This is a genomic window from Rhizorhapis suberifaciens, assembly GCF_014200045.1.
Taxonomy (GTDB): Bacteria; Pseudomonadota; Alphaproteobacteria; order Sphingomonadales; family Sphingomonadaceae; genus Rhizorhapis; species Rhizorhapis suberifaciens.
This window is the reverse complement of the sequence record NZ_JACHOV010000005.1, coordinates 54993-110726: the sequence shown is the minus strand read 5'-3', so window position 1 is coordinate 110726 and position 55734 is coordinate 54993. Positions and strand designations below refer to the sequence as shown.

Here is a 55734-nt window from a genome sequence, read left to right as displayed (position 1 = left end):
GGAATTGGGCGCCGTCCGTCGCCTTTTCGGCAATGCCCTTGGCGAACTTTCGATGTCCTCCACCAAATCGGCAATCGGTCACTTGTTGGGCGGCGCGGGTGCGGTGGAGTCCATCTTCTGTATCCTGGCTCTCCGCGATCAGATTGTGCCGCCGACGCTTAACCTCGATAACCCCAGCGAAAATTGCGTGGGCGTCGACCTGGTGCCGCACAAGGCAAAGGAACGGAAAGTCACAGCCGTACTCAACAACAGCTTCGGCTTTGGCGGGACCAATGCCAGCCTTGTGATGAAGGCCATTTGATCTGTCATGCGACGACTTGCCTGGCTGATTCTTTTTGCCGGTCTTGTCGTCGCCGCGGTCGTTGCGTTTAACTTCGTGCAGGGCTGGACAGGCGCCGGCCCATCGGAGACGGACGTGACTTTAGTCGTGCCGGAGGGTGCTACCCTGACGGCGGCTGCGCGGGATATGGAAAAATCCCGTGTTATCTCCTCGGCTGAGACGTTTCTCATTCGCGCTAAAATTTTTGGGTCGGACCAGCCGATTAAAACCGGCGAGTATAGAATTCCGGCTCATGCCAGCAATCGCGACATATTGAACCTGCTGCAAAGCGGGAAGGTTGTTGCGCGGCTTGTGACGATCCCGGAGGGAATGCCATCCATCCTCGTTTATGAGAAGCTGAAGGCGGAAAAGTATCTGTCCGGACCAGTGGGCATACCTGCGGAAGGGTCCATACTGCCTGACAGCTACAGCTATGAGCGCGGCGAAAGCCGACAGGCGGTCCTTGATCGTATGCAGGACGCCATGAAGAATACCATGGCGGCGCTCTGGCCGAAGCGAAGCAAGGATATAGTGGTGAAGACGCCGCTCGAAGCGCTAACGCTGGCGAGCATTGTGGAAAAAGAAACGGGGGTCCCCGCCGAGCGTCCAACCGTGGCAGGTGTGTACAGCAATCGACTTAGGATCGGTATGCGGCTGCAGGCCGACCCCACGATCATCTATCCGATCACCAAGGGCAAGGCTCTTGGCCGGCGCATAAAGCGGTCGGAGATTCTGGCCGTCAACGACTATAACACCTATTCCATGGCGGGACTGCCCAGGGGACCCATCGCCAATCCGAGCCGTGCCTCGATCGAGGCGGTGCTGCACCCGGCCGCGACCAAGGCGCTTTTCTTTGTCGCGGACGGGAAGGGCGGGCATATCTTTGCAGATACGCTGGAAGAACATAATGCCAATGTGAAGAAATGGTTTGCAATACGCCGGTCGCGCGGCGAACTATAGGTTCGATCCAGGCCCTCGCTAGCGCCTGCCTTGCGGGGCAAAAATTTCAAGCCACTATATCCATAAGCTTGCTGAGGCCGACACGGTTGGTCTGCTGTTGCTTTCAACTCGTCTTACGGGCCAAATTACAAAGTTGTTTTTAGTAACTATATGGTTCAGAAAGATATAAGAAATAGAGAGGAGAGAGCCATGTCGAAAATGATTTTCGTCAACCTGCCGGTAACGGACCTCGCCCGTTCGACGGCCTTTTATCGGACCGTAGGGGCTACGCCGAACGAGCGTTTCTGCGACGCAACGGCGTCATGCATGGTACTTTCCGACACGATATTCGTGATGCTGCTGACGCATGAAAAGTTCGCTCAGTTCACGCCCAAGAAAATTGCCGATGCCCGAACGGAAACGGAAGTGCTGCTCTGCGTTTCTGAGGACAGCCGTTCGGACGTGGACGCCACGGTGAACAAGGCGCTGACGGCCGGTGGCAGGGAGCCCCGCCCAATTCAGGACTATGGCTTCATGTATGGCCGCAGCTTTGAAGATCCGGACGGCCACATCTGGGAAGTCATGTGGATGGATGTCGAGGCCGCAATGGCTGGAGGCGCCGGGCAGGATCAGTAAGTTCCGCAGGTTTGAGGAGAGATATCATGACCTATGTGGATGGTTTCGTCATTCCGGTATCCAAGGATAAGAAGGAAGACTATCGCCGGGTCGCCGCCATGGCGGGACCCATTTTCAGGGAACATGGCGCGCTGCATATCGTGGAATGCTGGGGCAATGACTTGCCGGAAGGAAAGCTCAACGACTTTCGGACCGCGGTTATTGCAGAGGAGGGCGAAACCGTGGTTTTTTCCTGGATCGTCTGGCCTTCAAAGGAAGTGCGCGACGAAGGAAACAAGAAAGTCATGGAAGACCCCAGGATGAAGGTGGGTGAGGTCGAAATGCCTTTCGATGGAAAACGATTGATCTACGGCGGGTTTGAGGTGCTTTACGACACAAGGGTGGATTAGATCACGATCATCGTTAATTGCTGACGGCCGTTAGCGCCGAACAAAGTCGAGACACGGTTGAACCAAGCCATCGTCCCACTTCAGCCATCGGCCGAAGTTTGCCCGAGCGCCCGTTTTTCAGGGAAGCGAGCGGCTCGGGACGAGCAAGTTCACTAAAAGCTCGCAAAAGCCGGCCACCGACGGCTTAGTTCGCCTGTGCGACGCCCTGATCGTTCATGAGCTGCTGCAATTCGCCAGCTTCGAACATTTCCATCATGATGTCGCTGCCGCCGATGAATTCGCCCTTCACATAGAGTTGAGGAATAGTCGGCCAGTCGGAAAATTCCTTGATGCCATGGCGGACATCCTGGTCCTGGAGCACGTCCACGCTTTCATAATCGACACCCAGATGGTCGAGAATTGCGATTGCGCGGCTGGAAAAACCGCATTGGGGGAACAGCGGCGTTCCCTTCATGAACAGCACGACATCGGCGGAGTTCACGATTTCCCCAATGCGCGCCTGTATGGCGTCGGTCATATATTGCTCCAATAACTCTAACGGCCCCGCCAGTGCCGGGCATGATCAATATGGTGGCTTAATTGGGGACCGCCGTCGTGAGTTGCAAGGCATGCAACACGCCGCCCATGCGTCCCCCAAGAGCGGCATAGACAGCCTGGTGCTGTTTGACGCGGCTCATGCCCCGAAAACTTTCTGACACTACCCGGGCGGAATAATGATCCCCGTCGCCCGCAAGGTCTGTAATCTCTACCTCCGCATCGGGCATAGCCTGGCGGATCATATCTTCGATTTCCTGAGCGGCCATTGCCATCGAATCGGTCCTTATTGAGAGGTTTCGATGAATTGGCGACGCGCTTCGACGGTTTTTGCTTCTAGAGCGCTACGAACCATCAAGTCGTCGGCCTCGATGCCCGCGGAGGTGAGGTCGCCCAGCACCTTGCGAATCACATCCTCATCACCTGCTTCTTCAAAATCGGCCTGGACGACGGCCTTGGCATAGGCGTCGGTTTCTTCGCGGGTCAGCCCCATTTTTTCCGCCGCCCATTCACCAAGCAGGCGATTGCGCCGGGCCAGGATCTTGAACTGCAATTCTTCGTCCCGGGCGAACTTCGCCTCAAACGCCTTTTCACGATCCTGGAAGCTGGTCATGTGCCCATCCTGTACTTGAACCTCTACCAGCGAAATAAGCGGGACGGGCGGATTACGCAACGGTAAGGATGGGTAGTGTGTCACAAGGACGGCATCCCCACATTCGTGGCGATGCCGTTAGATTTATTGAACGACGTCAGTTTCTGGGATGACTTTTCAGCCAATCCAGAACAGATTCCGGCCGGGTTTCGCGATAGGGGTCGTCATCTGCGCCGACATCATTGATGCCTGGCTCCTCGAACCAGGCGGCGACTTCCCCATCGTCCACCACCATCGCGTAGCGCCAGCTGCGGTCACCAAAGCCCACGTGATCCTTCTTGACCAGCATGCCCATGCGACGAGTAAAATCGCCTGAGCCGTCGGGAAGCAACTTGAGCCGGTTGATGCCAAGATGCTTGCCCCACTGGTACATGACGAACGCGTCGTTGACGGAGACGCAATAGACTTCGTCCGCTCCAGCAGCCTTGAACTCGTCATAAAGCCGTTCGAACGCCGGGCATTGTTCGTTGGAGCATGTCGGCGTGAATGCGCCGGGAAGGGAGAAGACGACAATACGCTTGTTGCGGAACAGATCGCCGGTACGGACATCCTGCCAGCGGAAAGGATTGTCTCCCCCCATGCTTTCATCGCGAACGCGGGTTTTCAGAACGACATCGGGTACCTGACGGCCAAGCATTTCAAACTCCTTTGTTTTGGTGTGAAGGGCTTCACACCAAAAACCCCTTTCAGGCCAACCAAGTTTCGCGACCAGACTGATTGATCGAATCGATTGACCAGAGAATTAACGAACCTGACAGATGCAGGAATCCCGCGCCTAGTGCGGCGTACGAGCGGCGGCGCAGCGGTCGTGGATGGTTTGGCGGAATAGCTCGCTTTCCATCATGCGGCGCGCATTCGGCCATCCCTCACTGATGAGGGCACGTTCAACGTCTAGAGCCGCATAAAAACGGCCGGTGTCAGCCAATGTGAGGGCCCGATCACGGACTGCACGAACCGCCTTGTTCTCAGTGATATTCATATCTGCGCTCCAGAAGAAGGATAGACGCCTCGATAACGCATGGGGAAGCTGAGGTTTCCGGCTCTGCGAGGATTCGGCGGGGCTTCATTGTGCTACATAAGCATGCCTGCGTGAAAATCGGGCATTCCCCCGCCTGGGTCCTTGCAATAAGGTTGGCGGGATGACCGACTATTCCGACCTTTTGCGCCCCGATACGGGCCAATCCGCGCGATCCATTTACCTGATCGATGAAAAGGGGTTTGCCGCCTGGTTGCAGAAGCAACCGGAACGCCGGCGCAGCGCGGCGGCGGCGCAGAAATTCTGTGGAAAGGGCGGCGAACTGGCGATCTTGCCGGACGACAAGGCGGACCTGTGGTCCGTTGTCATCGGAGTCGCCAATGTTGAAAACCTGTCTAGCTGGTGCCTCGCCAAGGCGGCCGAGGCTCTGCCGGAGGGCGCTTATCGGCTGGAGGGGGCGTCCCCAGGCCCAGCTGCATTCGGCTGGATGACGGCGCAATATCGTTTCGACAGGTATCGAAAGAATGAGAATGCGTCGGGTCCGCGCGTGCTGTTGACCAGCGAGCCGGGCAAGATAGATCAAGTGGTGCGTCTGGCCGAAGCGACGGCGCTGGTTCGCGACCTCGTCAACACGCCGACCGCTGACATGGGGCCGCCGCATCTGCAGGCGGCCGCCGAGGCGCTGGCCAAGGAATTTGACGCGAAGCTCACCGTGACGCGCGGAGATGATCTGGAGAGCGGCTATCCCATGATCCACGCGGTCGGGCGGGCGGCAGACAAGGCCTTCGCGCCTCGCCTTGTCGAATTGCGGTGGGGCAAGCCGGAGGATCCGAAGATTGCCGTGATCGGCAAGGGCGTCTGTTTTGACAGTGGGGGGCTTGATATCAAGCCTTCCAGCGCGATGCGCCTGATGAAGAAGGATATGGGCGGCGCGGCGCATGCTCTTGCCCTGGCGCGACTGATTATGGGCGCTCGATTGCCGGTGCAACTGCACCTCCTCATCCCCGCGGTGGAAAATGCGATAGGCAGCAATGCATTCCGGCCGGGCGATGTCCTTTCTAGCCGCAAGGGTCTGACAGTCGAGATTGGGAATACCGATGCCGAGGGCCGTTTGGTATTGGCCGATGCACTTACGAGAGCGGGTGAGGAGAAACCCGAACTTGTGCTGGATTTTGCGACTCTGACCGGGGCTGCTCGCGTGGCGCTCGGTCCTGACCTGCCCGGCTTGTTCACGAATGATGATGCGCTGGCCGACATGCTGACGCGGACAGGCGGCGAGGTGGACGATCCGGTGTGGCGCCTTCCGCTTTGGGCTCCCTATGGCGAGATGCTGAAGTCTGACATTGCCGATATCAACAATGCTGGAGAAGGCGGATTTGCGGGGGCCACGACCGCGGCGCTGTTTCTGCAGAAGTTCGTGCCGGAGGGCGCGAAATGGGCGCACTTCGACACCTTTGCCTGGAGACCTTCGGCCAAGCCCGGCCGGCCCAAGGGTGGAGACGCCCTGGGGATGAGGGCTGCCTGGGCAATGTTGGCGGAGCGGTATCGGTAGAGAGTATGATTGACTTTATCTCGACCCTTTCGCCCCGAGCCCCTCGGCAGCCTGCAGGTCGGTCAACCTAATGAGCCTAGATCTTCAGGATCGATACCCTTCTAAAATGACGCAAACCAGCCATTCGGTACACAGTCGTAACGATGGTTGCCGCCTTTCGGGCGATTTCCATCCACATCAAATCCTTTTTTGAAGTCCGTTTCGCAACCGGTTCGCATCTGATGCGTTGGGTTGGCATGAACAAGCATAGCGCAAAAGCCGACTTGAACGAAGCGGCTCCGTTGACCGGAACGGCTCTGGGCAACTGGATGCGGACGCTTGTCGACTATGTGCGGTCGGGGGAGCCCGATCTCACCAATCGCCAAATGGCCTTGATGATGATTGTGTATATCATGCCAGGCCCCCACACAGTGCGGGGTTTGGCTGACAAACTCAACGTTTCGAAGCCCGTTATTACTCGTGCCTTGAACAAACTGGGCGCTCTCGGCTATCTGCGCCGCGAGCGGGATGAAGCGGACCGACGCAACATCTTCATAACCAGGACGTCGAAAGGGGCGCATTTTCTTGACGGATTCGAGCGCTTCATCGCTGAATCAAGCGATGAACATTGGGGTAAAAAGCGGGTCGCAAGCTAAGGCAGGACGGGACCGTTTCACATTGACCGGGCGCTCGATAGCGCTGGACCGGCGAGTTAACGCCATTCGCGGCGACCTGGCGGACCTTGCGCTTGCCGGCAAATATTTCGCACCTCATTATTCCTGCCCCCAGACTTTTTCCTTGGTCGCGACTCGGGCGGCGATGCGTTCGAAGCCGGATCATGGTTCGACGGCAGTGTCCGAACTGCTTCAGGGCGAGCTGTTTCAGGCTATCGATGTGGCGGGCGGATGGGCATGGGGTTTTAGTGCGCATGACCATTATGTTGGCTACATCCCGGTCGCTGCACTGGGCAAACCGCTTGAACCCACCCATTTGGTCTCTGCTTCAGCCGCGTTGGTTTTTGCCGAGGCCAATATCAAATCGCCCGAAGTGTCGCTGCTCCCGATGGGATCGCTCGTGGCGGGGGCGGTTGAAGGCGCTTTTTTGAAGACTTCGGGGGGGTTCATTCATCTGCGTCACCTTTCCAGCATGGGGGAAATCGATAACGATCCCGTTATGATTGCGGAAACGCTTACCGGTTCCCCGTATCTGTGGGGCGGGCGGAGTAGTTTCGGCCTGGATTGTTCCGGACTTGTGCAACTCTGTCTCGCTCGATGCGGGATCGCAGCGCCGAGGGACACCGACATGCAAATGGCGGCGCTTGGCGAAGAAATCGGGTCTGACGATGCGCTGCAGCGGGGCGATATCATTTTCTTTCCCGGCCATGTCGGCTTTATGGCGGACGGCGACAATCTCATTCATGCCAATGCATATTGGATGCAGGTGACGACCGAACCGCTTGCGGATGTCGTGGCGCGGCTCGCCGACGGACATGCGCAGCCGCTGCTGGCGCGCAAAAGGATCAAGGCATGAGTATTCAGGTTTTCATCGATGGCGGCGCGGGAACCACTGGCATAGAAATTCGCGAGCGGCTGGTCGGACGCAGTGGGCTTTCGCTCATCACCCTGTCCGACAACGACCGTAAGGCTCCGGCTGCTCGCAAGAACGCGCTCAACGATGCTGATGTCGTCATTCTTTGCCTGCCCGACGATGCGGCTCGTGAGGCGGTTTCGTTGATCGACAACGACCGGACCAAGATCATTGATGCGTCGACGGCGCATCGGGTGGCCGATGGCTGGACCTATGGCTTTGCCGAGCTGGAGCCGGACATGCGGCAGCGGCTGGGGGAGGCGCGCTTCGTCTCCAATCCCGGCTGCTATCCTACTGGTTTTCTGGCATTGGTCCGGCCGCTGATCCGGGCGGGACTGCTTCCAACTGACTGGCCGCTCACGGTCAACGCTGTGTCGGGCTATTCGGGGGGCGGCAAGTCCATGATCGCCGCCTTTGAGGATGCGAACGCACCAGAGCGTTATGACACCGCATTTCGCGCTTATGCTTTGGGATTGGGGCACAAGCACGTGCCGGAGATGCAGCTTCATGCTGGGGTAAAATATGCGCCGCTGTTCACCCCGGCTGTGGCGCGGGTGTATCGGGGCATGCTGGTAGAGGTGCCGTTGCAGGTTTCCGCCATGCGCGGTTCGCCTTCGGTGGATGCGCTGCGGGACGTGCTGGCAGCGGCCTATGCCGAATCAAGCCTGATTGGGGTGGCGAGCAAGGCCGAATGCGAGGCAAGGGGTGCACTGGAGATTGAACAGGTCGGCACCACCGACCGGCTCGAGATATTCGTCTTTGGTAATGAGCAAGCTGGTCAGGCGCGGCTGGTTGCTGCCCTGGATAATCTGGGCAAGGGCGCGGCGGGCGCTGCTGTCCAGAACCTGAATATCCTTGCGGGCCTTGATGAGACGGCGGGACTGCGCCTTTAGGAGATTGATGGGGATCAGTGTACCGTGCCGATCGGCTCGTCGGCCGACAACAGGATGATGAGCCGTTCGATCTGCCGCCAATGACAGAAATGAATGTGGTTGCCGACGTCCCGGCTGCGGTCGGCACGGGCGGCGGCCTCAAAGCCCGCATTATCGCCGAAGCGGAAAATCAGGTCCTGCGCGTCATCAAAACTCTTTCGGCTAGACAGATATGGCACCAGCAATTCGCAACTCCCGAAAGATATCGAAGACGATCGGGAACGGCGTTTCAATGGCCGTGCCAGTTTTCGGGACAAACGCATTGCTGCGAGCAACAAGAGTGAATGGCCCGTTAGCCAAATGCCAATTCGGCACATTCATCTCGTTTCGGCACAACTGGCGTCCCGCTTTGAAGCATGGCAAAGGAGCCGGATGAAAGAAAAACAGGAAGGCTCGCCGCAGGGTGCGGGCTCCATCATCGCGCTTTTGTCCATAACGGGCGTAATCGCCGGAGGTTTAATGGGCCAGCCCACAATCGGTTTGTTGGCGGGATTTGGGTTGGGCGTAGCCATCGGCTTGACCATGTGGTTGCGCGACCGGCACAAATAGGTTGGGCCCGCTTGAACGTGATCAGATGAGCGCATAGTAAGTCGCCATGCTGAAGCACATTTTCTTGTTCATCCTGCTCTGCCTGGCGCTTGCGGCCGGTGCGATCTTCTACCTTTCCCGCGGCGATACGGCTCGGCTTTCGGTTGCGCAGCTTTCCGGCCGGGAGCCCAGGATTACGGCGCCCCGTCGGGAAATGATCCCCACCATCAACATTCCCGATATGAGGGTATGGAAAGCGGACGAAAAGCCCGTGGCCGCCGCCGGATTGACGGTGGAGCGCTTGGCCGAGGGGCTTTCGCACCCCCGCTCCATGCTGCGCCTCCCCAATGGCGACATATTGGTGGCGGAAACAGCAAGCCCGCCCCGCAAGGTCGGGGGGATAAAAGGCATTGTGATGCGATTCTTGATGGGCAAGGCGGGCGCGGAAGTGCCCTCTCCCAACCGGATCACGCTGTTGCGCGACAAGGATGGAGACGGGAAGCCGGAGGAGCGTCATATACTGCTCAAAGGCCTCAACTCGCCCTATGGCATGGCGTTAGTGAACGGAACGCTCTGGGTCGCCAATAGCGATGCGCTGATGGCCTTTCCCTATAAGGAAGGGGACATACAGATCACGGATAGGGGCCGCAGGGTCCTGAACCTGCCCAAGCAGCAGCCGAACTTTCATTGGACGCGCAGCCTGCTCGCCAGCCCGGATGGTTCGCGACTTTATATCGGCGTGGGTTCTGCGAGCAATATCGGCGAATATGGGCTGGACAAGGAGGATAATCGCGCCTCAATTTTGGAAATGAACACCAAGACGGGGAGCTATCGCATCTTTGCCAGCGGCCTTCGAAATCCGGTGGGCATGGCCTGGAAGCCAAATAGCGATGAGCTTTGGGCGGTGGTGAACGAACGCGATATGCTGGGTAGCGATCTTGTTCCCGATTATCTGACCCGTGTCGAATTCGGCGGTTTTTACGGCTGGCCATGGAATTACTGGGGCGGTTATGAGGACAAGCGTGTTCAGCCCGAACGGCCAGACCTGCGGGAATATACGCATCGACCCGATTATGGGCTGGGTGCGCATACAGCTCCGCTGGGTCTCACCTTTGCGACGGGCGCGAAATTGGGCGACGGATTTTCCAGCGGCGCTTTCATTGCGCTGCACGGAAGCTGGAACCGCAAGCCGCTTGCCGGCTTCAAAGTGGTGTTCGTGAAATTTGACGAAAACGGGAAACCTTTGGGTCTGCCGATCGACGTGTTGACAGGCTTTTTATCGGGTGAGGAAGTTCGCGGGAGACCGGTGGACGTCACGATCGATGGAAGGGGTGCGCTGCTGGTGAGCGATGATGCTGGCGGGATAATCTGGCGGGTTAGTCGGCCGGTGGAGGCAGGCGCAAGCAAATAGGAGTCGAGCTGTTCCTGGGAGTTAAGCTTGACGCTCGCCTATGGCTTCCACAAAAGTAGGCGGCTATTCGCGCAAAGGGAGGCGACTCATCGACATTCTCGCCTTCTTCAAGGTTGAGACCACCACCGAATTATGGTGGGTCGCGCTTGGATTGGGGGCGCAGGTCGTTTTCGGCATGCGCTTCATCGTGCAGTGGCTCCATTCGGAACGGGCCGGGCGCTCTGTCGTGCCAGTCGCCTTCTGGCATCTGTCATTGGTTGGTGGAGCCGCGATGACCGCATATGCCATCTATCGCGAAGACCCCGTGTTCATCATCGGGCAGGGGTTGGGCCTGGCGGTATATGTGCGCAATCTCTGGATGATCTACCGCGAACGGAAGGCTCAGAGGGCTGCTTGATCCTGGCTGGGCGGTTCAATGGACGTTTAGCTGGTAGATCATATACCGTTCGTTATCATCCACCAGCTTTGCGGTCGCGTTCAGATGCGCGATGACGCCTGCATGATGCTTCAGGAAATTGCGTCCTGTGTTGTCCTCAGCGTTCTTTGCAACGGCAAACCAGTCGGCTCCCTCGGCGCGAAGCTTCTCTAACTGAGCGATGGCCGAGGCATCGTCCTCAAGGAAAGTCGCCCAGTCGGTATCTCCGCCCCCAAGGGGGAAAACCCAGCCGCGCCCCCTACTGTAATATATCGCGATAGGATCGCCCACGTCGGGCGACACTACCGCCGACAAATCCCCAGGTCTTTTAAGCTCCGCCAGTCGTTTTCCCATCAGCATGGCATTTTCCGCATAGGGGCGCTTCATCGTAGCAACCAGGGGAAATGTGGACCCGGCCATTACCAGCATCAAAATGACGCCCAGACGGGTTAGAGCCGGAGCGGCCACGATCGAGGTGCGCTCGAATGTCGCGAGCAGCAGCATTCCGCGGCCAGCAAAAATCGCCAGCGGTATGTGGAAGAAATGGAAGTTCCAGGGGTTGTTATTCATCTCCCGCGCGGCGGCCAAATAGACAATCCCGCCTGCCACGAGCCAAAGTAAGGGTATGTATATCAGGACGGGATCGCGACCTTCTGCGGTCTTGGGAGGGGGCGCAAATATGCCTACCGCCATCAGGAGCAAGAGCGGATAGCCGTAGAACCACCAAATAGCGGTGTCCCTCGCCGAACCAAGGTAGAAACGCTCTCGAATGAGCCTTCCTACCCCATCGTCCCAGATGTAGCCGCTCCCCGCCACATGATAGGGGGGATAGCTGTTCCCGAGATAAACAGCCCAGGCATAATAGGCCACCACCACGATGAGCCCGATACCGCCATATACCAGCACCTTTGCGGCTGCGGACCACCGCCCACGCCAAGTCCAGACGCCGGCGAGGTAAGCAACGATAAGTCCCGCAGCCAGACCCGGTAGTTTGGCCAAGGCCCCCAGCGTGAACGCCGCCGTCGCCAAGGGCAGCAGATAGGCCGTTCCCGTCACCCAATATTTGACGAATAACCATATGCCCAGCGTGATCAGGGCCAGCATTGCGGGGTCGGGAATGAAGGAACTGTCGATCATGATCGCGCCCGGCATCAGGGCGTAGGACAGGGCCGCGAGATGAGCATGCACCTCATCCCAGATGAGCGCTACGAGCCGGTGCAGCGAGAATAATGTGACGAGCCCAAAAAGCCCCGCCACGAGGCGGCCGATCCAGTCATGCCAGCCAAGGGGCACTGAAAGCAGCGCGACGATATAGCCGAAGAGCTGGAATTCGCGCCCTTGATAGCTTGGTCCGGGGCCGGTCCAGTTCACCTCCGGGAAAAAGATGTTCCAGCTTCGCTCGCGGAAATTCTCCGCCATCATCGCGGAACTTGCCTCCCGCCAGCTGAAAGCATCGATCAGCGGCAGTCTGATTTCATAGAAGCGCAGCAAAGCCCCGATGATCATGATTCCGATCAGTATCGTACGATTTGAATTTGCCGAAATGCTTGGCTTCGATTTGAGGATGGGTGCTGGTCCGGAGCGCAGCTCATCCATCACCGTCATTCGCCCGCGTCTCCGTCGTGCCCCAAAGGTGGAAAGTTCAACAGGGTGCGAATGCCATAATGGGTCTTCGAATTTTTGCGATAATAGATCCGCGCCATAACTTCCCCCAGAATGCCCAGGCTGAGCAGCTGCAATCCGGCTCCTCCCGACACCACGGTCATCAGCAACAGCGGATTTCCGGTCATGTCCACCCCGTCCAACTTCATGATAATGGTGGCAAGGAAGGCCAGGGCGGAGAGTCCAAAGCAGGCAAGCCCCAACCCTCCAAAAATCCGCATGGGATGCGACGCGTAGTCCAACAGGAACTTGACGGTCATGAGGTCGAGCAGCACCACCAGTGTCCGCCCGATGCCATATTTGGTAACGCCTGCCACCCTTTGCCGATGATTGACCGGCAACTCGGCGCAGCGCGCGCCACGCTGGTAAAGAAGGATCGGGATGAAGCGGTGCATGTCGCCGTAAAGGTCGATTTCCTCCAAGATGTCCCGGCGCATGATCTTCAGCGTGCAGCCAAGGTCATGGATCGGGAAATGGGTGACATGTGAGATCATCCAGTTCGCGATGCGGGAGGGGATCTTGCGGTTTACCAGCGCGTCCTGCCGATCCCGCCGCCAGCCATGGACAAGGTCAAACCCTTCTTCTAGCTTGCTGATCATGCGTTCGATATCGACCGGATCGTTCTGCAGGTCGCCGTCCATGGTGACCACCAGGTCCATGCGGGCATGGCCAATCCCCGCCTGCATGGCGGCCGTTTGTCCATAGTTCCGGCGAAAAATCACGCCGCGCACATTCTCATCCTGATTGGCGAGTTGCTGGATAAGCGCAGTGCTGCCATCGGTCGAACCATCATCGACAAGAATGATTTCATACGTCCTGCCGAGCCGATCGGTGACGTCCTTTAACTCACGGTAAAGCGGCAGCAGGTTGTCCAGCTCATTGTGGATCGGAATGACGATGGAAAGGCTTAAAAGCTTTTCAGCGGCCGCCGTGCGTGTTTCTGCGGCATGACGGACAGGATCGGCGACCTTGCCGCGGCGAGTTCGAATTTTGGGAGCATCAGCCTGTTGCACCACATTCCCCGGCGCCGTCGCCACATTCCTGAAGGAAGCCATTGGGTAACATCAGGGCTGTGGGCCAACAAGTAGATCAGCCAGCATAACGCCTGCCAAGCCGGACTACTACCAAAGGAGATGGTGAGTACCGGCCTGGGGCAGAAAGCAACATGATGGGTGTTCCTGCGCAGGCAGGAGCATAGTTTGCGGCTTCTAAGCTATTGAGGTCGGCAAGACTATTCGAACGCCAGCCTGATCAAGGCCATGGTCGATGGATCGAAGCCCTGCGGTCCGCCCTTTTCGATCGATTTTGCGATCTCCTTGCCTAGCTCCACACCGAACTGGTCGAATGGATTAATGCCCATCAGCACCGCGTTGGCGAAGGTGCGATGCTCGTAGAAGGCGATGAGGCCACCCAGTATTTCCGGGGTCACATCGTCAAGCAGAAACGTAGAGGACGGGCGGTTGCCGGGATAAGCTCGGGCGGGATCATCCTTGTTCTCGCGTCCCTGCATTAGCGCTGCGCCCTGAGCGAAGCAGTTCACCAGAAGGGTACGATGATGGGCGGGGTCCAAGGCATGCCCCGGCTCGACCGCGGCGATGAATTCGACCGGCACGACATGGGTCCCCTGATGCAGCAATTGGAACACGGCATGCTGTGCATCTGTCCCAACGCCTCCCCAAGTGATGGCCGCGGTCGGACCATCGACGAGTTGGCCTTCGCGCGTGACGCTCTTGCCATTGCTCTCCATTTCCAATTGCTGGAGATAGGAGGGCAGCAGCCGCAGCCGCTCGTCATAGGCGAACACAGCGCGTGTCTGGCAGTTCATCACCCGCGCATAATATTGATCGACAAAGGCGGCCAGCACCGGCGCGTTCTTGTGAAATTCGGCCAGCCGGAAATGCCGGTCCATCGCCGCAGCGCCCTCTAGCAGGTTCTCATACGACTCCCATCCCAGCGCGATCGCAGCGGGGAATCCGATTGAAGACCAAAGCGAGTAGCGCCCTCCAACACTTTCCGAAAAGGGCAGAACCCGCGTTTCATCCACCCCCCATTCAATCGCTTTTTCAGGTGAAGCGGTAAGGGCGATCACGCGCCCATAGGGGTCCTCGACGCCATCCTCCACCATCCAGTTGATCACGCTTTGCGCGTTCAGCATGGTTTCGGTGGTGGTGAAAGTCTTGGACGCGACGACCAGCAATGTGGCGCTGGGGTCGAACCGCTCCATCGCTTCTTCCAGGGCCGTTCCGTCGACGTTGGAGACAATGGCGACCTCATATCGATGCACCTGCCGGCCCAGCGCGTCGATCAGCAGGTCGGGTCCCAAGGCCGAACCGCCAATCCCTACATGCAAAACATGCCGGACCGGGCCAAAAGCCTCCGCTTCCACGGCGTCTATCAGTGCCCGCATGCGGTTGCGCAGAGCCTTGGCGCGGGCAACGCTTTCCGGATTTCCTTCGCCACGCTCGGCCATATGCTCGGCGGCGCGGCCCTCCGTGACATTGACGGCGTCGCCCCGGAACAGCGCCTCCCGCTGTCCTGCTAGGTCGGAAGCTTCGGCCAGGGAAACGAATTTTTCGATCAGGCTTGGGGTCAGGTGGGTTTTCGACCAATCAAAGCGAATGCCGCCCTTGGCCAGGCTGAACGCCGGAAGCCGATCCGCATTGCCCTCAAATATCGACTTGAGTTCGGCAACGGGTTCTTCGGCAATCGCGTTCCAGGCAGCTTTACGATCCATTTCAATACCTTTCATTGGTTCAACCCGCACGCCCGATTCACTTGCGATATAGACCATCACGGGCGAAAAAGCATGGTCGCTGCGCCCCTTGACGCTAAGCCTTATCCAACGCAAAGCGGTAGCATGACCGGAACCGCGCGCGAGGCCAAACGGATGACGAAGAAATCGGAAACAGGAGATTTCCTGTTGTTCCTCGTGAAGCTTGGTCTCTTCGTTTTCATTTTGCGTAGTTTTATCGTGTCGCCGTTCAATATTCCCTCTGAATCGATGCAGCCCCGATTGCTGATCGGGGACTATTTGCTGGTGGCAAAGTGGCCCTATGGCTATTCCCGCTACAGCCTGCCGTTCAGCCTCCCTTTAATTCCCGGCCGTATCCTCCCCCATACGCCTGATCGCGGTGATGTCGTTGTGTTTAAGGCGCCGCCTACCCAGCGCCAGGATTATATCAAGCGCGTCATCGGGGTCGCGGGTGATCTTGTACAGGTCAAGAACGGGGTGGTTTATCTGAACGGTACTGCCATCCCAAAGAAGCGTATCGAAGACCTTATGCTGCCTGTGTCGCAGAATATGCTGGATGCAGCAGCTCAGGAAAATGCGGCGTCACCTTGCTATCGGCCGATGTTTGAGAGTAGCGCCGCCGATGGAACGCCCATTTGCCGATATCCGCAGTATCGGGAAACGCTACCTAACGGGAAGAGCTATAACGTCCTGGATCTGGAGAACGGCATCGCCGACAACACGGAGGTGTTCGTTGTGCCGGAGGGGCATCTGTTCTTGATGGGCGACAATCGTGATCGCAGCGCGGACAGTCGTTTTCCAGCCGTCGATGGAGCGGGCATCGGTTTCGTTCCTGAGCAGAATCTGGTTGGCAAGGCGCTGATTTCCGTCTTCTCCACCAATGGTTCCGCTAACTGGCTGCTACCATGGACCTGGTTTACCGCGGCGCGCTTCAGCCGCATCGGGGAAAGCTTTTGAACCGTCCCGATTCCCTTGAATGGGTGCGGGGGAAGCTCGGCCATGATCCAGTCGACCTGAATCTTTTTACAGAAGCCCTGACCCACGGGAGCCACGGCCCAAAAAACTACGAACGACTGGAATTTCTGGGCGACCGGGTGCTCGGCCTCATCATGGCCGAATGGCTATACGAGCATTTCGCGGACGAGCCTGAAGGCATGCTGTCCCGCCGCTTGAACGCGCTCGTCGCCGGAGAAACCTGCGCCGAGATTGCCAGAAACCTGGCGCTTGGCCCGAACATGCGCCTTGGCAAGCAAGCCCGCGACGATGGGGCCATTGAAAGCGATAATGTGCTGGGCGATGTCATGGAAGCGCTGATCGGCGCTCTCTATATTGACGGGGGCATAGATGTCGCGCGTTCGTTTGTACGCAGGGCCTGGGCCGATCGGGTGGATAGCCAGCAGCCAGCGCCAAAGCATCCCAAATCCGCGCTGCAGGAATGGGCGGCCGCCCACCGCCGCAAGCCGCCAGAATATGCGCTGACGGGCAAGACCGGCCCCGCACACAATCCACGCTTCATCGTGACGGTTTCGATCAATGGCGTTGCCGAGGCAACGGCGGAGGGCAGCTCCAAACAGGAAGCGGAAACCGCCGCTGCAAAGAAGATATTGGAGGAATTGGAGTAATGACACGCTGCGGACTCATAGCCGTGGTGGGTGCTCCCAATGCGGGTAAATCGACGCTGGTAAATGCGCTGGTAGGGCAGAAGGTGGCGATCACCTCCCCCAAAGCACAAACCACGCGGACCCGCTTGTTGGGCGTGGCGATTGAGGGCGACGCCCAGATCATGCTGGTTGACACCCCAGGCATTTTCGAACCGCGCCGCCGTCTGGACCGGGCAATGGTGCAGGCCGCATGGGGCGGCACGCAGGACGCCGATCTCATCGCGCTGGTGATCGATTCCAAGGCGGGCCTTGGCGCCAAGGTGGAAATCATCCTCGAGGCACTGAAAGGCCGCAGGGAACCCAAGCTGCTGATCCTGAACAAGGTAGACATTTCCGCGAAGGAGAAGCTGCTGGTCCATGCAAGGCGGCTGAATGACTCGGTCGAGTTCACGGAAACATTCTTTGTCAGCGCGGCCACCGGAGACGGCTTGCCGGAACTGAAGCGCACGCTTGCCCAAGCGGTGCCCGAGGGGCCATGGCATTTTCCAGAGGATCAGGTTTCCGATGCCACTGACCGCATGCTGGCTGCCGAAATAACCCGCGAGCAGCTATATCATCAACTTCATGCCGAATTGCCCTATGCCAGCGCAGTGGAAACGGAAAAATATTCCGAGCGCCAGGACGGATCGGTGGAAATCCATCAGCAGATCCTGGTGGCCCGGCCTACCCAGCGCGCCATCATTCTTGGCAAGGGCGGCTCGCGCCTGAAGGAAATCGGCTCACGTGCACGAGCGGAGCTTGCATCTCTGCTCGGCCGTAAGGTCCACCTATACCTTCATGTAAAGGTGAAGGCCGATTGGGAGGATGACCGAGGATTGTATCGCGATATTGGCCTGGATTGGGTGGATTGAAGCTGCGGACGCTAAAGAACTTCCGCTCGCGGCCGATATTTCATATGGTTTAATGGCCCTTTACCGCCTTTGAGGCGACGAAAGGGGGCGCCGGGGGACACATATGAGCACCATCGTCAGATCACCGGATCAATCCGGCGCGAAAAATTTTGTTACAAATGAATTGCGCTATAGCGTCATGGTGAAGGGGTCGCTCTTCAACGATGATTTCCCCGAAGGCCTGCCGCTTCGCATTGTGAACATATCCGAAGGCGGCTTGATGGCGGTCATTCCCTATGGCGTTCGCGTTTATAGCGCCGTCAGCATTGGATTGCGCAACTTGCCCCCCGTTGAGGCCCATGTCGCCTGGTGCAGGACGGACCGCATCGGTGTGGCATTCGATGAAAAGATCGACCTGGACCTTTTCTTTGGGCGAACCAGCAGTTCAATGAAAAGCGAGCCGCTGATCCGCAAGCTGAACGGATGAGAATGGCGGGTTAAGCATGATCATCTTAGGTCATCCTTAGCTGAAGTTTATCCCGAGCACCTGCCTTGCAGGCAGTCGAGGGCCTCGGGACAAACGGTTCAATCTAAGATGCATCACTAAATCGTGGCAGCCTGCACTCCGAAAAGATCATGCTCGTCGGCGTCCTCGATGAGCACCTCGACAATATCTCCGGGTTTCAGATCGTGAGCATCGCGGAGATGTACCTCCCCGTCGATTTCCGGCGCATCGGCCTGTGATCGGCCGGTCGCGCCGCCCTCATCATCCGCAATATCGATGATGACGGGAAGGGTGCGGCCGATTTTAGCTTCAAGCTTGGCCGCGCTGATGGCGGCGGTTTTTTCCATGATGCGCTGGTAGCGCTCCTCTTTGACCTCCTCCGGCACTGGATCGGGGAGAGCGTTGGCCGTCGCTCCCTCTACCGGTTCGAAGCGAAAGGCCCCCACGCGGTCGAGTTGGGCCTCGTCCAGCCAGTTCAGCAGATATTGGAAATCCGCCTCGGTCTCACCAGGAAAGCCGACCACGAAGCTGGAGCGGATGGCGATGTCCGGACAGATTTCGCGCCAGCCCCGAATGCGTTCAAGCACCTTGGCCTCATTGGCCGGCCGCTTCATGGCTTTCAGAACGGAAGGCGCGGCGTGCTGGAAGGGGATGTCGAGATAAGGTGTGATGAGCCCTTCGGCCATCAGCGGGATGACATCGTTCACATGGGGATAGGGATAGACATAATGGAGGCGCACCCATGCACCAAGGCTGCCCAGTTCGCGGGCAAGATCGGTCATGTGGGCGCGGACTTCCCGGCCCTTCCACTCACGCGGCTGGTGCCTGATGTCGACGCCATAGGCCGAGGTGTCCTGACTGATGATCAGCAATTCCTTGGTGCCTGCCGCGACCAGCTTTTCCGCCTCCCGCAAGATGGCGTCAGGACGGCGACTGACGAGATCGCCACGCAATGAAGGAATAATGCAAAAGGCGCAGCGGTGATTGCACCCTTCGGAAATCTTCAGATAACTGTAATGGCGCGGCGTAAGCTTCAGGCCGCCTTCGGGCACCAGGTCGACAAAGGCGTTGGGCACAGGCGGTGATGCCTCATGCACGGCATTTACCACCGCCTCATATTGATGCGCGCCGGTGATGGCGAGCACGTCGGGAAAGCGAGCCCGAATGACGTCCGCCTCATTGCCCATGCAACCCGTAACGATCACGCGGCCATTTTCCGCAATAGCCTCGCCTATGGCCTCCAGCGATTCTTCCTTGGCGGAATCGAGGAAACCGCAGGTGTTGACCAGAACGACGTCGGCGTCTTCATAATTGCCCGAAAGTTCATAGCCGTCGGAGCGCAGCTTCGTCAGGATGCGTTCGCTGTCGACGAGCGCCTTGGGACAGCCCAAGGACACCATGCCGACCTTCGGCGCCGGGGGGAGGGTGGTGACCATGCGCGCCCAAATAGGGCCGATCGGCGCGGATGTCACCTGCTTTGCGCCGTCATCCCCTTGCAGACGGGTTGCCGGCGCGTTTCTGAAGATTTTACGGTTGTTTTTTCGCGCAAGACCAGCGCCCTGAACACTCGTTAAAAGGCAGGCAAACGCGTGATGAAGGTGGGTCGAATTACGGCGGCCTAACCTAAAGACTTAAGACCTTTCCGGTAAATGCAGCAGCGGATCAAGCGGTTTCCTGTCCCTGCGGATTTCAAAATGCAGACTGGGTTCGGAGACGAAGCCGCTGGCTCCGGACAGGCCGATGACCTGCCCCTTGGTTACCTTCTGTCCTCGCACCACATTCAGGCTGTCGGCATGACCATAGGCGGTTACCCAGCCGCCGCCATGGTTGATGAGGACGAGGCCGCCGAACAGTCTGATTTCGTCGCCGGCATAGGCGACGACGCCGTCCGCCGCAGCGAGGATGGGGGTTCCTTTGGGAACCGCTATGTCAAGCCCGTCATTGCGCAAGCCGCTACCATATTGTCCGAACAGCGAGAGCAGCTTGCCTTTGATAGGCCAGGCAAAACTGCCGGTGAAGTGACTGGGCTCCGTGATGGCGGCCGTTGCAGGCAGGGGTTTGGGAGTCGAGGAAGCTTTGGCTGTTTGCTCGCCTTCCTTCAGCGCGGGCTGGCCGCCGGTCAGGATGTCGTCAATGTCGAGGCGGAAGGCGGCCGCGCGCTCCTCAAGCGTTTGTGGACGTTTGCCGGGCTCCGGGAGCAAAAGGCGCTGACCGTTGCGCAGGATGAAAGGATCCTCAAGGCCGTTGCGTGAGACTATGTCACGCCATGCAATCCTATAGGCGCGGGCAATGGCTATGCCAGTTTCGCCTTCCGACACCAGATGATAGCGCCCGGCCGGGACGCGAAGTTTTTGCCCGGGTCGGATGACATAAGGTGCCTCAAGGCCGTTTGCGATCGCCAGAATTTCGGAACCCGCGCCGGTACGATTGCCGATGCTTCGCAACGTGTCGTCAGGCTGAACAGTGTAAACGCTTTCGGCAATTTGCTTTGCGCTGGGGGCGACCCGCCGCGCCTCCCACACCGGTTCGGCTTCGATAAGAGCAACCAGGTCCGTCGGCAGGTGCGGCTCGGCCCCGGCTTTTGGTGGCAGCGGACGACCAGCCGGTGCATCAGCGGGGGGCGGAATACAGGCGCTAAGGCAGGAAACTGTTGCCAGCGTCAAGAACCAGCGGCTGGTAGGAACTGGGTGCTGCAAAGTCCTCCCCCCAAGGATGGTGGTCAGCAGTTTCCTGTTTAACAGTCAGGATTCAGACGTCAAATGCGCCGCGCAGCTGATCCAGACTTTCATAATGGGTCAGGTCGAGGTGCAGCGGTGTCACGGTGATATAATTGTCCGCTGCGGCTTCCAAATCGGTGCCCTTATCAGGAGTGCGGATGCCGCTTTCCAGGCCGAACCAGTAATAGCTGTAACCACGGGGGTCCTTGCCTTCGACAATGGTGGAACGGCCATAGTCATGAAAGCCCTGCCGCACTGCGCGGATGCCACGTACCTGATCGGGTTCAATCGGAGGAAAATTGATGTTGATGAGGGTGCGGGGCGTCGCTGGCAGGTCCAGAAGGGGACGGATCACCTTTTCTCCCCATGCCTCGGCACAAGCGAAGGGGACGGCATCACCCATGCCTTCGCGGGCATAGATCTGGCTGAGCGCGATGGCGCGGAAGCCGGCAAGCGAGCCTTCCATTGCCGCAGAGACGGTGCCGGAATATGTGACGTCCTCGGCAATGTTCGCACCACGATTGACGCCTGAGAGAACGAGATCCGGCGGATTGTCCTTCATAACATGTCCCACCGCCATGAGCACCGCGTCAGTCGGTGTGCCAGTGACGCTGAAATGCTTTTCGCCATGCTTGCGAATCCGGACGGGGCGAGTGAGCGTAAGGCTGTGTCCGGCGCCCGACTGCTCCTCCGACGGCGCGACGATCCATATGTCGTCGGACAGGGTGCGGGCGATCTTTTCCAGAACCTTCAGGCCAGGAGCATAGACGCCGTCGTCATTGGTGAGGAGGATACGCATTGGGACCTTTCTCGGGCTGCCGGGCGGCAAATCTGACTCAGCGCGGCGTCAACTTCTCAATGCCGCCCACATAGGGAGCCAGTATTTCGGGAATGGCGACACTGCCATCCGCCTGCTGATAATTTTCCAGCACCGCTACCAGCGTTCGGCCGACGGCGAGGCCGGAACCATTGAGCGTGTGCAGGAAGCGGGTGTTCTTCTCCCCTTCCGGTTTATAACGGGCGTTCATACGCCGCGCCTGGAAATCACCGCAGTTGGAGATGCTGCTGATCTCGCGATAGGTCTGCTGGCTTGGTAGCCAGACCTCCAGATCATATGTCTTCCGCGCGCCAAAACCCATATCGCCGGTGCACAGCAGGACGCGGCGATAGGGCAGGTTCAGGGCCTGTAAAATGCCTTCTGCAGCCGCGACCATCTTCTGATGTTCGGCTTCGGAGTCTTCCGGGCGGCAGATCGCCACCAGCTCCACCTTTTCGAATTGGTGCTGTCGAATGAAACCGCGCGTGTCGCGGCCCGCCGAACCCGCCTCCGAGCGAAAGCAGGGGGTGAGGGCGGTGAAACGGAGCGGCAGGGAGGTTTCCGGAAGGATCTGTTCACGAACGAGGTTGGTAAGGCTTACCTCTGCGGTTGGAATAAGCCAGCGGCCGTCGGTCGTCCGGAACAGGTCGTCGGCGAATTTGGGAAGCTGGCCTGTACCAATCAGGGTCTCGTCCCGCACCAGCAGAGGTGGATTGACCTCCTCATAGCCATTTTCGCAGCTTTGCCGATCAAGCATGAATTGGGCAAGCGCCCGGTGAAGGCGTGCCATCTGACCGCGAAGTGCGGCGAAGCGCGCGCCCGACATCGCGGCGGCGGCCTCAAAGTCCAGGCCGAGCGCGGGGCCGAAATCGGCATGGTCCTGTGGCGTGAAGCCGAATTCGCGGGGTTTTCCCCAGCGCGTCTGTTCGACATTGTCATTCTCGTCCACGCCTGCGGGCACATCATCGGCGGGAAGGTTGGGTATCGCAAGAAGCGTCGCGTGAAGCTCCTCGCTGACAGCTCGGTCCCGTGCCTCAAGCTCAGGCATGCGGTCCTTGAGCTCGGCCACCTCGGCCTTTAACGCTTCCGCCTTGGCCATGTCCTTTTGCGCCATCGCCTGGCCGATCAGCTTGCTGGCTTCATTGCGGCGAGCCTGGCATGTCTGCACCTGTGTTGAAATGGCTCGCTTTTTTTCGTCGAGCGCCAGCAATTGTCCGGCCAGTGGTCCAAGACCTCTTTTGGCCAGTCCGGCGTCGAAAGCATCAGGATTTTCGCGGATCAGTCGGATGTCGTGCATGGACGTCACCTAATAAGGCGGATTGCGATCGTGGCAAGTCCGGCTATTCAAAGGCTCGCCAATCGCGCAACCGAGGCGCATTCTGCTCGTTTCTATCCTGTTGCCACATCAGGAGAAGCAATATGAAGCTGGCGCGCGATACTTGTGTCATCGTTTTGGATGGCGAAAAAGCGCTTTTTTTCCGCAACGGCGGCTTTGCCGATGTCCCGAAGCTGGAATTGGAGCGAGAGATCGTGCAGGACAATCCCCCCGACCGCGAGCAGGGAAGCGACCAGCCAGGGCGCGCCGTTTCCAGCGTGGGCGGCCATCGAAGCGCCTATGAAGAGACGGATTTTCATCAGCTGGAGCAAGATCGGTTTGCCGCACAAATGGCGGAAACGCTTAAAAGACGGGCGCTGAACAACGAATTCGACAGGCTGATCGTGGTCGCGGCTCCGCGCACCTTGGGAGCCATGCGCAAACATTACCACAAGCAAGTCGAACAACGGATCGTGGGGGAGATTGGCAAGGACCTTACCGGTCATCCGGTAAGCGAAATCGAGAAGATTATCCTGCAGGCTTAGAGAGCCTCATCCTTCGACTTGTTGCTGAAGCGCCTGCGGGCCACCAATGCGGCGGCTGCGGCTCCGAAGAGCAGGACCATGGGTGGCGCGGGAACGGGCGTTCCCCCCGTCGAAGTGCTGCTCGTTCCTCCGCTGCTCGTGGAGCTGGACGTGCTGCTGCTGGTCGACGAAGAGGTTGAGGAACTGGTGCTGCTGCTCGTCGAAGATGATGTCGATGAGCTTGTGCCGCCAAAACTGCTCGACGTCGAAGACGTGCTGCTGACAACGCCGCTGCTCGTGCTTGTCGAACTTCCGCCTGTGCTGGTGCTCGTCGAACTACCACCGGTACTGGTGGAACTGCCCCCGGTGCTTGTGGAACTACCGCCGGTGCTGGTAGAGCCACCACTGGTGCTTGACGAACTACCGCCGCTGCTCGTCGAACCGCCGCTGGTGCTGCTGGACCCGCTGGTGGTGGAGGAAACGACGACGCTGCCTCCACTGGATCCGCCGCCGAAGAAGCCTCCAAAAAAACCGCTGCTGCCGCCAAAGCCGCCGCTGCCGCCAATGACGATGGGCACTCCTCCACCGCCAGCCATCGCCATTTCGGTTGGCATTGGAACTGGTGCGATCGGCAGGGGAATAGGTGCCGCAGGTGTTGAAACGGTAACCACGCTTGGGGCACAGGAAGTCGTAGTAACCGTGCGGCGCACTCGCTTCACGGACGCTTTGGCCGATGCCTTGCTGGCTTTCAGTAAGGCGGGCCGAGGAGAGGATTCGGCCACATGAACGGCTCCGCCGCCAAGGATCGCTCCTCCGCATGCGCAAGCGCATAATTTTGCCAAAGCCATCCGTACTGACATCGCCGATACTCTTGTTATTGCCATGCGTAAGGTGAGACCCCATCACCATTACGCTCCCGATATTTGGTAGAAGTGCAGAAGAAACTCTTAACCGCAATGGAATTAACTGTGTTTCCATTGCCGTGAGCGGACATTTAGCTGCAAAATAGTAACTGAATTTGGTTAATGTCCCGCAATGAGCCGCGCAGGAAGACTTTTTCCAGAGGGGTGGATGCCGGGGGAGGGGAAATAAGCGTCGGCTTTGGAAGTAAATTCATAGTAGCGACCGCCGGCAATATCGCGAGTCTGTCGATAGGGCCCACTACCCAATAATGGCTAAGCTTTTAATCCGCCGACAACAACAAATGCGACGGGTTCATGAAAATGAAAGGGCTGTGGAAGGAATATGGAGCCTTGTTCAAATATGAACGCTTGTGTGGTTTGCGGAGCCCGGTTATAGGCCCCCAACCAAGTCAAATAGTCTGTTGGCTGGCCAGGCTGCGGGCACTGTGGCGGAGGACTTATGGCATCAATTGTGAATTCTCCGGAAGACATGGAAACACCCAAACGCGGACAGATTGCACTTCCGGACGGTTATCGGCCTTCGCCGGACGAAGAGTTCATGAATGAGCGGCAACTGGAATATTTCAGGCAATCGTTGCTCAGTTGGAAAAAGAAGATTCTCAGCGAAGCGGAAGGCACCTTGGCAGTGCTGCAAAATGAGCCGCTTCGCGAACCCGATCTGAACGACCGCGCCTCTAGCGAAACCGACTGGTCAATCGAGTTGCGTACTCGTGACCGGCAACGCAAGCTGATTGCCAAAATCGATGCGGCGCTGCGCCGGATCGATGACGGCGAATATGGCTATTGCGAGGTCACTGGCGAGCCCATTTCGTTAGGGCGTCTCGAAGCGCGTCCCATCGCAACCATGACACTTGAGGCCCAGGAGCGGCACGAACGTCAAGAGAAGATTTCTCGCGACGATTGAGGAGGCAAGGAAAGGGCGTTCCTTCGCGAGAGCTCCCCGGAAAGTGACGTTTGGCCGCTGATCCGGTCCTGCGGTGCAGGGTACAAACTTTAAGTTGGAAATTGGCGATCCATGCTCCGGGCCGGCCATTTTGGCCGGAGCCCGGAGCTAGGAAATAAGGGCTGTCAGTGCGCCTTCAGCTCTTCCTTAATTCGCAATTTTTGTTTCTTGAGTTCGGCAAGGAGTGTCGCATCCGGCAGGGGGCGATTGTTTTCGTCCTTAATGCGTGCGTCTAGACCGGCATGTTTGGCCTGAAGAGCTGAGATATGGCTATTTTCCATATATATCCTCCTAGCTGATTTAGGACATGGAAGCCGGAGTAAATCATGAAAAATCCCTCCTGTCTTCCACTCTTTTCCACGCTTAGGACGGGCCGTGCGAGGATTTGCGATGGCCCGTTGGTACAAATCCCCATATAGTCCCGCCAACTATGTTTTCCGGAACGGGAATTGCTGTCCTTTATGAATCCTGAAGAGATCATGCGCCGCCTGGAAATCCTGCGCCTGGAACATCGCGACCTGGATATGGCGATCATGGCGCTTGCCGAGTCGAGTGGCCGGGATGATCTGCAGCTTGCTCGCTTGAAAAAGCGTAAGCTTCGGATGCGGGACGAGATTGCGATTCTGGAAGACGCATTGATTCCCGACATCATAGCCTAGGGCTGCGGCCTGCCTGGGCTACGGGCGTAGTCATATGTCACGCCATTTTGACACAATGTGCTCCTAGGGAGCGGAAATATGCTTAACGCACCTGACATCCACGGATCGTTGTGGCAGTCCAACGAGATGCAGGACGTCACAATATCGCGCGAGATGAGTCGGAAGTTGATCGACAGCCTTTATGTTGAGGCTATGGTCATGGCTGACGAAGCCCGCGCCTATTTCGACGCCCAGGCCGACGATGATCGAGAAGCGCTCGAAATCATGGTGCGCGTCAGTTTTTCTTGCGAATCGTTGAAGGTGACAACACGGCTAATGCACGTCATCGCCTGGCTGTTGACGCAGCGCGGGCTCATAAACGGCGAACTGCACCAAAGCGATCTTTCCGATCCCAAATATCAGTTGGGCGATACCGCCCGGTCGGATCGCGAAGTCCTCGCGCGCTTTCCTTTTGCCGCGCGCGCACTCATCGAGGCCAGCCAGGATCTATATGACCGGGTCGCGCGATTGCAGCGCAGCATGATTGCCGACGGCCGGATCATGCCGGCCATTCCTCCCAGCCCGGCGCGTCAATTACTGGATCGGCTGCAGCGCAGCTTCTAGCGCCTGTGATCCTCAATCGGACGCAAATGCCAATAATCGGCCTATTAGCAGACTGGCGCACCCTAATCCAAAAGGTTAGGACATGACCCATGTGCTGCGGCAAATTGCCTTTTCAAATACGTGCGATCCGATGTTTGACTATTGCGGTTCTGGGGGCCATCCCGCTTCAGACCGCCATTGCGCAGAATCAAGCCCCGGGCAAAGAGCGGCAGCTTGATCCCCAGACCCCTATGGATCCCATGCCGGGACTGGGCGTGGATTGGCCGGACATGGATAAAGCGGACGGCGCGCCTCTGGAGGGCGATGCAGATGTCGAAGGAGGCGACGAAGGGAGCAAAGAGCAGCCGGATGTCGTTGAAGAGGACACGGCGCCCCCCGTCGACTATACTGCCGAACTTAAATATCGCGTGGTGCTGAAAGGTTTGGATGAAGTCGGAAACGACCAGTTCCAGAAGCGCTTTGATGACCTGTCGGTTCTGCGAGAGGGAGAAGGAGACAAGTCCAACATTGCCCAGATCAACCGCCGGGCAAAGGAGGATATCGAGCTGTTGCAGCGTATCCTCCGCGCCAAGGGCTATTATGACGCGCGCGTCGTCAGCGAAATCATTCCCGCCAGCCAGGATCGGCGGATTCAAGTCGTGCTGGATGTCGATCCGGGTCAGCGGTACACGCTTGATGAGGTGAAGCTGCCCGGTTTGGAACAGGCAACAGAGAACCGGGACGCGCTGTATAAGTCCTTTCCGGTAAAGGCCGGTGATCCGATTGACGCGGATAATATCGTGGCGGCCCGATTGGAACTGGCCACTGCGCTGGGAGAGAATGGCTATCCCTTCGCGAAGGTCGAAGAGCCGGTGGTGCGTATCGACCGCGAAGACAGGGCGGGGGATATCACTATGCCAGTGGACCCCGCGGGCTTTCGTCGTTTTGGGCAAATAGAGGTGCCGCCGGGCGATATCTTCAAGGCGCGGCATGTGCAGCGCATTGCGCGTTTCAGGCCAGGCGATCCTTATCGGACTTCAGAAGTCACCGACCTGCGACGGGCGCTGATCGCGACGGGTCTTATATCTTCTGTGACGATGACACCGAAGGACGCAGGCGACGGGGAGACCGTCGATCTGGCTGTGGATTTGGAACGTGCGCCCCCGCGCACCGTGGCTGGACAGATCGGCTATGGCACTGGCGAAGGCATTCGCGCGGAAGCGAGTTGGCAGCACCGCAACTTCTTTCCGCCCGAAGGCTCAATGACCTTTCGTGGCGTTGCCGGAACGCAGGAACAGTCAGTAGCCGCGATTTTTCGCCGCAACAATTTCCGAAAGCGGGACCAGGTGTTGAATGCCCAAATTTCCGCAAGCAATCTCGACCGCGATGCTTATGACGCAAAGACATTCCTGATTTCCGGCAGTTTGGAACGGCAGACTAATCTCATCTTCCAAAGAAAGTGGACATGGTCTGTTGGCGCCGAATTGCTGGCGTCGGATGAGCGCGATTCCTCTGGTCCACTTGCCATGCCGCGCCGTCGGACCTTCTTCATCGGGGCCTTGCCGCTCAGCCTCAGCTATGACGGCAGCGATGATCTTTTGGACCCTGCACGGGGATTTCGATTGGGCATGCGCGTGTCTCCCGAACTGTCCTTCCAGTCAGGAACGTTCGGATATGTGCGTGCCCAGCTCGACGGAAGCGCCTATCAAACCGTGTCCGACCGCGCGGTGCTGGCGGGTCGAGTGCGGCTGGGAACGATCGTTGGAGCAAAGCGCGATCAAATCGCGCCATCGCGGCGCTTCTACGCCGGCGGTGGTGGCTCCGTGCGCGGCTATGGCTATCAAGACATCGGTCCCCGTGACATCAATGACGATCCGATCGGTGGGCGCAGTCTGGCAGAGTTTTCGCTGGAGGCGCGCATCCGCTTTGGCAATTTCGGCGTCGTCCCCTTCGTGGATGCCGGCAACATTTCCACCGGGCAGTTGCCAGATTTCGGTGACCTTCAATTCGGCGCAGGCATCGGCGTCCGCTATTATAGCAGCTTCGGTCCGATCCGGATCGACGTGGGCACGCCGCTCAACCCGCAGGAAGGCGATCCCAAAATTGCGGTCTATGTTTCGTTGGGACAGGCCTTCTGATGGATCAGGAAGCCGAAGTCCCCACATCTGGACGTTTCCGATTCCGGTGGCGACATTGGGTTTTCAGTGCGTTTATAGCGTCGCTGCTGCTGCTGATTGCCGGGCTGGCCTGGCTTGATACCAATATGGGCCACCGGTTTATCGTGGATAGGGTCGCGGCGCTTTCCCCAAGCTCCGGCCTGCGCATTCGCGTGGGCTCAATTGAAGGCAGCATATACAAGAAGGCTGTATTGAGGAACGTCCGATTTTACGATCCCAAGGGGGTGTTCCTCTCCTCGCCGCGGGTGGAACTGGATTGGTGGCCCATTGCATGGTTGTCAAATCGACTGGACATTGATCGGCTGGGCGTGCCGGAGGCTACTCTTTATAGGTGGCCGCGACTTATCCCAAGCACCACCAAGGGCCCCATCCTTCCGGATTTCGACATCCGGCTTGTCCAGTTGAATGTCAGACGCCTGACCGTGGCGAAGGCAATTACCGGCAGGCCGCATGTGGCGATGCTAAGCGGCAGGGTTGAGATTTTGTCGGGGCGAGCGCGACTGGATCTTTATGGACGGGTCATTGGCGAAGATGACCGGGTCGCGCTCAAGCTGGATTCCCGTCCGGACGACGACATGTTCGACATCAAAGCTGATGTGAACGCGCCGGAGGGGGGGCTTATCGGTTCGCTGTTGGCACTCAAGAAACCTGCGAAGCTGGAGATTGACGGGGAGGGAAGCTGGACCAAGTGGGACGGCGCGCTGGTCGCAACCCTTGACAGAAAACCATTGGCTGGCCTGACACTGGAAGCGGCGAAGGGCCAGTACCATTTGGCTGGAACGCTGCAGCCGCAACTATTACGCCCAGGCTTGATCGGTCGCCTTTCGGCCCCGAAGCTGGAGATGGATGCCGCCGGCACGTTTGACAAGCGGTTGCTGTCGGGACAACTGGCGTTGAAGTCCGACGCGATCGACCTGACGGCGAAGGGCGGCATCGATCTGGCTCATAATCTGATCGACGACTTGCGTGTCGATACGTGGCTGCGTCGCCCTTCGGCTTTCATAAAGGTGGCTCGCGGGCGCAATGTGCAATTGAAGCTCCGCTTTGACGGCCCGTTCGATCAGACGCGTTTCGAATATTTGTTAACCGCGCCCGAACTGGCTTTTGGTTCAACGCGATTTATCGGCATGCGCGCATCAGGCGAAGGCCAGGCGCGCAAGAAGGGGCCGACGCTGATCCCCATCGATATGCGCGCGCGGCGCATGGTTGGACAAGGGCAAGTGATCGAGGGCATTTTCGCAAACCTGTCTTTGAAAGGCGTTTTGCAGCTGCAAGGGCAGACAATCACAAGCAACAAGATGAAGCTATATGCAGCAAAGCTGCGCAGCGAATTGGTGTTGCTGGCCGAACTGTCAACGGGTCGGTTCGATACGGCCCTGACCGGCAATATAAGGGGCTTGCAAGTCCCGGGCCTTGGGCTTGTCGATATAAGGTCGAATATCAGGGCTGTACCGGGCAAATCTGGCGCCTTTGCATTGAGTGGCAGGGCGCGGGCGGACGTGAGACGGCTGGATAATGGCTTCCTGCGGGGGCTCACTGGCGGCTTGCCGAGCTTATTCACGAACCTTTCGCTCGGACCCGACGGTCGGCTGCTTCTTGGCGGTCTGAAGCTTGAAGCACCTCAATTGAGGCTAAGCGCCAATGGTTACCGGCGGACGGACGGGACCTTCCTGTTCTCTGGCGCAGGAAACCACAGCCGCTACGGCCCGCTAAAGTTGACGCTCGACGGAAGGATCGATCGGCCGAAGGTCGACCTCCTGCTGGCGCGGCCGATGGACGCGGCGGGGCTTGCCGATGTGCGCCTGTTGCTCACGCCTGCTTCTTCAGGTTTTGCCTTCACTGTGAAGGGTGGCTCGCGCCTTGGGCCGTTCGATGGCGAAGGAATGATCTTGCTGCCACGAGGCGGAGACGCGGTGATCGACATTCACCGGCTGTCGGTTTCCGAGACTGCCGCGTCGGGCCAGATCCGGCCGGTGACGGGGGGACTCGATGGGCGGCTGGGGATTTCAGGCGGCGGCATGACCGGCTTTGTCGCGCTGCAGCCTATCAACGGCGTCCAGCAGGTTCGGACGGAGCTTAGTGCTCGCAACGCCGACTTTATCGGACCACCCGCCTTCCGGGTCAGGCAGGGGACATTGACGGCATCTGTTTTAATGGGGCCGCGTGGCACCAGCATCGATGCGGCGCTGCAAGCACGCGGTGTACGACGCGGAACGATGCGTATCGGCCGGATCACCGCCAACACCCGGCTGGTTGACGGTCGAGGCAAGGCGACCGCAAGCATGTCCGGGCAGCGAGGGCGACTGTTCGATCTCCGTTTCGATGCGGATATCGAACCTGGCCGACTGGAGCTTGCCGCCAGCGGCACTCTCGACCGGAAGCCCATTCGCCTGGTTCGGCCAGCCGTTCTGACCAGCAAGGAGGCGGGCGGTTGGGCTCTCGCACCGATGACGGTCGCTTTTGCCGGCGGCAGAACACAATTGTCAGGGGAACTGGGCGGAGCCACCACCCGCATCGAAGCGAGGCTCGATCGCCTGCCGCTCAGCCTGCTGGATATCTACAATGAAGACCTTGGCCTTGGCGGCGTTGCGACCGGGGCGATCAGCTATGTCGGATCTAGGGGAGAGCTTCCAACAGGCAAAGCGCAGATTCGAATTCGCGGCCTCACGCGATCGGGCCTTGCCGTTTCGTCTCAGCCGGTGGACTTGGGGCTGAATGCCGCGCTAACAGCCAACAGCGCTGTGGGTCGAGCCGTCATTGTCCGTGAGGGAAAGACGATAGGCCAGGCCCAAATGAGGCTTGCTCCCTTGGGGCAGGGCTATGTGTTCGATCGCCTCAGCCGCGCGACGCTGTTCGCGCAAATTCGCTATAATGGCCCAGCCGATACGCTCTGGCGTCTCACCAATGTCGAGACATTCGACCTTTCAGGACCCATTTCGGTCGGCATGGATGCCCATGGGACGCTTGCGGCTCCCATTATCCGTGGTTCAGTGGCTACTGATGACGCACGGTTTTCCAGTCAGGTTACGGGAATGGCGCTGACCCGCGTACGGGCGCGGGGTAGCTTTTCAGGGTCAAAACTGGTGCTTTCCAGTTTCAGCGGCAGGTCCAAAAATGACGGTACGGTATCTGGAAGCGGCAGCTTCGATTTGGGCGTGCCCTCTGGCATCGGAATCGACATGCGGCTTCAGGCGGAGAATGCCGTGCTTCTCGACCGCGACGATATCGGTGCAACCGTGACGGGACCGCTCAGTATTCAGTCCAATGGCGTGGGCGGAGTTATATCGGGCGACGTCCAATTAGCGCGCAGCCGTTTTATGTTGGGTCGCGCGAGTGCGGTGGCGGAGGTGCCTGAACTGCATGTGATAGAGATCAACCGGCGCGGCGAAGTGGATGAGGATGAAGAGCCCGCGAAAGCATCGCCATGGCGGTTGGATGTGCACGCCAATGCTCGTAATCGACTGACGGTCGTCGGATTGGGGCTGGAAAGTGAATGGCGGGCTGACCTGAAGATTGGGGGCACGATCAGCGACCCCACAATATTGGGCACGGCCACATTGGTGCGCGGCGAATATGAGTTTGCCGGCCGGAGCTTCGATCTTGAGAAAGGAGAGATACGGTTTACGGGCAATACGCCTATCAATCCGACTTTGGACATTCAGGCATCGGCGAATATAACCGACCTCAGCGCCATCATTCATGTGAATGGCACCGGCCAACAACCGGAAATCAGCTTCACCAGCACCCCTGCGTTGCCGGAAGACGAATTGCTGTCTCGTTTGCTCTTCGGTAGCTCGATCACCGATCTTTCGGCACCCGAGGCGCTGCAATTGGCGGCCGCAGTTGCGTCGCTGCGGGGCGGTGGTGGTGGGCTCAATCCCATTAATTCTGTGCGCAAAGCCGCTGGGCTGGATCGTCTGCGCATCCTGCCGGCGGACACGGTAACCGGGCAGGGCACCTCTGTCGCGGCGGGCAAATATGTGACGCGGCGGACTTATGTGGAGCTTATTACCGACGGGCAAGGCTATTCGGCGACGCGCGTGGAGTTCCAGATCACCCGGTGGCTGTCCTTGCTGTCAAGTATCTCCACCATAGGACGACAGAGCGTGAACTTGCGGGTTTCGAAGGATTATTGATATCGGGACGACATAGGGGCTTCTTCTATTGTGCCTTCTGTCGTGCCCAATAAGGCGCGTACAGTCATTTTCGGACGTCATAGCAGGCTGAAAGTCCGAAGATGGATCCGCTTTCCTTATACCAGCTCGCCGATGACCGATTTTAACTCCATGAACTCGGCCAGGCCATATTTGCCGAACTCGCGCCCATTTCCCGACTGCTTATAGCCGCCAAAGGGTGTGTTGAGGTTGATGCCGCCGGCGTTTACGAAAACGCAGCCCGCGCGTAACTTGCTTACCAAGGGCTTGGCCTTGGCCGGGTCCCCAGCAATATAGGCGCCAAGGCCATAGGGTGTGTCGTTGGCGATCCTGACCGCGTCATCCTCATCCTCATAGGGAATGAGTACCAGCACCGGGCCGAAAATCTCCTCCCGCGCGATGGTCATGTCATTGCGGACATTCCCGAACACGGTGGGCTTTACATAATAGCCGGTTTCAAAACCTTCTGGACGGCCAAGGCCGCCGCTAGCCAAGGTAGCGCCCTCATCGATACCCTTTTTGATAAGGCCCTGGATCTTGTCCCATTGGGCTTTGTTGACGACCGGTCCGATGTGTCCGCCTTCCTTCGATGGATCGTCGACCTCCTTGGCGTCCATGATTGCCGCGACTTTCGCAAGCGCTTCGTCATGCTGCGACTTATGTACAAGCATGCGGGTTGGCGCGATGCAGCTTTGTCCGCTGTTCAGCAATACGCCGCCCACGCCTCCGGGCAGCGCCACATCAAGCGGAGCGCCCTCCAGAATGATGTTCGGTGATTTGCCGCCCAATTCCTGATGCACACGCTTCACTGTGTCGGCGGCATTCTTTGCGACCATAATCCCCGCCCGCGTAGAGCCGGTGAAGCTGATCATGTCAATATCTGGATGTTGGGCAAGAGCGGTGCCCACGCCTGGGCCGTCGCCTTGCACCAAATTGAAAACCCCGGCCGGAACGCCAGCCGCATCCATGATCTCGCCCAAAATCGCTCCGGATCTCGGCGTCTGTTCGCTGGGCTTCAGGATCATACTGTTACCGGCGGCCAGGCAGGGAGCAACCTTTGCGATTGTCTGGTTCATCGGCCAGTTCCAGGGGGTGATCAATGCTACGACACCTATGGGTTCGTGTACCACAGTGGCGTCGCCCACCTTTTCGATGAACTGAAAATTCTTCAGTGCTTCCAGCGATATGCTCAGATGTCCCAGGCCAGCCCCGGCCTGCGCGGTCTGCGCCAGGGATATGGGACAACCCATTTCCTGGGAAATAGCCCTGGCAATGTCGGGTATGCGCTTTTGATATTCTGCGATGATTTTTTCGAGCAGCGCGATCCGCTCGTCGACGCTGGTTCTGGAAAAGCTCTCAAAAGCTTTGCGTGCCGCTCCGACGGCCAGGTCGACGTCCGCCGCGGTTCCCAAGGTGATTTCAGTGCAAGGCTCCTCGGTCGCTGGATTGATCACCTCATGGCGTGTCCCGCCTTTGCTCTCAACCCATTCACCGCCGATATATTGTTTGAGGTAGCTATCCATGAGCCTGCTCCTTGGTGCTGAAATTTGTATGTAGAGCATACATAAGCTGAACTGGCTGATGTTCAACTGTTTTGCGCTGGCGTGACCTGCGTCACAGTCGTTGCGGCTCCGAACATGGTAAACGCAAGCCGCGACCCGCAGGGCGACTGCCTCTCAGGCGCCCTGTCCCTGGCCCGGCGACGACAGCCGCCGGGTCTTTTTCATCATATTGTCGCAGAACTCCGTTCTTCCAAAAGCAAAAGAGCCCGGGATTGCTCCCGAGCCCTTCCACTTTTTGTGACACGGATCAGGCGCTGTAGTACATGTCGAATTCGACGGGGCTGGGCGTCATTTCCCAGCGGGCAACGTCGGCATATTTCAGTTCGATATAAGCATCGATCTGATCCTTGGTGAACACATCGCCCTTCAGCAGGAACTCATAATCCTTCTCCAGCGACTCCAGCGCTTCGCGGAGCGAACCGCAAACGGTGGGAACTTCAGCCAGTTCTGCCGGTGGAAGATCGTACAGATTCTTGTCCATGGCTTCGCCCGGATGAATCTTGTTCTGGATGCCGTCGAGGCCCGCCATCAGCAGCGCTGAATAGCAGAGATAGGGATTGGCCATCGCGTCGGGGAAGCGGAATTCAACGCGCTTCGCCTTGGCGCCCGCGCCGTAAGGAATGCGGCAGGAGGCCGAACGGTTGCGGCTGGAATAGGCCAGCAGAACCGGCGCTTCATAACCCGGCACCAGACGCTTGTAGCTGTTGGTGGTGGGGTTGGTGAAGGCATTCAGCGCCTTGGCGTGCTTGATGACGCCGCCGATGAAATAGAGGCAGGTGTCGCTAAGGCCCGCATAACCATTACCGGCGAAAAGAGGGTTGCCCTTTTCCCAGATGGAGATGTGGGTGTGCATGCCCGAACCATTGTCTTCCTTGATCGGCTTGGGCATGAAGGTCGCCGTCTTGCCATAGGCTTGGGCGACCATGTGCACGACATATTTGTAAATCTGCATGCGGTCGGCGGTAGTGACCAGCGTGCCGAACGTCAGGCCAAGCTCATGCTGGGCCGAAGCCACTTCATGGTGGTGCTTGTCGCAAGGCAGGCCCATTTCAAGCATGGTCGAAACCATTTCGCCGCGAATGTCCATGCAGCTGTCCACCGGCGCAACCGGGAAATAGCCGCCCTTGGCGCGCGGACGGTGACCGAGATTGCCGCCTTCATAGGACTTGCCGGTGTTGGTCGGCAGTTCGATATCGTCGATGGCGTAATAGCTGCTGTTGTAGCTGTTTTCGAACTTCACGTCGTCGAACATGAAGAATTCGGCTTCCGGACCCACATAAACGGTATCGCCGATACCGGTCGCCTTTACATACGCTTCTGCGCGCTTCGCGGTCGAACGGGGGTCACGCGCATAAAGCTCGCCCGTGCCGGGCTCAACAATATCGCAGAAAAGGATCATCATCGGCGTCGCGCTGAACGGATCGACATAGACGGCGTCCAGATCCGGCTTCAGGATCATGTCGGATTCGTTGATCGCCTTCCAGCCTTCGATCGAGGAACCATCGAACATGAAGCCGTCGGTCAGTTCGTCTTCACCAACGACGCTCGACACCATGCTGAGGTGCTGCCACTTGCCCTTGGGATCGGTGAAACGAAGGTCGACCCACTCGATCTCCTTTTCTTCGATCATTTTCAGAACGTCTTTGGGCGTATTCGCCATATTCTTACCTTCCTGGTTTGATGATGTTTCTGGTGTGCAAAAAGCGGACCGCGACCAGGCCCGCGTCATTCAGCGAACACGACCTCAGATCGCGTCTGAATCCCTTTCGCCGGTACGTATGCGGAGCGCGGTTTCGACCGGCACCACGAAAATCTTGCCATCGCCGATGCGGCCGGTCTGGGCGGCGGCTGCAATCGCCTCCACCACGCGTTCGGCCAGATCGTCCTCCACGACGACTTCAAGCTTCACCTTGGGCAAGAAATCGACGACATATTCGGCACCGCGATAAAGCTCGGTATGGCCCTTCTGCCGGCCGAAGCCCTTTGCCTCCGTAACGGTGATGCCGGACACGCCTACTTCGTGAAGGGCTTCCTTCACCTCGTCCAGCTTGAACGGCTTGATAATGGCTTCGATCTTCTTCATTCTTCGACTACTTCCCCCTCTGGCGGAACGTCCGCTGCCGGCTGCAGGGCGCGCAAGAGACTCGCGCATGCGAACCGCACGATCTTGCCCAATCAATTAGCGTGCCAATATTCGAATCGCCAGAAGTGCTTGCCGCCTTTTCCTAACTTTGTGGATTTTGCCCGGTTTGGAGGCAAAATTTCGCCCATGTGCCCAATTATTAGGCAAGGCATGCTGCTGCGATTGCGAGGGTTTGCTGCGCCGCAAGATGGAGGGCGGTGGAAAAAGGAGAAGGTGTCGTCTCCATTTACCCTGGAGATTAACGGAATGAAGGAGCTTTTGTGGTTTGCTGATCTCGGCGGACGGGCACGGCAGCTCTATTGGGCGAGCCGATCTTCGAGGTGCCCTGATGCGAGACGACGCAGAATATGCCGATCTTTCCAATCTCTTTCTTTTCGAAGAGCCGGCTCGGCAGCCCACGCCACCACCTGACGCCCGTCTGTTGACCCTGTTCCGAGTCGGGAAATTGACAACCGACCGGTTTGAGGAACTGTGCCTTATCCGAAACGCCGGTAGGGGCGGCGTGATGGCCAACGTCCATTTGCCATTGCTCCCGCGTCAGCGCGTGCGGATCGAGCTGGGCAGTGACCGCCAATTTTGGGGCGCCATATTATGGATCAAACAGGGATCGGCGGGCATCGGCTTCGACTATCCGGTCGATCTCGATGAAATACTGGGTCGAGGCGACCTCCGGGACAGCAACCGTCGTTCTGCCGGGCCGCGTCTCAAAATCGATTGCAGCGCCAAATTAAGGGTGGGCAGCCGATATTATGGCGTGCGGGTTCATGATCTTGGCCAAACTGGCATCGGCATCAGTTTTCCCGGAGCATTGAAAGCCGGGCAAGGTGTGGTCGTGACGTTGGAAGGCTTTCGCCCCATCGAGGGCTCGGCGGTCTGGTGCCGAGGCGGCAGCGCCGGCATCGCCTTCAACCAGCCCATAGCCTTTGGCGACCTGACCCACTGGCTTGTACATATGTTCGGCAAGCCGTGCGTCGCCACGCACCGCGGGGGCCGTTGATATATCCACGTCCCACCAACGATGATGTTTGCAATCGAGGATATGGATTTGGAGGACTACTAGATGTCCCGCGTTGCAAAACCGGACTTGGGCATACGTCCTGCGGCTACTTGCAGCACCGCATAATGGGCTTCAAGAGCAAGCTGTTCTGACTGCTCGCGACCAACGGCGTAGGCACGGCGGCTGGCAGAGCGCCCAACATTGTTCCAAAGTGGCGGAAGGGGTGGGATTCGAACCCACGGATGCTTGCACATCGGCGGTTTTCAAGACCGCTGCAATCGACCACTCTGCCACCCTTCCTCCGCAAGCTTGACGTCTTAGCCGTCGGCCAGCCGTCGCCTGCACAGTGGAAACCTCTTATCGGCGTCGGGCGGGAATCAAAAGGGGCAAAATTCCCAGAAAGGGGATTCATTTGTGCGGCTGTCTGTGTCACAACCAAATCATTCTTGTGCATGGACAAAACACTAACAGGGCAGGGACATGCGATTTCTTGGCACAGCCTTCTTATTGATGGCGACTTCGGCTTCCGGCGAGGTGCCTTTGCCTGCGCCTCAGCCGCAGGTGATGGAGGAGATTCCTGGCTTTCAGGCCTATCTTCTGTCGCTGCGGCCCAAGGCGCGGGCGATGGGGATCAGCGATGCGACGCTTGCCAACGTGCTGCCGACCCTGACCTTCAATCCGCGGGTCATACAACTCGACCAGTCTCAGCCGGGCGGCTCCTTTGACTCGCCCATCCCGAATTTCGAGCCATATCGACTGCAACATGTCGATGCGGCGCGCATCAGTCGGGGTCGGATCGCCTATCAGTCCAATCGCGACAAGCTGCGCTCCATCGAGCAACAGACCGGCGTACCCGAAGCCATCATGGTCGCGATATATGGGCATGAAACCAACTATGGTTCGTTCACGGGCGATTTCGATCTGGTTCGAGCTTTGGCGACACTTTCCTTTGAGGGGCGCCGGCGGGCGCTGTTTGAGCCGGAACTGCTCGCGGCGCTAAAGATGCTGGACAGCGGCGTACCGCGCTCGCGGCTGGTGGGAAGCTGGGCGGGCGCTACCGGATATCCGCAATTCCTGCCGTCGGTTTATCTGCGCGTTGCAAAAGACGGCGATGGGGACGGCAGGGCCGACATCTGGACCAGCGAAGCGGACGCACTTGCTTCCATCGCCAATTATTTCGTCGATGCGGGCTGGCGGAAAAATGTCCCATGGGGCGTTGCAGTGACGGTGCCTTCCAACCTTAATCGGGAGGCGCTGGCGAACCGCACGGTCGCAATGCGCTGCCCGCGGGTGTTTGAACGACACAGCATGTGGAAGTCGATGGCCGAATGGCGGCAATTGGGGCTGGTGCCCCAGGGGGCAGCCTGGCCTGCCGATAATGTGATGGCTACGCTGCTGGAACCGGATGGGCAGGGGAAGACGGCCTATCTGCTGACCAGCAACTATCGCGTGATCCTGGATTATAACTGCTCGAATTTCTATGGACTGTCGGTGGGGCTTCTGGCGGATGCGGTGGACGATTAGACAGGCAGTCATTCCCGGCGCGGCGATGCTGCTCGCAGGGTGTGGAATGGTTGACGGGCGGGGCGACAATCGCTTGCCGGGTCCGCCGCGTCGCGATGCCTCCCGTCCGGTGGTCGATTATCCGGTCAAGATTGGCAGGCCCTATCAGATCGGCGGCATCACCTATACGCCCGCCGACGCCCCCGATCATGACGAGGTAGGCTATGCCAGCTGGTATGGCGGCGATCATGAAGGAAAGCCGACGGCAAATGGCGAGAGCTTCCGTCAGCTCGGCATTTCCGCCGCTCACAAGACCTTGCCGCTGCCATCCTATGTGGAAGTGACATCGCTCGACACTGGACGGACGATATTGGTGAGAGTCAATGATCGCGGACCCTTTGTGAACGGACGGGTGATCGATCTGTCCAGCGGCGCGGCCGAACAACTCGGGATGCGCCACAATGGGCTCGCTCCCGTGCGGGTGCGCAGGGTCACTCCGCCCGAACAGGAACGAGCAGCCTTGCGTGCCGGCAGGAAGGCGGCGGAACGCATGCAGGCGCCGGAACCCTTGCTCCTTGCGCTCCGCCAACGCCTCACTCGCTCTGTGCGCCCGACCGCTCCGGTCAAGCAGGCAGCAATCATCCCGGAAACCGGCGTGACCTACGCAACAAATAGCTTGGTCGGTCCGGTTCGAAGTCCACTTGTTCAGGGAAGCGGCGGATATGTGGTTCAGGTCGGGGCTTTCGCGGACAAGGCGCGCGCTGACGGCCTTGCCGGTCAGATCGGTGCATGGGTGGCGCAAAGCAACGGTTTATGGCGAGTGCGATACGGCCCTTTTTCCAGTCAGGCGGCAGCGCAGCAGGGCGTTGAGAAAGCGTCGGCGAAAGGCTATTCCAATGCGCGCATTATGGCTAATGATCCCAGCTAACCTGCCTCGAATCCCCTATAGAGAGACCGAATGAAAATCCTCCTGTCCTCCGCTCTTGCTCTCGCCCTGGTCGCCACCCCGGTCACGGCCGCAGCGCCGCCCTACAGCACCGAAGCGCCCATCGCCTATATGCTGGATGTTTCCTCGGGTGCCGTGCTCTACGCAAAGAATGCGGACCACAGGATGCCGCCCGCTTCGATGGCGAAGATGATGACCACGCACATCGCTTTCCGCCTGATCCAGAAAGGCGAATTGAAGCTCGATCAGAAATTCGTCGTCCGTCCGGAAACCTGGAAGCAGTGGCACGGCCCGCAGGCCGGTTCGACGATGTTCCTGTCCCCGGGAGAAGAAGTCAGCGTTGAAAACCTGTTGCACGGCATCGTGACCCTTTCCGGCAATGATGCTTGCGTCGTCATTGCCGAAGGCATTGCCGGGACCGAGCAGGCCTTTGTCGCCCTGATGAATGACGAGGCCAAACGACTGGGGATGGAAAACAGCCATTTCGGGAACAGCAATGGCTGGCCCGACGAAGGCGTGACCTACACCACCGCAAAGGACCTGACCCGCCTCGCCCAGGCAACGGTCGAGGAAACGCCGAAGCTCTACAAGCAATTTTACGGGACGCGGGAGTTCACCTGGGGCAAGACCATGGGCGGCGCGGCCATTACCCAGGGTAATCGCAATCCCCTGCTGGGCAAGGTGGAGGGTGCGGATGGTCTCAAAACCGGTCACACGGAAGAGGCCGGTTATGGCTTTACCGGCTCCGCCGAACAGAGCGGGCGTCGCCTGATCATGGTAGTGGCCGGTCTGACCAGTTTCAATGAACGGATTTCCGAATCCGTCCGCTTCATGGATTGGGGATTTCGCGCGTGGAAGGCGCAGCCGCTGTTCAAAAAAGGGCAAGAGGTTGAAAAGGCCCCGGTGCAACTGGGCAGCGACAGCGAGGTAGGTCTGGTTGCGCCTAAAAATATGGCGGTCACTTTGCCGCGCGCGGCCAGCGGCAACATGACCGTGAAGCTGGTTTATGATGGCCCCATCAAGGCACCAATCAAGAAGGGGGATCAGATCGCGCGGCTCGTCGTCTCGACGCCCGACACCGCCCCTCAGATAATGCCGCTGGTGGCCGCAAACGATGTTGATGAAGCGGGCATTTTCGGCCGTCTCTGGAACGGCCTGACGTCGCTGTTCGGGTGAGCGGCCGCTTCATCACTCTTGAAGGCGGGGAGGGCGCGGGCAAGTCCACGCAGCTCAAGGCCTTGGCGAAGGCGTTGCAGGAACGGGGGCTTGAGGTCGTCACCACCCGCGAGCCCGGAGGCAGCGCCGGAGCCGAGGCGATCCGGGGACTGCTGCTGAAGGGAGATGGAGATCGCTGGAATGCGCGCGCAGAGGCGCTGCTGTTTGCCGCTGCGCGAGCGGACCATGTGGAAAAAACGATCCTACCAGCATTGAAAGCCGGAAAATGGGTTATCTGCGACCGCTTCCTCGACAGCAGCCGGGCCTATCAGAGTGAAGGCAGCGGGCTTGATGACGCGGACATACAGACCCTTCACCGCTTTGGCAGCGAAGGGTTGTTACCGGATCGAACGTTGGTGCTTCAGCTTCCCCAGGAGCAAGCCGAGCGGCGGGCAACCGTACGTGACGGCGGAACGACCGATCGTTTCAGCGGGCGGAACAATGACTTCCATCGCAAGGTTGCTGAGGCGTTCGATCGCTATGCGGCGCAAGAACCGGAGCGCTTTCGTATCGTTGACGCGTCGGGCAGCACCGCGATCGTAACCAGCCTTCTTATCGACGCACTGTCGGACTTGCTGCCATGACGGACTTTATTGGGCAGGAGGCGCAGATACAGGCCTTTCTTGCCGCCAATGCCGGAACACGCATGCATCATGGCTGGATATTGGCAGGCCCTCGCGGATTGGGGAAAGCCAGTTTTGCCAGGGCGGCCGCCACGCGCTTGCTGGCCGAAGCAGCCGGTCCGCCTCCTGGCGGGGAAGGGCTATTTGTGCCGGAACGGCATCCAGTGCGCTCCCTTATCGATGCGGGCACTCATCCCGATTTTATGTATCTGGCCCGGCTGGAGCGCGAAACGACGGGCGAACTTGCCCGCAATATCGGTGTGGATCAGGTGAGGTCGCTTCAGCGGCTCTTTAGCAACGCCCCATCCCTGTCGAGCCGCCGGGTCATCATCATCGACGCCGCCGATGATCTGGAACGGGGCGCTGCAAACGCTCTCCTCAAGAATCTGGAGGAGCCTCCTTCAGGCACGCTCTTCATGTTGGTCAGCCACGCGCCAGGACGTCTGCTGCCGACCATCCGTTCGCGTTGCCGTATGTTGCGCTTCGCGCCATTGGGCGACCGCCAGATGGAGGCGGTCTTAAGACAAGAACTTCCTGATGCAGATGATCATGAAATTGCGGCTCTCGTTAAAGCAGGGGAAGGATCGCCGGGCCGGGCGCTCAGCTTTGCAGGGCTGGACCTTGCCGGGATCGAAGACGGCTTGACAGCCATAGCGCGCGATGGCGACCCATCCAACACGCAGCGGCTGGCGCTTTCCCACGCACTCTCGAAGAAGGCCGCCCGGGCGCGCTATGAAGCTTTTCTGGAGCGCGTGCCTGCGTTTATCGCAGCGAGGAGTAAGGCCAATGGCGTGGATGTGCTTCCATGGACTATTCGTTCCTGGGAACAGGCGCGCCAACTCGCCGCTAGCGCGATACCACTTTCGCTCGATCCGGCTACCGTGGTTTTCGAAATGTGCAGCTATGTAGCGGAAGCTACGCGATCCTGAAGCGTCCCTCGCTTCGAAAACTCTCACGCACACTTGCCTCTTTCCAGAATCGGATACTATCCTTAGGGTCGCCCGATGCCGCACGCGCCGTTTGTTCCTCTTCGCATCTTCTCTTCCTATACGATGCTCGAAGGCGCGATAGAGCCCAAGGCTATTGCCAAACAGGCGCGCAAACTTGGTTTCCCTGCCGCTGCTCTTACCGACAGAAATGGCCTCTATGCCGCCATGGCATTCTCCGACGCTTGCAAAGGCGAAGGGGTGCAGCCGGTAATTGGCACCATGTTGTGTGTGGCGCGGCCTGGACGCCCGCCTAATGTCGCGCCAGCATATGACTGGCTCGCGCTCTATGCGCAGGATGCGACCGGCTATGACAATCTATGTGCTTTGGTATCGTCGGCTCATCTGGATCGACCGATCGAGGAGGAGGCGCATGTGTCCATGAACGCGCTGGAGGGTCGGACCGATGGCCTGATTGCGCTTTCCGCAGGCGCAGAAGGAGCGCTTGCCCGATTGTTCGCCGAGGATCAGCCGGATGCGGCGCGCGATTATGCCGAACGGCTTCAGCGCCTGTTTCCCGACCGGCTCTACGTGGAAATCATTCGGCGACATGACTTGGTGGAGGAAAAGGCCGAAGAGCTATTGCTCGACATGGCCTATGATCGCGACATACCGATCGTTGCGACCAATCCCTGCTGCTATACCGAGCCGGACTTCCACTCGGCCCATGACACGATGCTGTGCATTGCCCAGTCCTCTTATGTGGATAGCGATGACCGGGTAAAAAGCTCGCCCGACGCCTGGATGAAGCCGGCGCCGGACATGCAGCAATTGTTCCAGGACTTGCCCGAGGCGCTGGCAAACACATTGGTGGTAGCACAGCGCTGTGCCGTCAGGGCTCCCAAGCGCAAACCTATCCTCCCCAGCCTGGCGGGCGACCGGGAGGGTGAGGAGCGGCAGTTGCGCACGGATGCAACGGTTGGCCTGGAAATGCGGCTGGAGAAGCTTGGCATCTCCGACACGGAAAAGCGCAAGGAATATTTCGACCGGCTGGAATTCGAGCTTGGCATCATCATCCAGATGGGCTTTCCTGGGTATTTCCTGATCGTCGCCGACTTCATCAAATGGGCTAAGGAAAATGACATTCCGGTGGGGCCGGGGCGCGGTTCCGGTGCCGGGTCGGTCGTCGCCTGGGCACTGACTATCACCGATCTTGACCCTCTGGCACTGGGGCTTCTGTTCGAACGATTCCTCAATCCAGAGCGCGTGTCGATGCCTGACTTCGATATCGACTTCTGCGAAACCCGACGCGGAGAGGTGATCCGTTACGTCCAGAACAAATATGGCGTGGACCATGTGGCGCAGATCATCACCTTTGGAAAGCTGAAGGCGCGCGCAGTTCTCAAGGATACTGGGCGCGTGCTCCAGATGAGCTACGGCCAGGTGGATCGGCTCGCCAAGCTGGTGCCCAACCATCCAACCGATCCATGGACGCTTGAGCGCGCCATGAATGGCGTCATGGAGATGGAGCAGGAATATAAACGCGATGCGCAGGTCAAGCGCCTGATCGATCTTGCGCGCAAGCTGGAAGGCTTCCCGCGCCATAGTTCCACCCACGCGGCGGGCGTGGTGATCGGCGACAGGCCCTTGTCTCAGCTCGTGCCGCTCTATCGCGATCCGCGTTCCGATATGCCCGTGACGCAGTTCGACATGAAATATGTCGAAGGCGCGGGGCTGGTTAAGTTCGACTTTCTTGGCCTCAAGACCCTGTCGGTGCTCCACAAGGCCGTGCAACTGCTGAAACGGCGGCACGTGGATGTCGACCTCGATCTTCTGAAATGGGATGACGCCGGTGTTTATGAGCTGCTTCAGCGCGGTGACACGGTCGGCGTGTTCCAGTTGGAATCGGAAGGGATGCGTAAGACGCTGGCGCAGGTGCGGCCCACCAATTTCGGTGACATCATTGCGCTCGTGTCGCTCTACCGGCCGGGCCCGATGGACAATATTCCGATGTTTGGTCGTCGAAAAAATGGCCAGGAAGCCATTGAATATCCTCATGAACTCCTCTCCGGCATTCTTGCGGAGACCTATGGAATATTCGTCTATCAGGAACAGGTGATGCAGGCCGCGCAGATACTGGCGGGATATTCGCTGGGCGATGCGGATCTGCTGCGCCGGGCCATGGGCAAGAAGATCCAGGCTGAAATGGACGCGCAACGTGAGCGCTTTGTGAAAGGCTGCGCGGAACAGAGCGATATCCCCGCGGCCAAGGCCAATGAGCTGTTCGACTTGATCGACAAGTTTGCGGGCTATGGCTTCAACAAGTCCCACGCCGCAGCTTATGCTCTGCTTGCTTATCAAACAGCTTGGCTAAAGGCCCATTATCCCGCGGAATTTTATGCCGCCTCCATGTGCTTCGACATGCATCAGACGGACAAGCTCTGCATTTTTGTAGATGACATGCGGCGGGTAGGTCTCACTTGCTTGCCGCCCTGCATCAACAGCAGCGAAGCGGAGTTCTCGGTCGAGCTTCATGAGGACGCCTTTGCTGTTCGCTATGCGTTAGGCGGGCTAAAGGGCGTCGGCGAAAAGGCAATGGAAACACTGGTCGCGGAGCGAGAAGCGAAAGGGCCGTTCAAAAGCCTGGATGATTTCGCCCATCGCGTGGAGCCGCGCCTTCTTAACCGGCGTCAGTTGGAAAGCCTTGCAGCCGGGGGCGCTTTTGACGGCCTGGAAGCCGACCGGGCGGGCGTCCATGCAGCCGCCGAGACGATCCTTTCGGTGGCCGCCAGCGCCGCCGACGCCCGTGTCACCGGTCAGGGTGGCCTTTTCGGAGCGGAAGAGGTCAGTCAGCCTGATATTCAGATCCCCACCAACACCCAATGGTCTCTTTCGGACCGGATGGCGCAGGAAAAGGATGCGTTCGGCTTTTATTTCTCCGCCCACCCGGTCGACCGCTTCCGCGCCATTGCCGATTCCAGCGGCGCCAAGAGTTTCGGCCTGCTGTGCAGTCAGCCCTCCGGTATCGAGGGCGGTCGCAGCGGAGCGGTGATGGCGGCTCTGATCGAAGAGGTCCGCTGGCGCGATACCAAGCGCGGCAAACGCTATATTTCGGCCACGCTATCCGACAGCAGCGGGCAGTTTCAGGCGAGCTGCTTCGATGAGGATATTTGCCACCAGATCGACGAGCTTGGGAAAGAAGGTGATTGTGGTCTCCTGACCGTTGAACTGGAACGCCAGCCGGGCGAAGAGATTCCCCGCGTCACAATACGCGGGATCCAACCTTTTTCCCGTCTTTCCAATCAGGCACGGCTTGTTCTTCAAATCGATGTTGAAGAGCCCGCTGCGGTAGCATCGGTGGCTCAGATCGTTTCTCACAGCAAAGGCGGACGAAGCGACATCATCATTCGCTCCCGCCTGGACGACGGGCGAATTGTTCGCGTGCGCCTTGGCCGCGACTTCATGGTGGATGCGGAACTCGCCGCCCGTATCGGCGCGCTGCCTTCCGTGGTGCATTACGAACTGAAAGCGGCGGAATCGCCCCGGCTGGCCCTGGTGTCCTGATTTTTTTAGAATAACTCCATCTGGTCCCCGGCAGGCGGGCGGAACAGGTCGGTTCGAAGGTTCAGCCTTTCAGTCGTGTTGAGACCGTAGCGCAGACAAGCCTTCTTGAATCTCGTCCTCAAAAGATCCGCCCAAACACCCCGACCTCGCATGCGCGATCCGAACTGCGGATCATTGTCCCGTCCGCCACGTATGTCGTTGATCATGCCCATCACCTTGGTCAGGCGATCGGGATAATGCTCCTCCAGCCATGCACGGAACAAGGGGGCCACTTCATGCGGCAGCCGGACAATGATGAAGGACGCTGTCTGCGCACCTGCTTCAGCCGCGGTCTGTAGAATATGTTCGATCTCGTGATCGGTGATTGCCGGCACTACAGGTGCGACGTTCACATGAGCGGGTATGCCCGCCGCGGCAATCTGACGTATGGCTTCAAGCCTTTTGGCGGGGCGGGGAGCGCGCGGCTCCAATGTTCGTGCGATTTTCGGATCGAGCGAGGTCACCGAAATGCCGACAGCGACCAGGCCTTCCCTGGCCATATCGCCCAGAATATCCAAATCCCTTATCACACGGTCCGACTTGGTCGTGATGATCAGCGGATGATGGCAATCGCGAAGAACGGCAATGCAGTCCCGTGTGATCCGCCAGTCCCTTTCAATTGGTTGATAGGGATCGGTATTGGTACCCATCGCGATGGGTGCTGGCCGGTAGCCTGGCTTTGAAAGCTCCGCCAGCAACAGTTTAGGGGCCTCCGGTTTTGCAAAAAGCCGGCTTTCGAAATCGATCCCGGGGGACAGATCATGATAGGCATGCGTCGGCCGGGCAAAACAGTAGATGCACCCATGCTCGCACCCCCTATAGGCATTGATCGACCGATCGAAGGCAATGTCCGGTGATTTGTTGCGTGCAATGATGGTCTTGGGATGCTCAACCGTCACTGTGGTTCTAAGCTTGGGAGGCGCTCCGTCGATCTCTTCACGCGCGTCCAGCCAATCGCCGTCCTGCTCCCGCTCAGGCAGGCCAAATCTCGTGCTTGTCCCATTCCTGGTCGCACCGCGTCCGGTAATGCTCGCCATGAATGGCATTAGAACATATAGGGAACATATTGACAAGAGCCTCTAAGCAGAGGGGTCAAGTTCTGCGGTCGATGATTTCGCCAAGATGCGCCAGCAGAGCGTCGCCATTTGCCTGCCAGGTGAAGGTCATCGCGCACTTTCGCACTGCCATCGGATCAGGGCGGTCGCGCAACAATGATCCGATAGCGTCCGCTATGGCCCTCGGATCGCGATCTACGATGCGGCCGGCTTCACGCCCATTCACCAGCTCCTTGGCCCCACCAGCATTGCTGATTACGATCGGCGTGCCGCATGCCAGTGCTTCGACCCAGGCATTGGCCAAGCCTTCGGAAGCCGAGGGAAGCGCCATGACGTCCGCGGCGGCCAGATATTGGGGCAATTGGTCGTGAGGGACGCTGCCCAGGAAACGAACACGCTCCGCCACGCCCTGCTCTTCTGCGAGCTTCCGCAGCGCATCCGCCGGTCCTGCGCCCGCAAGCAACAGAAAAACATCGGGTAGGAAAGGGAGCGCGCGGATCAACAGGTTCTGGCCCTTGCGGGGGATGAGTGCGCCCACGCTGATGACAATGTCACCGGAAAGACCGAGTGCCGCTTTGGCCGCCGTCCTGTCGGGCGCTGGAACGAAGCGATCGAGGTCCACACCAGTATAATGCACCTTTATCTTCGTACCCTCCATGCCCAGCGCGGCCATGTCGTCTCTCAGGGCGTACGATACCGCAAGTAACCCGGACGCAGCCTCAGCAGCCTCCCTGATCATCGGAGCAGCCGACTTCTTTTGCCCCCAATGGTGGATGTCCGCACCCCTCGCCTTGATCGAAAAGGGAAGCCGGAGCGCATTTGCCAATATTTTGGCGGCTGGACCGTCCGGATAAAAGAAGCTGGCGTCGATCACGTCAAAAGGATGATCGGCATGCAGGCTTTTGACGAGCGGTAGGACTGATCGAACTATGCTGACGGGATGAAACCGGCCACCGATTGCTGGCAGAATGGGAAAGCGCGGACGATAGACCTGAAGCCCGCACCATTCTTCCTGCTGCGGAAGGGCGGCCAGCGCGCGATAGCGGCCGAACGATGACAGTGGCCAGGGAGGAAGTCCGAGCGGAGCCACGACAACCAGTTCGACGCCTTGGCGACCGGCAAGCTCCCGTGTCTGCCGCTCTACAAATATTCCGAAATTGGGGCGGCTTGCGTCCGGAAATAGCGTCGAAAGGGTCAGTACGCGCAGGTTTACAGCCCTCGCACCAACTTCACCGCGACGCCCATCCAGGCGGGATCGGTGATCACCTGTTGCCGCATGCCGCCGCCCAGCGGTACCACATGCAGCTTTCCATTCTCGCGTCCTACGAGGCGGCCGAACAGGAACCGGCCAGCAGGACGGGGCAGCAGCACATCCCGGTTCAGCGCATGGACGAAGGCCTCGGGGAGCAAACGTTCGCACCAGATCTCATCGCCGCTTCGATAATCGCCCACGCCGCTCGTGACCCGAATAGCCGCCAGTCCGGGTGCGGGAAGGGGAGGGATAACCTCCGCGGGCTTGGTCGGCGCATGAGCGCCCTTCTGACCAAGCAAGGCAGCCACCGGTATGGTTTTTTGATCGGGCAAGCGCACGAGATCGGCCGATTGCACACCAAGCGCATCGGCGATCCGGTTAAGCCATCCGACAGACACAGTGCGCGTGCCGGTTTCAAGCCGGCCGATGGTTTGGGCTGTGGTGGGCGGGCTGCAGCGTTGCGCCACATCTTCCAGTGTAAGCCCCTTTGCCTTTCGGATTTCGCGGATGCAGGTGATCATGTCGCGTCCCAAATAACCAAATCGGTTTTACGCTTTCCTACATATTTGCCGCTGTGGCAAGTGCGGATTCGGCAAACGTAAGGAGATCTCATGGCGAGCAAGAGCGAAACGGCGGTGCGTGAAGGCCAATATGTCGAACGGATGTTGAAGGATGGCGGGGGCATTGCGCGCAAGGTGATGGTGCATTTGGGTGAGTCCCCGCTCGTGTGGCTGCGGTCGCGCAAGCTACTCACCAATCGGCAGTTCCTGGCCGGAGAAGCGCTGCGGCGCGATTGGGAATTGGCGGGACTTGGACCCCGCGTGACCATGCGCTGGGACCTCTCGCCCCCATCGGGCGGCCGCCGTGGTGCGCCCAGCGCTCCTGATCCCACCATCACCCAGCTATCGGCTCGGGAGCGTTTCCATGCCGCGCTCGATAAAGCGGGGCCAGGTCTTTCGGACATATTATGGCGTGTTGTCTGCGCGGGCGAGGGTATCGGTCATGCGGAAAAGGCGCTGCAATGGCCCAGTCGCGCCGGAAAACTTGTGCTGACCCTGGCGCTTGATCGGGTCGCTGCTTTTTACAGGATCAGGTGAATTCAGGACTTGAGCACATCCCGTGAGGTTAGTGTCGCATCACTCGACGTGAAGCGATGGGCCGGCAGCGATGTAGCTCGGCATTTTTACCTTGCCGCTTGGATTCACTCCTTGCAGGAAAATGCACAGAATCGCGCCCATCGCGATGGCGACCCCATAAGGAATTGGCCCCCGCCGCTCGAATATGGCCCAATCCAGCCTGCTCCGCACGCCCGCCGGAACCGTCCGGCGGACTAGTGCCAGGATTATTGTCAGCGCGGCGCCGGTGGCGGTGACATAGAAAATGAGCGGCACGATCCCGGCGAAATCAAACCAAAGGGCCACTGCAGCGAACAGCTTCACGTCGCCGCCACCCAACCACTGCATGGCAAAAAGCGCCAGGCCCACGCCAAGGATGATCAGGAAATTGACGCCATTCATCCATATGTCGGCTTCCGGCCCCGCCACCGCCACCCAGGCGGGAAACAGCAGGACCACCAATGTCGGAAAAACATTGGCGATGGTCAGCTTCATGACGTCCTGACAGGCCGCGAGCACCAATAGCGCGGACAGCAGATATAATATGATTTGCAACGCCATCCTTATTCTCCCCTAACTGCGGAGAGGTTGGCGCTCGCCCGCTGGTAAAAGCTGTCGCTCGCATGCAGCGAACGACTGAAATAGGCGGTGGCTTCCTCCCGTCGGCCTGCCAGAAGCGAGGCATAACCTGCATTGTTCAGCCGCCGTGCCTGATCGTCCGGATCTTCGGCATTGGAAGTAGCCAAGGGTTGTCCCGCCATCGTCCGCGCGATATCCGCGTTATTGGCATAGCGGACATTGGCGGGCTCCATGCGCGATGCCTGTTCGAACATGCGCATGGCCTCGATGAAGCGTTTCTGCAAAAGGAGCGAGAAGCCGAAATTGTTCATAACCGCAGCTTTATCGTCCGTCAGCTGAAAGGCGGTTTCAAAAACTTTGGCGCTTTCCTGCCAGTTGCCGGACAGGTCCAGAGCAACCCCCAAAGCATTCCAGTTACGCCAGTTATCGGGGCAGCTTTGCGTGGCGGACTTCAGGTGAGCCAAGGCTTCGGCAGGTCTTTGTTGGCGCAGCAACGCCGTGCCAAATCCGGCGTGCACGCGGCAATCGGAAATGCCACGCTGGTCCATGTCGGCAAAGGCCCCAAGCGCCTGTGCATCGCGATGTTCGGCCAGTGCGAGTTCGGCATGCGCAATCTCGAACGCGGTGCTGGTGGTGGCGCCCTCGATCATTCGGCGGTTGGCGAGCATCGCACGGGCCTGGATCAACCGACCCCCCTCGATGGCATTTTGGATCAGCGCATAGTCATCCATGGGCGCTGTCTGCGCCATCAGCGGCGAGGCCAAAGAAGCCGCTATAACAAGGCCGAGACACCTTAGCATCAGACGCGGCTGCCTGCTTCGACGGTCCAGCCGAACCATAGTCGGCCGGGCAAGATGTCATGACCCGAAGCAGCGTCCACCATTTGAAGCGAACAGGCACCGGTGGGCTGTACGTCCTTCACGGGGAGGTTGGCCGAAGCAGGATAGAAAAGCGGTAAATCGATGGCGATGCCCCGGCTGAGACGGATTGACTCGAAGTCGCCGGTGAACACCTTCATGCTCGTACCTGATGGAGCGAAATCGAATTCGCTAGCCCAGCGCGGCTGAGCACAGGTCGGCCGTGTTTCCGTTGCCGCAGTTAAGGCAAACTTCAATAACTTATCGGAATCAGCCGCCGCTGCGGCAACGAGCAATGATGCCTGGTTCTCCTGAGGGTGAAGAGCTTCTCCAGAGTCCAGAGTCGCGAGAGGAATGTCCTTTGACGACGCTGTTTGTATGATTGGTTCGATGTCGGAGGCAGCTTTGGCGGTGTCTATGGCGACAACTTCAGGAATTGCCACCGTGATGGAGTGGCCGTTCTGGCGGGTCGTTTCCGCCGGTTCCGCCGTCACCACCTCCGGAATGGCTATGGTGATTGAGCGGCCGGGCCGCACCGCCGTCTCCCCCTTTCCAGTTTCCAACAGCACCTCGCCCATGGACAGGCGCTCCAGATGCGGGCGGACCAAACCTGTCGCCGCCTCGGCAAAGGCCACGACTTTTTCGCTGGCCATTTGTGCGAGCGAGCGCATGGCGCTTGGCGTGGGTCTGGCGGTCCCGCCGCTGTCCAGTTGCGCCAGAACCTTGGCAGCCTCACTCTTCAAACCCTGCCGTTCCAGCGATCGAGCGAGATTACGGTAATATTTTGCTTCAAGCGGCGCGTGAGCCAGCGCCAACTCATAGTTCTCGCGGCTCAGATCGTGACGGCCCAACTGATCATAGGCAATGGCAAGGCCGTTATATGCCACGGCGCTGCCGGGATCCTGCCGCACCGCTTTGCGATAGGCATCGACCGCCAGGGCATATTCACCACGGCTGAGCAGCAGTTGCGCCTTGGCAAGGTCGACCGGAGTTCGCTGGACGTCTTGCTCCCCCACGGCGGTTATTTTTAGTTCGCCACGTTGCGCGCACCCGGCCACCATTACGGCCAAGGATGCTCCAAGAAGAAAAGCCTTCATTTGTTCCCCCTCTTCCCCTTTTAGTGCGACATATAAGGCATGACATCGCGCAGGATGCGGATGACGGCGGGTAGCATCAGCACGCCGATCATTACCGGCAGCATGCAGGTCACCAGCGGAATGGAGAGCAGCACTGGCAGCCGATGGGCTTTTTCTTCTGCCCGCAAGCGGCGCTTTTCGCGCATTTCAGAGGCATAGACGCGCAGCGTCTGGCCAATGCTCGAACCCAGCTTCTCCGATTGGATCAGCAAAGTCGCGAAAGCCCTGATCTCATCCACCTGGATACGATCCGCCATCCGCCGCAACGCTTCTTCGCGGGCGCGTCCCGCGCGCATTTCCAGAACCACCGCCCCCAGCATATCGGCCACAAGGGGCTGCGGCAGCGACATTTCGCGACCGACGCGATCGAAAGCAGCTTCAAGTCCCAGCCCCGCTTCAACGCACACCAGCATAAGGTCCAGCGCATCAGGAAAGCCATTGATGATGGCTTCCCGCCGCCGCGCAATTTTCGCCGATATGAAGAGGTTGGGAAAATACAGCCCCATCACCGCCAGCCCCGCGCCGAAGATGTAGAGCTTCATCAGGCTGGGCGGCTCATTGCTCAGGAGGGATGCGAACACCAGCACGGCCGGGAAAAGCAGCGTCGTCACCAACCGGACCAGCGTAAAGACCCGTGGCGCTTCCTTCGAGGTATAGCCCGCCGCGATCATTTTGGCGCGAAGGCTGTCCTGGTTCGTATCGACCAGCGAAATGCCTTGCTTTTCGATCTGGTCTACCAGTCGCGCCCATGCGCTATTGCTTTTCTGCGTCCGTAGCGATCCGCCCTGAACCAGCGCCGCCGCGCCGGTTTCCGCAATGCTGTCCAGCCGCCGCCGCACGGCTGCGCGATTGACGACGACGCTGTTCACCAGCACCACCATCATGATCACCACCAGAAAAACGATGGTGAGAAAGGCAATGCGTGAAAAGCCGGTCAGTGCAATGTCGAACATGGCTTATACCTTCAAATCAATCATGCGGCGGATAGTGATGAACCCAACGGCATAGAGCGCTAACAAGCTGGCAAACCCAATGATGAAAGCGCGCTCGCCGGCCACATCGAGATAGAATTTGGGATTGAGAAGGAAGAGCCCGGTAAAGGCCATGACGGGCAAGGCGGTCAAAATGATGGCTGTCATCCGCCCTTCGGAACTCAACGCCCGCACCTTCATGAAAAGGTTCGCCCGTTCACGGATCACCTGCGACAGATTTTCCAGAATCTCCGCGAGATTGCCGCCCGTTTCGCTTTGCACCGACAGGCAGACGACGAACATGTGCATGTCTTCCAGGCCCCAGCGGTCGGCCATGCGTTGCAGCGCGTCGCGAAGGTCCGCGCCATAAGTGACCTCATCGACCACCACCCCGAACTCACTGCCTATCGGGTCCTGCATTTCAACTGTCAGCAGTTCCAGCGCCGCCGCGATCGGATGCCCCGCGCGCAAACCACGGACGAATACGTCCAAGGCGATTGGAAATTGATCCTGAATTTTCTTGCGCCGGTTCTGCGCCAGACGCGACAGGACCATCAGCGGCAATCCCATGCCCAGGCAAAAGGCAAAGGCCCCAACCATCAGGATCAGGCCAAGACCCATTTCATAGCCGTTCAGGCCCGCCAACAGGATGGTGAAGAAGAAGATGATCAGCGTCGCGCCGATAATGCCGACGAGCACCACGCGCGCGGGGACGCCGAGGCCAGTCGCGTGCAGGATGCGCTCTATCTTCATGCCAAGCTTGCCGATGGGGCCCAGCGAAAGGAACAGGTCGTCGCCCAGGTCGCGGCGCAACTTTGACAGCACGACGCCACGGTCAATGCCGCTTGCGATCATTTTGAGGCGCTTGTTGATTGCCTGTCCCGTGCCGTGCCGATGGCTGATCCAGCTCACCAGCCCTTCCACCGCCAGCATGACCGTGGCGAAGATCAGGACCAGCAACAGGAAGCGGATGAATATCGGGTTCATGACTGTGCCCCCCAGACGCCAATGTCGTCATCCGCGCGGAAGCGGACGCCCATAGGCTCTCCCGCCGCAAGGCCTGAGGTTGTGGCGAGTTGGATTCCCGCTTTCGCGGGAATGACGTGAAAATTGTCGTTCCCCCCACCCATTTTCATTCGATCCTTGCGTCAGGCCGGAACAGTTCGGCAGGCAAATAGATGCCCCGATCCGCCAGCTCGTTCATGAATTTGGGGCGGATTCCGGTCGCTTCGAAATGACCAAGTACCGCCCCATCTTCGCTTCTGCCCGTCATTCGGAAACGGAAGATTTCCTGCATGGTGATGACTTCACCCTCCATTCCGGTAATTTCCGAAACGCTGACTAGCTTGCGCCGCCCATCGGCAATACGCTGCACCTGCACGACGACGTTGAGGGCCGAAGCAATTTGGCCGCGCGCGGACCGGGAAGAGATGTCCACCCCGCTCATGCCGATCATCTGCTCGACGCGGGAAAGGGCATCGCGTGGGGTATTGGCGTGAACGGTGGTCATCGACCCGTCATGGCCGGTATTCATCGCCTGCAGCATATCGAAGGCTTCACCTGCGCGGACCTCGCCTACGATGATGCGGTCGGGCCGCATACGCAGGGCGTTTTTGACCAGATCGCGCTGTGTCACCTCGCCCTTGCCCTCAATGTTGGGCGGACGCGTTTCCAATCGCGCGACGTGCCGCTGCTGGAGCTGTAATTCGGCCGAATCTTCGATGGTGACGATGCGTTCGGCATCGTCGATATAGGCCGACATGGCGTTCAGCAGCGTGGTCTTGCCCGAACCCGTGCCCCCTGAAATCAATATGTTGCGCCGGGCCGCGACAACGGCCTTCAGCACTTCAGCCATAGGCGCGGGAACGCTGCCCAGTTCGCCCAGTCGCGCCATGCTGATCGGTACTTTTGCGAACTTGCGAATGGAAAGCAGCGCCCCGTCGACTGCGAGCGGCGGAATGATGGCGTTGACGCGGGAGCCGTCGGCCAGCCGTGCGTCCACATAGGGCGAGGATTCATCGATCCGACGACCCACTGCCGCTACAATCTTCTGGATGATGCGCAGCAAGTGCCGCTCATCCTTGAAGCGGGTAGGGGTTTCCTCCAGACGTCCGTGCCGCTCAACAAATACCTGATCATGTGTATTGACCAGAATATCGGTAATGCTGTGATCCTTCAGCA

56 protein-coding genes and 1 tRNA gene (2 of these 57 running past the window's edge) are annotated in these 55734 nt (G+C 58.9%); 30 read left to right on the top strand and 27 right to left on the bottom strand.

Annotated features, from left to right (window positions below):
• The 4 genes from fabF to HNQ99_RS07780 form a co-directional block, all read left to right on the top strand.
• Positions 1 to 301, top strand: partial view of a beta-ketoacyl-ACP synthase II gene (gene fabF / locus HNQ99_RS07795; RefSeq protein WP_184475078.1) — the final stretch only. The gene continues 959 nt to the left of window position 1, outside the view; 301 of the gene's 1260 nt are visible here — the last part of the coding sequence; its start codon lies off the left edge, out of view; its stop codon occupies positions 299 to 301.
• 6 nt (positions 302 to 307) lie between these two features.
• Positions 308 to 1279: an endolytic transglycosylase MltG gene (gene mltG, locus HNQ99_RS07790; protein ID WP_184475077.1), complete on the top strand. Its 972-nt coding sequence runs from the start codon at positions 308 to 310 to the stop codon at positions 1277 to 1279.
• A 189-nt stretch (positions 1280 to 1468) separates the two neighbouring features.
• On the top strand, positions 1469 to 1894 hold the full coding sequence (locus tag HNQ99_RS07785) for a VOC family protein (protein ID WP_184475076.1): 426 nt from the start codon (positions 1469 to 1471) through the stop codon (positions 1892 to 1894).
• A 26-nt stretch (positions 1895 to 1920) separates the two neighbouring features.
• Positions 1921 to 2283 (top strand): DUF1428 domain-containing protein, encoded by a 363-nt coding sequence (locus HNQ99_RS07780; RefSeq protein ID WP_184475075.1) that lies wholly within the window; start codon positions 1921 to 1923, stop codon positions 2281 to 2283.
• A gap of 184 nt (positions 2284 to 2467) precedes the next feature.
• Here HNQ99_RS07780 and grxD read toward each other — a convergent pair whose 3' ends face one another.
• The 5 genes from grxD to HNQ99_RS07755 form a co-directional block, all read right to left on the bottom strand.
• Positions 2468 to 2800, bottom strand: a complete 333-nt coding sequence (gene grxD / locus HNQ99_RS07775) for a Grx4 family monothiol glutaredoxin (protein WP_184475074.1) — start codon at positions 2798 to 2800, stop codon at positions 2468 to 2470.
• A gap of 58 nt (positions 2801 to 2858) precedes the next feature.
• A complete protein-coding gene (locus HNQ99_RS07770; RefSeq protein WP_184475073.1) occupies positions 2859 to 3092 on the bottom strand; it encodes a BolA family protein in 234 nt (77 codons plus the stop codon).
• 11 nt (positions 3093 to 3103) lie between these two features.
• Positions 3104 to 3430, bottom strand: a complete 327-nt coding sequence (locus HNQ99_RS07765; protein WP_184475072.1) for a DUF1476 domain-containing protein — start codon at positions 3428 to 3430, stop codon at positions 3104 to 3106.
• 136 nt (positions 3431 to 3566) lie between these two features.
• Positions 3567 to 4106, bottom strand: coding sequence for a peroxiredoxin (locus HNQ99_RS07760; RefSeq protein WP_184475071.1), 540 nt, complete (start codon positions 4104 to 4106; stop codon positions 3567 to 3569).
• A gap of 138 nt (positions 4107 to 4244) precedes the next feature.
• On the bottom strand, positions 4245 to 4448 hold the full coding sequence (locus HNQ99_RS07755) for a hypothetical protein (protein ID WP_184475070.1): 204 nt from the start codon (positions 4446 to 4448) through the stop codon (positions 4245 to 4247).
• A 160-nt stretch (positions 4449 to 4608) separates the two neighbouring features.
• Between HNQ99_RS07755 and HNQ99_RS07750 the strand changes: the two genes are divergently transcribed.
• From HNQ99_RS07750 to argC, 4 genes are all read left to right on the top strand, one after another.
• Positions 4609 to 5997 (top strand): leucyl aminopeptidase family protein, encoded by a 1389-nt coding sequence (locus HNQ99_RS07750; protein WP_184475069.1) that lies wholly within the window; start codon positions 4609 to 4611, stop codon positions 5995 to 5997.
• A gap of 236 nt (positions 5998 to 6233) precedes the next feature.
• Positions 6234 to 6632, top strand: a complete 399-nt coding sequence (locus tag HNQ99_RS07745) for a MarR family transcriptional regulator (RefSeq protein ID WP_407692310.1) — start codon at positions 6234 to 6236, stop codon at positions 6630 to 6632.
• Positions 6598 to 7506: a C40 family peptidase gene (locus tag HNQ99_RS07740; RefSeq protein ID WP_184475068.1), complete on the top strand. Its 909-nt coding sequence runs from the start codon at positions 6598 to 6600 to the stop codon at positions 7504 to 7506. Before HNQ99_RS07745 ends, HNQ99_RS07740 begins: the two co-directional genes overlap by 35 nt.
• Positions 7503 to 8456: an N-acetyl-gamma-glutamyl-phosphate reductase gene (gene argC / locus HNQ99_RS07735; protein ID WP_184475067.1), complete on the top strand. Its 954-nt coding sequence runs from the start codon at positions 7503 to 7505 to the stop codon at positions 8454 to 8456. Before HNQ99_RS07740 ends, argC begins: the two co-directional genes overlap by 4 nt.
• 14 nt (positions 8457 to 8470) lie before the next feature.
• Here argC and HNQ99_RS07730 read toward each other — a convergent pair whose 3' ends face one another.
• Positions 8471 to 8674, bottom strand: a complete 204-nt coding sequence (locus HNQ99_RS07730; RefSeq protein ID WP_184475224.1) for a hypothetical protein — start codon at positions 8672 to 8674, stop codon at positions 8471 to 8473.
• 193 nt (positions 8675 to 8867) lie between these two features.
• Here HNQ99_RS07730 and HNQ99_RS07725 point away from each other — a divergent pair, with 193 nt between their 5' ends.
• The 3 genes from HNQ99_RS07725 to HNQ99_RS07715 are packed head-to-tail and all read left to right on the top strand — an operon-like array spanning position 8868 to position 10831.
• Entirely contained in the window at positions 8868 to 9044 is a 177-nt protein-coding gene (locus HNQ99_RS07725; RefSeq protein WP_184475066.1) for a hypothetical protein, read from the top strand.
• A gap of 46 nt (positions 9045 to 9090) precedes the next feature.
• Positions 9091 to 10434: a PQQ-dependent sugar dehydrogenase gene (locus HNQ99_RS07720; protein ID WP_184475065.1), complete on the top strand. Its 1344-nt coding sequence runs from the start codon at positions 9091 to 9093 to the stop codon at positions 10432 to 10434.
• Between the two features lie 40 nt (positions 10435 to 10474).
• Positions 10475 to 10831 (top strand): lipid-A-disaccharide synthase N-terminal domain-containing protein, encoded by a 357-nt coding sequence (locus HNQ99_RS07715; protein ID WP_184475064.1) that lies wholly within the window; start codon positions 10475 to 10477, stop codon positions 10829 to 10831.
• A 15-nt stretch (positions 10832 to 10846) separates the two neighbouring features.
• On the opposite strand, the gene HNQ99_RS07710 is transcribed toward HNQ99_RS07715, so the two are convergent.
• The 3 genes from HNQ99_RS07710 to pgi all read right to left on the bottom strand — a co-directional run bounded on the left by HNQ99_RS07710 (position 10847) and on the right by pgi (position 15245).
• Positions 10847 to 12454: an ArnT family glycosyltransferase gene (locus HNQ99_RS07710; RefSeq protein ID WP_184475063.1), complete on the bottom strand. Its 1608-nt coding sequence runs from the start codon at positions 12452 to 12454 to the stop codon at positions 10847 to 10849.
• A complete protein-coding gene (locus tag HNQ99_RS07705; protein WP_221232621.1) occupies positions 12451 to 13548 on the bottom strand; it encodes a glycosyltransferase family 2 protein in 1098 nt (365 codons plus the stop codon). Before HNQ99_RS07705 ends, HNQ99_RS07710 begins: the two co-directional genes overlap by 4 nt.
• A gap of 194 nt (positions 13549 to 13742) precedes the next feature.
• A complete protein-coding gene (gene pgi / locus HNQ99_RS07700) occupies positions 13743 to 15245 on the bottom strand; it encodes a glucose-6-phosphate isomerase (RefSeq protein WP_246414790.1) in 1503 nt (500 codons plus the stop codon).
• 153 nt (positions 15246 to 15398) lie between these two features.
• On the opposite strand from pgi, the gene lepB reads away from it, so the two are divergent.
• From lepB to HNQ99_RS07680, 4 genes are all read left to right on the top strand, one after another.
• Complete coding sequence (gene lepB, locus HNQ99_RS07695; protein ID WP_184475223.1) at positions 15399 to 16220, top strand: signal peptidase I; 822 nt, start codon at positions 15399 to 15401, stop codon at positions 16218 to 16220.
• Positions 16169 to 16885 (top strand): ribonuclease III, encoded by a 717-nt coding sequence (gene rnc, locus HNQ99_RS07690; protein WP_184475060.1) that lies wholly within the window; start codon positions 16169 to 16171, stop codon positions 16883 to 16885. The genes lepB and rnc overlap by 52 nt, the downstream gene beginning before the upstream one ends.
• The gene (gene era, locus HNQ99_RS07685; protein WP_184475059.1) at positions 16885 to 17775 is read left to right on the top strand and encodes a GTPase Era; all 891 of its coding nucleotides are present in this window, start codon (positions 16885 to 16887) and stop codon (positions 17773 to 17775) included. The genes rnc and era overlap by 1 nt, the downstream gene beginning before the upstream one ends.
• Positions 17776 to 17878: 103 nt before the next feature.
• On the top strand, positions 17879 to 18241 hold the full coding sequence (locus tag HNQ99_RS07680; protein WP_184475058.1) for a PilZ domain-containing protein: 363 nt from the start codon (positions 17879 to 17881) through the stop codon (positions 18239 to 18241).
• Between the two features lie 116 nt (positions 18242 to 18357).
• On the opposite strand, the gene rimO is transcribed toward HNQ99_RS07680, so the two are convergent.
• The 4 genes from rimO to serS all read right to left on the bottom strand — a co-directional run bounded on the left by rimO (position 18358) and on the right by serS (position 23090).
• Positions 18358 to 19695, bottom strand: coding sequence for a 30S ribosomal protein S12 methylthiotransferase RimO (gene rimO / locus HNQ99_RS07675; RefSeq protein ID WP_184475222.1), 1338 nt, complete (start codon positions 19693 to 19695; stop codon positions 18358 to 18360).
• A 195-nt stretch (positions 19696 to 19890) separates the two neighbouring features.
• Entirely contained in the window at positions 19891 to 20955 is a 1065-nt protein-coding gene (locus HNQ99_RS07670) for a M23 family metallopeptidase (protein ID WP_246414788.1), read from the bottom strand.
• 52 nt (positions 20956 to 21007) lie between these two features.
• On the bottom strand, positions 21008 to 21775 hold the full coding sequence (surE, locus tag HNQ99_RS07665) for a 5'/3'-nucleotidase SurE (RefSeq protein WP_184475057.1): 768 nt from the start codon (positions 21773 to 21775) through the stop codon (positions 21008 to 21010).
• A gap of 37 nt (positions 21776 to 21812) precedes the next feature.
• Positions 21813 to 23090: a serine--tRNA ligase gene (gene serS, locus HNQ99_RS07660; protein ID WP_184475056.1), complete on the bottom strand. Its 1278-nt coding sequence runs from the start codon at positions 23088 to 23090 to the stop codon at positions 21813 to 21815.
• Positions 23091 to 23212: 122 nt separating this feature from the next.
• Between serS and HNQ99_RS07655 the strand changes: the two genes are divergently transcribed.
• From HNQ99_RS07655 to dksA, 3 genes are all read left to right on the top strand, one after another.
• A complete protein-coding gene (locus HNQ99_RS07655; protein ID WP_184475055.1) occupies positions 23213 to 23653 on the top strand; it encodes a host attachment family protein in 441 nt (146 codons plus the stop codon).
• Between the two features lie 78 nt (positions 23654 to 23731).
• Positions 23732 to 24418 carry a hypothetical protein gene (locus HNQ99_RS07650; RefSeq protein ID WP_184475054.1) on the top strand — a complete coding sequence of 229 codons (687 nt, stop codon included), beginning with the start codon at positions 23732 to 23734 and terminating at the stop codon, positions 24416 to 24418.
• Positions 24419 to 24994: 576 nt separating this feature from the next.
• Positions 24995 to 25459 (top strand): RNA polymerase-binding protein DksA, encoded by a 465-nt coding sequence (gene dksA / locus HNQ99_RS07645; RefSeq protein WP_184475053.1) that lies wholly within the window; start codon positions 24995 to 24997, stop codon positions 25457 to 25459.
• A 164-nt stretch (positions 25460 to 25623) separates the two neighbouring features.
• Here dksA and HNQ99_RS07640 read toward each other — a convergent pair whose 3' ends face one another.
• Positions 25624 to 25779, bottom strand: a complete 156-nt coding sequence (locus tag HNQ99_RS07640; RefSeq protein WP_184475052.1) for a YdcH family protein — start codon at positions 25777 to 25779, stop codon at positions 25624 to 25626.
• A 180-nt stretch (positions 25780 to 25959) separates the two neighbouring features.
• Between HNQ99_RS07640 and HNQ99_RS07635 the strand changes: the two genes are divergently transcribed.
• The 4 genes from HNQ99_RS07635 to HNQ99_RS07620 all read left to right on the top strand — a co-directional run bounded on the left by HNQ99_RS07635 (position 25960) and on the right by HNQ99_RS07620 (position 33052).
• Positions 25960 to 26157: a YdcH family protein gene (locus HNQ99_RS07635; protein WP_184475051.1), complete on the top strand. Its 198-nt coding sequence runs from the start codon at positions 25960 to 25962 to the stop codon at positions 26155 to 26157.
• A 126-nt stretch (positions 26158 to 26283) separates the two neighbouring features.
• Positions 26284 to 26760, top strand: coding sequence for a DUF1465 family protein (locus tag HNQ99_RS07630; protein WP_184475220.1), 477 nt, complete (start codon positions 26284 to 26286; stop codon positions 26758 to 26760).
• Between the two features lie 89 nt (positions 26761 to 26849).
• Positions 26850 to 28877 (top strand): autotransporter assembly complex protein TamA, encoded by a 2028-nt coding sequence (locus tag HNQ99_RS07625; protein ID WP_184475050.1) that lies wholly within the window; start codon positions 26850 to 26852, stop codon positions 28875 to 28877.
• Complete coding sequence (locus HNQ99_RS07620) at positions 28877 to 33052, top strand: translocation/assembly module TamB domain-containing protein (RefSeq protein WP_184475049.1); 4176 nt, start codon at positions 28877 to 28879, stop codon at positions 33050 to 33052. Before HNQ99_RS07625 ends, HNQ99_RS07620 begins: the two co-directional genes overlap by 1 nt.
• Before the next feature lie 116 nt (positions 33053 to 33168).
• Here the strand turns inward: HNQ99_RS07620 and HNQ99_RS07615 are convergent, their stop codons facing one another.
• The 3 genes from HNQ99_RS07615 to HNQ99_RS07605 all read right to left on the bottom strand — a co-directional run bounded on the left by HNQ99_RS07615 (position 33169) and on the right by HNQ99_RS07605 (position 36715).
• Positions 33169 to 34593, bottom strand: a complete 1425-nt coding sequence (locus tag HNQ99_RS07615) for an aldehyde dehydrogenase family protein (protein ID WP_184475048.1) — start codon at positions 34591 to 34593, stop codon at positions 33169 to 33171.
• 286 nt (positions 34594 to 34879) lie between these two features.
• Positions 34880 to 36292 (bottom strand): type I glutamate--ammonia ligase, encoded by a 1413-nt coding sequence (gene glnA, locus HNQ99_RS07610; RefSeq protein ID WP_184475047.1) that lies wholly within the window; start codon positions 36290 to 36292, stop codon positions 34880 to 34882.
• Between the two features lie 84 nt (positions 36293 to 36376).
• Positions 36377 to 36715 (bottom strand): P-II family nitrogen regulator, encoded by a 339-nt coding sequence (locus HNQ99_RS07605; protein WP_184475046.1) that lies wholly within the window; start codon positions 36713 to 36715, stop codon positions 36377 to 36379.
• 388 nt (positions 36716 to 37103) lie between these two features.
• Between HNQ99_RS07605 and HNQ99_RS07600 the strand changes: the two genes are divergently transcribed.
• Positions 37104 to 37772 carry a PilZ domain-containing protein gene (locus HNQ99_RS07600; protein ID WP_184475045.1) on the top strand — a complete coding sequence of 223 codons (669 nt, stop codon included), beginning with the start codon at positions 37104 to 37106 and terminating at the stop codon, positions 37770 to 37772.
• Positions 37773 to 37984: 212 nt separating this feature from the next.
• On the opposite strand, the gene HNQ99_RS07595 is transcribed toward HNQ99_RS07600, so the two are convergent.
• Positions 37985 to 38072: transfer RNA gene (locus HNQ99_RS07595), tRNA-Ser, on the bottom strand.
• Between the two features lie 264 nt (positions 38073 to 38336).
• Here HNQ99_RS07595 and HNQ99_RS07590 point away from each other — a divergent pair.
• The 6 genes from HNQ99_RS07590 to dnaE all read left to right on the top strand — a co-directional run bounded on the left by HNQ99_RS07590 (position 38337) and on the right by dnaE (position 46549).
• Positions 38337 to 39296 (top strand): lytic murein transglycosylase, encoded by a 960-nt coding sequence (locus tag HNQ99_RS07590; protein ID WP_407692309.1) that lies wholly within the window; start codon positions 38337 to 38339, stop codon positions 39294 to 39296.
• Positions 39280 to 40203 carry a septal ring lytic transglycosylase RlpA family protein gene (locus HNQ99_RS07585; protein WP_184475044.1) on the top strand — a complete coding sequence of 308 codons (924 nt, stop codon included), beginning with the start codon at positions 39280 to 39282 and terminating at the stop codon, positions 40201 to 40203. Before HNQ99_RS07590 ends, HNQ99_RS07585 begins: the two co-directional genes overlap by 17 nt.
• A 30-nt stretch (positions 40204 to 40233) precedes the next feature.
• Entirely contained in the window at positions 40234 to 41397 is a 1164-nt protein-coding gene (locus HNQ99_RS07580) for a D-alanyl-D-alanine carboxypeptidase family protein (RefSeq protein ID WP_184475043.1), read from the top strand.
• Positions 41394 to 42020: a dTMP kinase gene (tmk, locus tag HNQ99_RS07575; protein ID WP_184475042.1), complete on the top strand. Its 627-nt coding sequence runs from the start codon at positions 41394 to 41396 to the stop codon at positions 42018 to 42020. Before HNQ99_RS07580 ends, tmk begins: the two co-directional genes overlap by 4 nt.
• Positions 42017 to 42988, top strand: a complete 972-nt coding sequence (locus HNQ99_RS07570; RefSeq protein WP_184475041.1) for an AAA family ATPase — start codon at positions 42017 to 42019, stop codon at positions 42986 to 42988. The genes tmk and HNQ99_RS07570 overlap by 4 nt, the downstream gene beginning before the upstream one ends.
• Positions 42989 to 43063: 75 nt before the next feature.
• Entirely contained in the window at positions 43064 to 46549 is a 3486-nt protein-coding gene (gene dnaE / locus HNQ99_RS07565) for a DNA polymerase III subunit alpha (RefSeq protein WP_184475040.1), read from the top strand.
• 5 nt (positions 46550 to 46554) lie between these two features.
• Here the strand turns inward: dnaE and HNQ99_RS07560 are convergent, their stop codons facing one another.
• Genes HNQ99_RS07560 through HNQ99_RS07550 form a run of 3 tightly spaced genes read right to left on the bottom strand, consistent with a single transcriptional unit; the run spans position 46555 to position 49416 of the window.
• Positions 46555 to 47625, bottom strand: coding sequence for a PA0069 family radical SAM protein (locus HNQ99_RS07560; protein ID WP_184475039.1), 1071 nt, complete (start codon positions 47623 to 47625; stop codon positions 46555 to 46557).
• A 55-nt stretch (positions 47626 to 47680) separates the two neighbouring features.
• Positions 47681 to 48850: a glycosyltransferase gene (locus tag HNQ99_RS07555; protein WP_246414806.1), complete on the bottom strand. Its 1170-nt coding sequence runs from the start codon at positions 48848 to 48850 to the stop codon at positions 47681 to 47683.
• Positions 48851 to 48852: 2 nt separating this feature from the next.
• A complete protein-coding gene (locus tag HNQ99_RS07550; RefSeq protein ID WP_184475038.1) occupies positions 48853 to 49416 on the bottom strand; it encodes a helix-turn-helix domain-containing protein in 564 nt (187 codons plus the stop codon).
• Between the two features lie 90 nt (positions 49417 to 49506).
• On the opposite strand from HNQ99_RS07550, the gene HNQ99_RS07545 reads away from it, so the two are divergent.
• Entirely contained in the window at positions 49507 to 49992 is a 486-nt protein-coding gene (locus HNQ99_RS07545; protein WP_184475037.1) for a DUF6456 domain-containing protein, read from the top strand.
• Positions 49993 to 50031: 39 nt separating this feature from the next.
• Here HNQ99_RS07545 and HNQ99_RS07540 read toward each other — a convergent pair whose 3' ends face one another.
• The 6 genes from HNQ99_RS07540 to HNQ99_RS07515 form a co-directional block, all read right to left on the bottom strand.
• On the bottom strand, positions 50032 to 50571 hold the full coding sequence (locus tag HNQ99_RS07540) for an A24 family peptidase (protein ID WP_184475036.1): 540 nt from the start codon (positions 50569 to 50571) through the stop codon (positions 50032 to 50034).
• A 2-nt stretch (positions 50572 to 50573) separates the two neighbouring features.
• Positions 50574 to 51320 (bottom strand): tetratricopeptide repeat protein, encoded by a 747-nt coding sequence (locus HNQ99_RS07535; RefSeq protein ID WP_184475035.1) that lies wholly within the window; start codon positions 51318 to 51320, stop codon positions 50574 to 50576.
• A gap of 68 nt (positions 51321 to 51388) precedes the next feature.
• Positions 51389 to 52543 carry a tetratricopeptide repeat protein gene (locus HNQ99_RS07530; protein ID WP_184475034.1) on the bottom strand — a complete coding sequence of 385 codons (1155 nt, stop codon included), beginning with the start codon at positions 52541 to 52543 and terminating at the stop codon, positions 51389 to 51391.
• Positions 52544 to 52563: 20 nt separating this feature from the next.
• Positions 52564 to 53535: a type II secretion system F family protein gene (locus tag HNQ99_RS07525; protein WP_184475033.1), complete on the bottom strand. Its 972-nt coding sequence runs from the start codon at positions 53533 to 53535 to the stop codon at positions 52564 to 52566.
• 3 nt (positions 53536 to 53538) lie between these two features.
• Entirely contained in the window at positions 53539 to 54540 is a 1002-nt protein-coding gene (locus HNQ99_RS07520; protein WP_184475032.1) for a type II secretion system F family protein, read from the bottom strand.
• A 145-nt stretch (positions 54541 to 54685) separates the two neighbouring features.
• Positions 54686 to 55734 carry the 3' portion of a CpaF family protein gene (locus HNQ99_RS07515; RefSeq protein WP_184475031.1) on the bottom strand. 322 nt of this gene lie beyond the right edge of the window, so the window shows 1049 of its 1371 coding nt (coding positions 323-1371); its start codon lies off the right edge, out of view; it ends in the stop codon at positions 54686 to 54688.

What these genes read in the sequence shown, in the direction of transcription:
- rnc (WP_184475060.1), top strand. Translation starts at nt 16,169, where the DNA reads ATGGACCTGGTTTACCGCGGCGCGCTTCAGCCGCATCGGGGAAAGCTT.
- HNQ99_RS07650 (WP_184475054.1), top strand. Translation starts at nt 23,732, where the DNA reads ATGGGTGGCGCGGGAACGGGCGTTCCCCCCGTCGAAGTGCTGCTCGTT.
- grxD (WP_184475074.1), bottom strand. Translation starts at nt 2,800, where the DNA reads ATGACCGACGCCATACAGGCGCGCATTGGGGAAATCGTGAACTCCGCC.
- HNQ99_RS07570 (WP_184475041.1), top strand. Translation starts at nt 42,017, where the DNA reads ATGACGGACTTTATTGGGCAGGAGGCGCAGATACAGGCCTTTCTTGCC.
- HNQ99_RS07750 (WP_184475069.1), top strand. Translation starts at nt 4,609, where the DNA reads ATGACCGACTATTCCGACCTTTTGCGCCCCGATACGGGCCAATCCGCG.
- serS (WP_184475056.1), bottom strand. Translation starts at nt 23,090, where the DNA reads ATGCACGACATCCGACTGATCCGCGAAAATCCTGATGCTTTCGACGCC.
- HNQ99_RS07755 (WP_184475070.1), bottom strand. Translation starts at nt 4,448, where the DNA reads ATGAATATCACTGAGAACAAGGCGGTTCGTGCAGTCCGTGATCGGGCC.
- HNQ99_RS07545 (WP_184475037.1), top strand. Translation starts at nt 49,507, where the DNA reads ATGGCGAGCAAGAGCGAAACGGCGGTGCGTGAAGGCCAATATGTCGAA.
- glnA (WP_184475047.1), bottom strand. Translation starts at nt 36,292, where the DNA reads ATGGCGAATACGCCCAAAGACGTTCTGAAAATGATCGAAGAAAAGGAG.
- HNQ99_RS07620 (WP_184475049.1), top strand. Translation starts at nt 28,877, where the DNA reads ATGGATCAGGAAGCCGAAGTCCCCACATCTGGACGTTTCCGATTCCGG.
- HNQ99_RS07580 (WP_184475043.1), top strand. Translation starts at nt 40,234, where the DNA reads ATGAAAATCCTCCTGTCCTCCGCTCTTGCTCTCGCCCTGGTCGCCACC.
- HNQ99_RS07530 (WP_184475034.1), bottom strand. Translation starts at nt 52,543, where the DNA reads ATGAAGGCTTTTCTTCTTGGAGCATCCTTGGCCGTAATGGTGGCCGGG.
- HNQ99_RS07710 (WP_184475063.1), bottom strand. Translation starts at nt 12,454, where the DNA reads ATGACGGTGATGGATGAGCTGCGCTCCGGACCAGCACCCATCCTCAAA.
- HNQ99_RS07640 (WP_184475052.1), bottom strand. Translation starts at nt 25,779, where the DNA reads ATGGAAAATAGCCATATCTCAGCTCTTCAGGCCAAACATGCCGGTCTA.
- HNQ99_RS07725 (WP_184475066.1), top strand. Translation starts at nt 8,868, where the DNA reads ATGAAAGAAAAACAGGAAGGCTCGCCGCAGGGTGCGGGCTCCATCATC.
- lepB (WP_184475223.1), top strand. Translation starts at nt 15,399, where the DNA reads ATGACGAAGAAATCGGAAACAGGAGATTTCCTGTTGTTCCTCGTGAAG.
- HNQ99_RS07740 (WP_184475068.1), top strand. Translation starts at nt 6,598, where the DNA reads ATGAACATTGGGGTAAAAAGCGGGTCGCAAGCTAAGGCAGGACGGGAC.
- pgi (WP_246414790.1), bottom strand. Translation starts at nt 15,245, where the DNA reads ATGGATCGTAAAGCTGCCTGGAACGCGATTGCCGAAGAACCCGTTGCC.
- era (WP_184475059.1), top strand. Translation starts at nt 16,885, where the DNA reads ATGACACGCTGCGGACTCATAGCCGTGGTGGGTGCTCCCAATGCGGGT.
- HNQ99_RS07760 (WP_184475071.1), bottom strand. Translation starts at nt 4,106, where the DNA reads ATGCTTGGCCGTCAGGTACCCGATGTCGTTCTGAAAACCCGCGTTCGC.
- HNQ99_RS07655 (WP_184475055.1), top strand. Translation starts at nt 23,213, where the DNA reads ATGAAGCTGGCGCGCGATACTTGTGTCATCGTTTTGGATGGCGAAAAA.
- dksA (WP_184475053.1), top strand. Translation starts at nt 24,995, where the DNA reads ATGGCATCAATTGTGAATTCTCCGGAAGACATGGAAACACCCAAACGC.
- HNQ99_RS07605 (WP_184475046.1), bottom strand. Translation starts at nt 36,715, where the DNA reads ATGAAGAAGATCGAAGCCATTATCAAGCCGTTCAAGCTGGACGAGGTG.
- HNQ99_RS07785 (WP_184475076.1), top strand. Translation starts at nt 1,469, where the DNA reads ATGTCGAAAATGATTTTCGTCAACCTGCCGGTAACGGACCTCGCCCGT.
- HNQ99_RS07770 (WP_184475073.1), bottom strand. Translation starts at nt 3,092, where the DNA reads ATGGCAATGGCCGCTCAGGAAATCGAAGATATGATCCGCCAGGCTATG.
- HNQ99_RS07630 (WP_184475220.1), top strand. Translation starts at nt 26,284, where the DNA reads ATGCAGGACGTCACAATATCGCGCGAGATGAGTCGGAAGTTGATCGAC.
- HNQ99_RS07715 (WP_184475064.1), top strand. Translation starts at nt 10,475, where the DNA reads ATGGCTTCCACAAAAGTAGGCGGCTATTCGCGCAAAGGGAGGCGACTC.
- HNQ99_RS07625 (WP_184475050.1), top strand. Translation starts at nt 26,850, where the DNA reads ATGTGCTGCGGCAAATTGCCTTTTCAAATACGTGCGATCCGATGTTTG.
- HNQ99_RS07765 (WP_184475072.1), bottom strand. Translation starts at nt 3,430, where the DNA reads ATGACCAGCTTCCAGGATCGTGAAAAGGCGTTTGAGGCGAAGTTCGCC.
- HNQ99_RS07780 (WP_184475075.1), top strand. Translation starts at nt 1,921, where the DNA reads ATGACCTATGTGGATGGTTTCGTCATTCCGGTATCCAAGGATAAGAAG.
- HNQ99_RS07525 (WP_184475033.1), bottom strand. Translation starts at nt 53,535, where the DNA reads ATGTTCGACATTGCACTGACCGGCTTTTCACGCATTGCCTTTCTCACC.
- HNQ99_RS07535 (WP_184475035.1), bottom strand. Translation starts at nt 51,320, where the DNA reads ATGGATGACTATGCGCTGATCCAAAATGCCATCGAGGGGGGTCGGTTG.
- HNQ99_RS07600 (WP_184475045.1), top strand. Translation starts at nt 37,104, where the DNA reads ATGCGAGACGACGCAGAATATGCCGATCTTTCCAATCTCTTTCTTTTC.
- HNQ99_RS07585 (WP_184475044.1), top strand. Translation starts at nt 39,280, where the DNA reads ATGCGGTGGACGATTAGACAGGCAGTCATTCCCGGCGCGGCGATGCTG.
- argC (WP_184475067.1), top strand. Translation starts at nt 7,503, where the DNA reads ATGAGTATTCAGGTTTTCATCGATGGCGGCGCGGGAACCACTGGCATA.
- surE (WP_184475057.1), bottom strand. Translation starts at nt 21,775, where the DNA reads ATGCGTATCCTCCTCACCAATGACGACGGCGTCTATGCTCCTGGCCTG.
- HNQ99_RS07550 (WP_184475038.1), bottom strand. Translation starts at nt 49,416, where the DNA reads ATGATCACCTGCATCCGCGAAATCCGAAAGGCAAAGGGGCTTACACTG.
- HNQ99_RS07720 (WP_184475065.1), top strand. Translation starts at nt 9,091, where the DNA reads ATGCTGAAGCACATTTTCTTGTTCATCCTGCTCTGCCTGGCGCTTGCG.
- HNQ99_RS07615 (WP_184475048.1), bottom strand. Translation starts at nt 34,593, where the DNA reads ATGGATAGCTACCTCAAACAATATATCGGCGGTGAATGGGTTGAGAGC.
- HNQ99_RS07540 (WP_184475036.1), bottom strand. Translation starts at nt 50,571, where the DNA reads ATGGCGTTGCAAATCATATTATATCTGCTGTCCGCGCTATTGGTGCTC.
- mltG (WP_184475077.1), top strand. Translation starts at nt 308, where the DNA reads ATGCGACGACTTGCCTGGCTGATTCTTTTTGCCGGTCTTGTCGTCGCC.
- HNQ99_RS07680 (WP_184475058.1), top strand. Translation starts at nt 17,879, where the DNA reads ATGAGCACCATCGTCAGATCACCGGATCAATCCGGCGCGAAAAATTTT.
- dnaE (WP_184475040.1), top strand. Translation starts at nt 43,064, where the DNA reads ATGCCGCACGCGCCGTTTGTTCCTCTTCGCATCTTCTCTTCCTATACG.
- HNQ99_RS07560 (WP_184475039.1), bottom strand. Translation starts at nt 47,625, where the DNA reads ATGGCGAGCATTACCGGACGCGGTGCGACCAGGAATGGGACAAGCACG.
- HNQ99_RS07635 (WP_184475051.1), top strand. Translation starts at nt 25,960, where the DNA reads ATGAATCCTGAAGAGATCATGCGCCGCCTGGAAATCCTGCGCCTGGAA.
- HNQ99_RS07745 (WP_407692310.1), top strand. Translation starts at nt 6,234, where the DNA reads ATGAACAAGCATAGCGCAAAAGCCGACTTGAACGAAGCGGCTCCGTTG.
- HNQ99_RS07520 (WP_184475032.1), bottom strand. Translation starts at nt 54,540, where the DNA reads ATGAACCCGATATTCATCCGCTTCCTGTTGCTGGTCCTGATCTTCGCC.
- rimO (WP_184475222.1), bottom strand. Translation starts at nt 19,695, where the DNA reads ATGGTCACCACCCTCCCCCCGGCGCCGAAGGTCGGCATGGTGTCCTTG.
- HNQ99_RS07590 (WP_407692309.1), top strand. Translation starts at nt 38,337, where the DNA reads ATGGAGGAGATTCCTGGCTTTCAGGCCTATCTTCTGTCGCTGCGGCCC.